At 67.0% G+C, this 57671-nt stretch carries 49 protein-coding genes, 1 tRNA gene and 1 pseudogene (2 of these 51 only partly in view); 14 read left to right on the forward strand and 37 right to left on the reverse strand.

The features are described 5' to 3' along the window. Positions 1-1414 carry the 3' portion of an exodeoxyribonuclease V subunit alpha gene (recD, locus tag IPG97_18735; protein ID MBK6858523.1) on the forward strand. Its footprint begins 743 nt before the window's first position, so the window shows 1414 of its 2157 coding nt (coding positions 744-2157); its start codon lies off the left edge, out of view; its stop codon occupies positions 1412-1414. Between the two features lie 23 nt (positions 1415-1437). On the opposite strand, the gene IPG97_18740 is transcribed toward recD, so the two are convergent. Continuing rightward, positions 1438-1962, reverse strand: coding sequence for a nitroreductase family deazaflavin-dependent oxidoreductase (locus tag IPG97_18740; GenBank protein MBK6858524.1), 525 nt, complete (start codon positions 1960-1962; stop codon positions 1438-1440). Positions 1963-2043: 81 nt separating this feature from the next. Between IPG97_18740 and IPG97_18745 the strand changes: the two genes are divergently transcribed. The 3 genes from IPG97_18745 to IPG97_18755 all read left to right on the forward strand — a co-directional run bounded on the left by IPG97_18745 (position 2044) and on the right by IPG97_18755 (position 7020). After that, positions 2044-2421 (forward strand): YccF domain-containing protein, encoded by a 378-nt coding sequence (locus IPG97_18745; protein ID MBK6858525.1) that lies wholly within the window; start codon positions 2044-2046, stop codon positions 2419-2421. Positions 2422-2431: 10 nt separating this feature from the next. Next, entirely contained in the window at positions 2432-5524 is a 3093-nt protein-coding gene (locus IPG97_18750) for a DUF3427 domain-containing protein (protein ID MBK6858526.1), read from the forward strand. A gap of 101 nt (positions 5525-5625) precedes the next feature. Continuing rightward, positions 5626-7020 carry an NYN domain-containing protein gene (locus IPG97_18755; protein ID MBK6858527.1) on the forward strand — a complete coding sequence of 465 codons (1395 nt, stop codon included), beginning with the start codon at positions 5626-5628 and terminating at the stop codon, positions 7018-7020. A 13-nt stretch (positions 7021-7033) separates the two neighbouring features. On the opposite strand, the gene IPG97_18760 is transcribed toward IPG97_18755, so the two are convergent. Continuing rightward, positions 7034-7567 (reverse strand): hypothetical protein, encoded by a 534-nt coding sequence (locus IPG97_18760; protein MBK6858528.1) that lies wholly within the window; start codon positions 7565-7567, stop codon positions 7034-7036. Between the two features lie 95 nt (positions 7568-7662). On the opposite strand from IPG97_18760, the gene IPG97_18765 reads away from it, so the two are divergent. From IPG97_18765 to IPG97_18775, 3 genes are all read left to right on the forward strand, one after another. Next, the gene (locus IPG97_18765; protein ID MBK6858529.1) at positions 7663-11181 is read left to right on the forward strand and encodes a DEAD/DEAH box helicase family protein; all 3519 of its coding nucleotides are present in this window, start codon (positions 7663-7665) and stop codon (positions 11179-11181) included. A gap of 761 nt (positions 11182-11942) precedes the next feature. Beyond that, the gene (locus IPG97_18770) at positions 11943-12344 is read left to right on the forward strand and encodes a hypothetical protein (protein MBK6858530.1); all 402 of its coding nucleotides are present in this window, start codon (positions 11943-11945) and stop codon (positions 12342-12344) included. 93 nt (positions 12345-12437) lie between these two features. Beyond that, positions 12438-12734 carry an HNH endonuclease gene (locus IPG97_18775; protein ID MBK6858531.1) on the forward strand — a complete coding sequence of 99 codons (297 nt, stop codon included), beginning with the start codon at positions 12438-12440 and terminating at the stop codon, positions 12732-12734. Positions 12735-13006: 272 nt separating this feature from the next. Here the strand turns inward: IPG97_18775 and IPG97_18780 are convergent, their stop codons facing one another. The 6 genes and pseudogenes from IPG97_18780 to IPG97_18805 form a co-directional block, all read right to left on the reverse strand. Next, positions 13007-16243, reverse strand: a complete 3237-nt coding sequence (locus tag IPG97_18780; GenBank protein ID MBK6858532.1) for a VWD domain-containing protein — start codon at positions 16241-16243, stop codon at positions 13007-13009. A gap of 316 nt (positions 16244-16559) precedes the next feature. Continuing rightward, positions 16560-16808 carry a VapC toxin family PIN domain ribonuclease gene (locus IPG97_18785; GenBank protein MBK6858533.1) on the reverse strand — a complete coding sequence of 83 codons (249 nt, stop codon included), beginning with the start codon at positions 16806-16808 and terminating at the stop codon, positions 16560-16562. Between the two features lie 76 nt (positions 16809-16884). Next, positions 16885-17277, reverse strand: a complete 393-nt coding sequence (locus tag IPG97_18790; protein MBK6858534.1) for a type II toxin-antitoxin system VapC family toxin — start codon at positions 17275-17277, stop codon at positions 16885-16887. Continuing rightward, positions 17274-17510 (reverse strand): hypothetical protein, encoded by a 237-nt coding sequence (locus IPG97_18795; protein ID MBK6858535.1) that lies wholly within the window; start codon positions 17508-17510, stop codon positions 17274-17276. The genes IPG97_18790 and IPG97_18795 overlap by 4 nt, the downstream gene beginning before the upstream one ends. A gap of 31 nt (positions 17511-17541) precedes the next feature. Beyond that, complete coding sequence (locus IPG97_18800; protein ID MBK6858536.1) at positions 17542-18456, reverse strand: esterase; 915 nt, start codon at positions 18454-18456, stop codon at positions 17542-17544. Between the two features lie 10 nt (positions 18457-18466). Then, positions 18467-18636: pseudogene (locus IPG97_18805) on the reverse strand (NAD(+)--rifampin ADP-ribosyltransferase). 77 nt (positions 18637-18713) lie between these two features. Between IPG97_18805 and IPG97_18810 the strand changes: the two are divergent. Further along, complete coding sequence (locus IPG97_18810) at positions 18714-19700, forward strand: pirin family protein (protein MBK6858537.1); 987 nt, start codon at positions 18714-18716, stop codon at positions 19698-19700. A gap of 89 nt (positions 19701-19789) precedes the next feature. Here IPG97_18810 and IPG97_18815 read toward each other — a convergent pair whose 3' ends face one another. Beyond that, positions 19790-20536 carry a class I SAM-dependent methyltransferase gene (locus IPG97_18815; protein ID MBK6858538.1) on the reverse strand — a complete coding sequence of 249 codons (747 nt, stop codon included), beginning with the start codon at positions 20534-20536 and terminating at the stop codon, positions 19790-19792. A 543-nt stretch (positions 20537-21079) separates the two neighbouring features. Between IPG97_18815 and IPG97_18820 the strand changes: the two genes are divergently transcribed. After that, positions 21080-22480, forward strand: a complete 1401-nt coding sequence (locus tag IPG97_18820) for a DUF222 domain-containing protein (GenBank protein ID MBK6858539.1) — start codon at positions 21080-21082, stop codon at positions 22478-22480. A gap of 254 nt (positions 22481-22734) precedes the next feature. On the opposite strand, the gene IPG97_18825 is transcribed toward IPG97_18820, so the two are convergent. Continuing rightward, positions 22735-22968, reverse strand: coding sequence for a relaxase domain-containing protein (locus IPG97_18825; GenBank protein ID MBK6858540.1), 234 nt, complete (start codon positions 22966-22968; stop codon positions 22735-22737). After that, positions 22920-22996 (reverse strand) — tRNA-Val (locus tag IPG97_18830). Before IPG97_18830 ends, IPG97_18825 begins: the two co-directional genes overlap by 49 nt. A 376-nt stretch (positions 22997-23372) precedes the next feature. On the opposite strand from IPG97_18830, the gene IPG97_18835 reads away from it, so the two are divergent. Then, positions 23373-23777, forward strand: a complete 405-nt coding sequence (locus IPG97_18835) for a pyridoxamine 5'-phosphate oxidase family protein (protein MBK6858541.1) — start codon at positions 23373-23375, stop codon at positions 23775-23777. Positions 23778-23800: 23 nt separating this feature from the next. Beyond that, on the forward strand, positions 23801-25186 hold the full coding sequence (locus IPG97_18840) for a hypothetical protein (GenBank protein MBK6858542.1): 1386 nt from the start codon (positions 23801-23803) through the stop codon (positions 25184-25186). 72 nt (positions 25187-25258) lie between these two features. On the opposite strand, the gene dnaE is transcribed toward IPG97_18840, so the two are convergent. The 4 genes from dnaE to IPG97_18860 all read right to left on the reverse strand — a co-directional run bounded on the left by dnaE (position 25259) and on the right by IPG97_18860 (position 31720). Beyond that, positions 25259-28786, reverse strand: a complete 3528-nt coding sequence (gene dnaE, locus IPG97_18845) for a DNA polymerase III subunit alpha (GenBank protein MBK6858543.1) — start codon at positions 28784-28786, stop codon at positions 25259-25261. A 150-nt stretch (positions 28787-28936) separates the two neighbouring features. Further along, the gene (locus IPG97_18850; protein ID MBK6858544.1) at positions 28937-30076 is read right to left on the reverse strand and encodes a hypothetical protein; all 1140 of its coding nucleotides are present in this window, start codon (positions 30074-30076) and stop codon (positions 28937-28939) included. 4 nt (positions 30077-30080) lie between these two features. Next, positions 30081-30647: a bacterial proteasome activator family protein gene (locus IPG97_18855; protein ID MBK6858545.1), complete on the reverse strand. Its 567-nt coding sequence runs from the start codon at positions 30645-30647 to the stop codon at positions 30081-30083. Next, positions 30644-31720: an alkaline phosphatase family protein gene (locus tag IPG97_18860; protein MBK6858546.1), complete on the reverse strand. Its 1077-nt coding sequence runs from the start codon at positions 31718-31720 to the stop codon at positions 30644-30646. Before IPG97_18860 ends, IPG97_18855 begins: the two co-directional genes overlap by 4 nt. A 119-nt stretch (positions 31721-31839) precedes the next feature. Between IPG97_18860 and IPG97_18865 the strand changes: the two genes are divergently transcribed. Beyond that, positions 31840-32283: an Rrf2 family transcriptional regulator gene (locus tag IPG97_18865; GenBank protein MBK6858547.1), complete on the forward strand. Its 444-nt coding sequence runs from the start codon at positions 31840-31842 to the stop codon at positions 32281-32283. A gap of 72 nt (positions 32284-32355) precedes the next feature. Here the strand turns inward: IPG97_18865 and IPG97_18870 are convergent, their stop codons facing one another. From IPG97_18870 to IPG97_18975, 22 genes are all read right to left on the reverse strand, one after another. After that, the gene (locus IPG97_18870; GenBank protein ID MBK6858548.1) at positions 32356-33279 is read right to left on the reverse strand and encodes an RluA family pseudouridine synthase; all 924 of its coding nucleotides are present in this window, start codon (positions 33277-33279) and stop codon (positions 32356-32358) included. A gap of 1 nt (position 33280) precedes the next feature. Continuing rightward, positions 33281-33919, reverse strand: coding sequence for a signal peptidase II (lspA, locus tag IPG97_18875; protein ID MBK6858549.1), 639 nt, complete (start codon positions 33917-33919; stop codon positions 33281-33283). Positions 33920-34229: 310 nt separating this feature from the next. Further along, positions 34230-34892, reverse strand: a complete 663-nt coding sequence (locus IPG97_18880; protein MBK6858550.1) for a TraR/DksA C4-type zinc finger protein — start codon at positions 34890-34892, stop codon at positions 34230-34232. Between the two features lie 125 nt (positions 34893-35017). Further along, entirely contained in the window at positions 35018-36499 is a 1482-nt protein-coding gene (locus IPG97_18885) for a DivIVA domain-containing protein (protein ID MBK6858551.1), read from the reverse strand. A gap of 25 nt (positions 36500-36524) precedes the next feature. Beyond that, positions 36525-37157: a cell division protein SepF gene (gene sepF, locus IPG97_18890; GenBank protein ID MBK6858552.1), complete on the reverse strand. Its 633-nt coding sequence runs from the start codon at positions 37155-37157 to the stop codon at positions 36525-36527. A 10-nt stretch (positions 37158-37167) separates the two neighbouring features. Then, positions 37168-37830, reverse strand: a complete 663-nt coding sequence (locus tag IPG97_18895) for a laccase domain-containing protein (GenBank protein MBK6858553.1) — start codon at positions 37828-37830, stop codon at positions 37168-37170. Between the two features lie 52 nt (positions 37831-37882). Beyond that, entirely contained in the window at positions 37883-38980 is a 1098-nt protein-coding gene (gene ftsZ, locus IPG97_18900) for a cell division protein FtsZ (protein MBK6858554.1), read from the reverse strand. Positions 38981-39128: 148 nt separating this feature from the next. Continuing rightward, complete coding sequence (locus tag IPG97_18905; protein ID MBK6858555.1) at positions 39129-39974, reverse strand: FtsQ-type POTRA domain-containing protein; 846 nt, start codon at positions 39972-39974, stop codon at positions 39129-39131. Continuing rightward, complete coding sequence (gene murB / locus IPG97_18910) at positions 39971-40996, reverse strand: UDP-N-acetylmuramate dehydrogenase (GenBank protein MBK6858556.1); 1026 nt, start codon at positions 40994-40996, stop codon at positions 39971-39973. The genes IPG97_18905 and murB overlap by 4 nt, the downstream gene beginning before the upstream one ends. A gap of 7 nt (positions 40997-41003) precedes the next feature. Next, positions 41004-42593, reverse strand: a complete 1590-nt coding sequence (murC, locus tag IPG97_18915; protein MBK6858557.1) for a UDP-N-acetylmuramate--L-alanine ligase — start codon at positions 42591-42593, stop codon at positions 41004-41006. Further along, on the reverse strand, positions 42586-43674 hold the full coding sequence (locus IPG97_18920; GenBank protein MBK6858558.1) for a UDP-N-acetylglucosamine--N-acetylmuramyl-(pentapeptide) pyrophosphoryl-undecaprenol N-acetylglucosamine transferase: 1089 nt from the start codon (positions 43672-43674) through the stop codon (positions 42586-42588). The genes murC and IPG97_18920 overlap by 8 nt, the downstream gene beginning before the upstream one ends. A gap of 107 nt (positions 43675-43781) precedes the next feature. After that, positions 43782-44987 carry a putative lipid II flippase FtsW gene (gene ftsW / locus IPG97_18925; GenBank protein MBK6858559.1) on the reverse strand — a complete coding sequence of 402 codons (1206 nt, stop codon included), beginning with the start codon at positions 44985-44987 and terminating at the stop codon, positions 43782-43784. A 76-nt stretch (positions 44988-45063) separates the two neighbouring features. Then, positions 45064-46164 carry a phospho-N-acetylmuramoyl-pentapeptide-transferase gene (locus IPG97_18930; GenBank protein ID MBK6858560.1) on the reverse strand — a complete coding sequence of 367 codons (1101 nt, stop codon included), beginning with the start codon at positions 46162-46164 and terminating at the stop codon, positions 45064-45066. Next, positions 46146-47540, reverse strand: coding sequence for a UDP-N-acetylmuramoyl-L-alanyl-D-glutamate--2,6-diaminopimelate ligase (locus IPG97_18935; GenBank protein ID MBK6858561.1), 1395 nt, complete (start codon positions 47538-47540; stop codon positions 46146-46148). The genes IPG97_18930 and IPG97_18935 overlap by 19 nt, the downstream gene beginning before the upstream one ends. Before the next feature lie 50 nt (positions 47541-47590). Further along, positions 47591-49510 carry a penicillin-binding protein 2 gene (locus IPG97_18940; GenBank protein ID MBK6858562.1) on the reverse strand — a complete coding sequence of 640 codons (1920 nt, stop codon included), beginning with the start codon at positions 49508-49510 and terminating at the stop codon, positions 47591-47593. A gap of 543 nt (positions 49511-50053) precedes the next feature. Beyond that, positions 50054-50482 carry a hypothetical protein gene (locus IPG97_18945; GenBank protein ID MBK6858563.1) on the reverse strand — a complete coding sequence of 143 codons (429 nt, stop codon included), beginning with the start codon at positions 50480-50482 and terminating at the stop codon, positions 50054-50056. A 263-nt stretch (positions 50483-50745) separates the two neighbouring features. Continuing rightward, complete coding sequence (gene rsmH, locus IPG97_18950) at positions 50746-51690, reverse strand: 16S rRNA (cytosine(1402)-N(4))-methyltransferase RsmH (protein ID MBK6858564.1); 945 nt, start codon at positions 51688-51690, stop codon at positions 50746-50748. An 8-nt stretch (positions 51691-51698) separates the two neighbouring features. Further along, on the reverse strand, positions 51699-52238 hold the full coding sequence (locus IPG97_18955) for a hypothetical protein (protein MBK6858565.1): 540 nt from the start codon (positions 52236-52238) through the stop codon (positions 51699-51701). A gap of 216 nt (positions 52239-52454) precedes the next feature. After that, positions 52455-53126 carry a lipoate--protein ligase family protein gene (locus tag IPG97_18960; protein ID MBK6858566.1) on the reverse strand — a complete coding sequence of 224 codons (672 nt, stop codon included), beginning with the start codon at positions 53124-53126 and terminating at the stop codon, positions 52455-52457. Beyond that, complete coding sequence (locus tag IPG97_18965) at positions 53123-54283, reverse strand: o-succinylbenzoate synthase (GenBank protein ID MBK6858567.1); 1161 nt, start codon at positions 54281-54283, stop codon at positions 53123-53125. Before IPG97_18965 ends, IPG97_18960 begins: the two co-directional genes overlap by 4 nt. After that, the gene (locus tag IPG97_18970) at positions 54259-54522 is read right to left on the reverse strand and encodes a hypothetical protein (GenBank protein MBK6858568.1); all 264 of its coding nucleotides are present in this window, start codon (positions 54520-54522) and stop codon (positions 54259-54261) included. The genes IPG97_18965 and IPG97_18970 overlap by 25 nt, the downstream gene beginning before the upstream one ends. Further along, a complete protein-coding gene (locus IPG97_18975; GenBank protein ID MBK6858569.1) occupies positions 54519-55526 on the reverse strand; it encodes an ROK family protein in 1008 nt (335 codons plus the stop codon). Before IPG97_18975 ends, IPG97_18970 begins: the two co-directional genes overlap by 4 nt. Positions 55527-55721: 195 nt before the next feature. On the opposite strand from IPG97_18975, the gene IPG97_18980 reads away from it, so the two are divergent. Next, positions 55722-56630 (forward strand): MoxR family ATPase, encoded by a 909-nt coding sequence (locus IPG97_18980; GenBank protein ID MBK6858570.1) that lies wholly within the window; start codon positions 55722-55724, stop codon positions 56628-56630. Positions 56631-56642: 12 nt separating this feature from the next. Continuing rightward, positions 56643-57671, forward strand: the 5' portion of a protein-coding gene (locus tag IPG97_18985; GenBank protein MBK6858571.1) for a DUF58 domain-containing protein. It continues 180 nt past the right edge of the window; only the first 1029 of its 1209 coding nucleotides appear in the window; it begins with the start codon at positions 56643-56645; its stop codon lies off the right edge, out of view.

Raw genomic sequence — 57671 nt, forward strand, 5'->3', positions numbered from 1 at the left:
CACCACCGTCGCCCACCTCCTGGCCGGTCTCCTGTGGTCCGCCAACACCCACAAGGCAGATGGCCGGGACCCGAAGTGGACGGCCGCTCAGGCGACAGCCCTCCAGGCGGTGCCCCCAACGGACGCCGCCGCTCCGGCGAGGGGATACGACCGGATCGCGTTGGTGGCACCCACCGGCAAGGCTGCGGCCCGCATGACCGAGGCCATACGCCAAGCCGTCAACGGCCTGTCCGATCACCTCCCCGCCACAGTCGTCGAGCAACTGAACGCGCTGGAGGCCGTCACCATCCACCGGTTGTTGGGTCGACGGGGCGCCGGTTTCAACCACGGCCCGGACAACCCACTTCCCCACGACCTGGTGATAATCGACGAGGTGTCGATGGTGTCGCTATCGCTGATGGCCCATCTCCTGGTCGCCATCCCACCCCACACCAAGGTCGTGATGGTGGGTGACCCTTACCAGTTGGCCAGCGTGGAAGCGGGCACGGTCCTGGGCGACATGGTCGGAATGCGGGCCGCGGTGGACGGGCAGGCCACCCCACCGCCGGTGCTGACTCCCGCCGTCCGGTCGCTTTCGACCATCCACCGCCAGGGCAAAGACTCGAGCATCTTGGATCTGGCCGCCGCCATACGAGAGGGTCGCTCCGACCATGTAGTCGACCTGCTAACTGATGGAGCCGTCGATCTGACCTGGATCGACGCTGATGCGGTTTCGACCGACAGGACAGGTACAGCCAATACGGCTGGAGCAAAGCCCCGAGGTCACCGGGCCGAGCACGTTCGCCGATTGGAGCAGCTCACCTCCGAGGTACGAGACAGCGCCACCGAGGCGGTCCGGGCCGCCGAGGCTGACGATATCGAGGCCGCTCTGGCGGCGATCGAATCGGTGAAGGTCCTGTGTGCGCTGCGTCGTGGACCGACCGGGGTCGACCACTGGAACCGCTCGGTCGAGGACTACCTGCGTCGCCTAACCATCATCCGCCGGGGTGACTGGTACGCCGGCCGGCCCGCCATGGTCACCGAGAACGACTACGTGAACCACGTGTTCAATGGAGATGTGGGTGTGGCCCTTCCGGCCACCACCGAGGTGATCGACGGTCCCGAAGCCGCCAACTACCGGGTGGTGTTCGCCCGTAGCGGAGCCAGCCATGAGGTCCCGGCCATCCGCCTCGACCGGGTGACCACCCAATGGGCGATGTCTATCCACAAGAGCCAGGGCTCCGAGTTCGCCCACGCCGTGGTGGTCCTACCCCCACCGCCGGCTCGCATCCTGACCCGGGAACTGCTCTACACCGGTGTGACCCGCGCCAAGCAACGTTTGACGGTCGTGGCCTCCGAGGTAGCCATACGCGCCGCGGTCGATCGACCCGTGGCCCGAGCCTCCGGCATGGCCGACCGCCTCAGCCGCTTGTAGTGAGGCAAACGCCCGAGACGGACTCAGTCCGTCGGTTCCAGCACGAACAGCGGGATGATCCGGTCGGTGGCGGCCTGATAGTTGTCGTAGTCGGGCCACACCGCCATGGCACGGGCCCACCATGTGGCCTTTTCGTCACCGTCGACCTCACGCACCGACAGGTCGTGACGTTCGCCACCGTCTTGGATCCGGACCACCGGGTTGGCCCGGATGTTGTGGACCCACTGGGGATGGGTGGGTGCTCCCCCCATCGATCCGATCACCGCGTATCGACCCTCCCCGTCGGCGACCCGCACCAGCGGCGTCTTGCGGACCTTGCCCGACTTGGCTCCTAACGTCCACAGCACCATCCACTGGTCTCCGACCAGCTCGCTGGGCTCGGACCCGTCGCTGCGCTCGTAGCGCTCGATCTCCAAGGCGATCGGCTCCCACGGGCTCGGTTCGTATTCGGCATCGAAGGCGGACACAGGACAACTCCTCTGGGTGCGGATCGGTTCCGGCGACGAGTCAACCACGCCGGAGCACCGGTGCGTCGCCCGGCGGGTCATCCTCGGGTTGTCCGCCACGGCGTCACATCCATCGGGTACCCATGGTCGCTACGGTGCCAACCGGGCAAGGAGAAGCGACGAGTGAAGACCCTGGGCAACATCTTGTGGCTGGTGCTGGGGGGCGTGTGGCTGGCCCTGGCCTGGCTGATGTGGGCGGGGATCCTGGCGCTGACCATCGTGGGGATCCCGTTCGGTCTCCAATGCATCAAGTTGGCCGAGTTCAGCCTTTGGCCCTTCGGACGTCAGGCGGTTGCCGACCCTTCGGCCTCCAAGCTCGGGGCCATAGGAGCCGTCCTGTGGTTCATACCCGGATGCGTGATGTTCGTGGCCTATGTGAGCTGCGGAGTGGCCCTGTGCCTCACCATCATCGGCATCCCCTTCGGTATCCAGACCTTCAAGATGGCGTTCCTGGCCCTGGCACCCTTCGGCAAGAAGATCGTCACCGTCCCGAGCTCCTAGGTTCAGGCCCGTGACCGAACTTCCCGCCGGCATCTACGAACTGCTCATCACCGAGGGCCTGGAAGCCCGACTGAGCGCACTGTCCGACGGGCTCACCGCTGACCGGGCAAAGCTGGACCGGGCCGAAGCCGCCGACCGGATCGCCTGGCACATAGGCCGCGAGGTAGAGCGGGCCATCGCCGGCGTCGCCGAGGCCGATAGGACCAAGGTGGGGATCTCGGTCGCCCGTGTTCTGATCGAGCGGCTGTCGGAACTGGTTGGTGTGGACCGCGCCGCCGCACCAATCGAGGCCGGCGCAACCCTGCGGGCGGTGACCGAGACGCGACCCGACGGTCGGCCCGGCACCGTCGACATCCCGCTCATCCCGCTGCTCGACACCACCCTGCTCACCAACTCCCCCGGCGAACCGACCCTGTGGAGCCAGCTCCGTTCCGAGATCGACTCGGCTGACCGCATCGACGTGGTGATGGCCTTCATCCGTCGCAGCGGTATCGCGCCCCTCCTCGATGCGTTGGGACGCCATTGCGAGAGGGGACGGGACCTGCGGGTGCTGACCACCACCTACACCGGTTCCACCGAACAGGCGGCACTGGAACAGCTGGTTCAACTCGGGGCCGACGTGCGGGTTTCCTATGACGTCACCACCACCCGGCTCCACGCCAAGGCCTGGGTGTTCCACCGCCGTTCGGGGTTCTCCACGGCGTATGTGGGTTCATCGAACCTCACCCATTCGGCTCAGGTCACCGGGATGGAATGGAACCTGCGGGCCTCCCAGGCCCGCAATCCTCATGTGATCGCCAAGTTCGACGCCGTGTTCGACAGCTACTGGGCCAGCGGCGACTACGTCGGCTTCGACCCCGATCAGTTCCAGGCCGAGCAAACCCGTGCCGGCCGAACCGATCACGGCCCGATGGTGATCCTCAGCCCGATCGAGATCCACCCACTCCCCTTCCAGGACCGACTCCTCGAGCTGCTCGCCGTTTCCCGTCAACACGGCCATCACCGCAACCTGCTGGTGGCGGCCACCGGAACCGGCAAGACGGTGATGGCCGCCCTCGACTACGCCCGCCTGCGCGACCAACTGGGACGCTCCCGTCTGCTGTTCGTCGCTCACCGCGAGGAGATCCTGGACCAGAGCCTGGCCACGTTCCGCCACGCCCTGCGCGACTCGTCTTTCGGTGAGAAGTGGGTCGGTGGAGCCCGGCCCACCCGCTTCGATCACGTCTTCGCGTCGATACAGAGCCTCAACGCCGCCCAGCTCGAGGACCTCCCGCCCGACCACTTCGACGTGGTCATCGTCGACGAGTTCCACCACGCCGCGGCGGCCTCGTACCGACGGGTCCTCGACCACCTCCGCCCGATCGAGTTGCTGGGCCTGACCGCCACCCCCGAACGCAGCGACGGCCTGCCGGTCCTGAAATGGTTCGACGACCGCATCGCCGCAGAGCTGCGGCTGTGGGACGCCATCGACCAGCAGTACCTGGTGCCCTTCCAGTACTTCGGGGTCCGCGACGGTATGGACCTCACGAACGTTCCCTGGCGACGGGGCGTCGGCTACGACCCCGAAGCACTGACCGCCTGCTACACGAGCTCGGATGCCTGGGCCCGGCTGGTGGTCAAGGAGGTGGCCCGGCGCTGCGACGTCGCGGCGATGCGGGCCCTCGGGTTCTGCGTGAGCATCGATCACGCCCGGTTCATGGCCCGCAACTTCAGCCGCCACGGCATCCCCGCGGTGGCCATCTGGGGTGACACGCCCCGCGACGAACGCCAGGCCGCTCTGGCAGACCTGAAGGCCGGCCGGGCAAGTGTGGTGTTCTCCGTCGACCTGTTCAACGAGGGTGTCGACGTCCCCGCGGTGGACACCGTGCTGATGCTGCGCCCCACCGAGAGCCCGGTCCTGTTCCTCCAGCAACTCGGACGCGGCCTGCGCAAGGCCCGGGGCAAGCCGTTCTGCACGGTGTTGGACTTCGTGGGAACCCACCGTCGGGAGTTTCGCTTCGACCGCCGCTACCGGGCTCTGCTCGGCGGTGGCCGCAGCGACGTTCACCGAGCGGTCGAGACGGGGTTCCCGTTCCTGCCCACCGGCTGTCACATGGAGCTCGACCAGAAGTCAGCCGAGGTGGTGCTGGCCAGCATCCGCAGCGCCATCCCCACCAGGTTCACAGAACGGATCGACGAGCTGCGGTCCCTGCGCCGCAACGACCCCATGCTCGGGCTCGCCGGTTTCCTCACCGAATCGGGCCTCGACCTCGAAGACCTGTACACCGGCGACCGCTGCTGGTCAGATCACTTGGCCGCCGCTGACCAACCGGTCCTCGAGGCCGGCCCGTCCGAGACATCGCTACGCCGGGCCATCGGCCGCCTCCTCCACGTCGACGACGGCGAGCGCCTCACCCGCTACCGCGACCTGCTGTCCGGCGAACGACCGATGGCCGCCGACCTCGGGGTTAGGGATCGGCGCCTGCTCCAGATGCTGGTCGCCTCGCTAGGGGACCAGGTGCTCACCAAGGACCACACCCTCCAAGAGGGCGTCGACCTGGTGTGGTCTCACCCCCAGGTCCGAGCCGAGGTGGCGGAGCTGACCACGGTGCTCGGAGACCGGGTCGATCACCTGCACCAACCGTTGTCCACCCACCCCGACGTACCCCTCCAGGTCCACGCCCGCTACTCGCGCATCGAGATCCTGGCCGCCACCGGAGCAGCCGGAGACCGAGGCCAGGCCCCAGCGTGGCGGGAAGGGGTCAAACACCTGCACGACGCCCGCGCCGACGTCTTCGTGTTCACCCTCGACAAGTCCAGCGGCAGCTTCTCCCCCACCACCCGCTACCGCGACTACGCCATCACCAGGAACCTGATCCACTGGGAGAGCCAGTCGCGAACCACCGAGGACAGCCCCACCGGCCTCCGGTACCGAAACCACGTGGAGATGGGGCACTCGATCCTGCTGTTCGGCCGCCTTCGAAACGACGACCGCGCCTTCTGGTTCCTGGGCCCCGCCACCTACCGGAGCCACGAGGGTGAACGCCCCATGGCCATCACCTGGGAGCTCGAGGTCCCCCTCCCCGGCGACCTCTTCGCCTCCTTCGCCGCCGCAGTCGCCTGACCAGCTCCCCATCAAGAAGCACCCGTCAAGAAGTACCGGCACCAACGACCGCGATGGCGAGGGGAAGGCGGGTGACCCTGGGCGTGCGTACTCTTCGCCGCATGAGCGAGAACCCCCGGGTTGCCGTGTACTGGGACTTTGAGAACGTGCACGCCTCCCTGCTTGACGAACTCCGAGGCGACGGGGCCTATCGGCGGTCCTTCTATGCACCCCAAGAGACCATCGTGGACCTTGAACCGGTCCTCGACTTCGCCGCCGCCTTCGGCTCGATAGCGGTCAACCGAGCCTACGGAAACTGGCAGTGGTTCGGGAAGTACCGGGGTGCACTCCAGGCCCAGGCCGTCGACCTTGTTCAGATGTTCCCGCTCAGCGGCCTCAAGAACGGGGCCGACATACGTCTCGCCCTTGACGTCCTCGAGGATCTGCACCAGTACGAACACATCAGCCATGTGGTTCTGGTGGCCGGTGACAGCGATTACGTGGCACTGGCCCAGAAGTGCCGCAAGCTCGGTCGGGCGTTCATCGCCGTAGGCATGCCAAAGACGAACGCCCTGTTCAAGGCGGCATGCGACGAGTTCAAGTACTACGGCTCACTCACCGAACCGGTGCCGAGCCACGAGTCGACGCTGGACCCAGCCCTCATGCCCGCAATGGAAGAGGCGGTCCCGGCGTTCGACATGGATCACGCCGCCGCCCTCATACTTCGGGCGCTCAAGCAACTCCGCTCCGGCAAGGACACCCCCTGGGTCAACAAGGCAGGCGTCCGGCCGATGCTGGTGCGCCTCGACAGCTCCTGGGACGAGTCGCGTTATGGCTTCAAGAACCTCTCCAGTCTGTTGAGCGCTCTCGATGGTCTGGTCGCCGAACGCACGGTTGACAACCATCGAGATGTGGCTCCCCGCAGCATGGTTGAAAGCAAACCGAAGGAGGTCGTCGTCAGCACGGCCGCCGATCCGGCGGATGCTGTATCGAGACCGACGGAACCGCAGATCTCTCCTCCCCCGGGGGCCGATGAGCCCGCCGCTGTCGACCCTGTCAACCCTGTCAACCCTATCGACCGAGCCCTTAGACGCCTCCAGGTTCGACTACCCGATGACCGGCACAGCCTGTGGATGTCACCGGCTCTACTGCTGCAGATATTCGAGTCGGCACCCGACCGGACCCTACCTAGCCGCCAGGACGTTGTAGCGAAGCTTCACGGCACACTCCAGGCCCTTCGCCCCGATGCCAGCGAGACGGATGCCCGCAAGATCCAGCAGATCTACTTCAAGGTAGGCAGCTTCGACCTGCTCGGCCGAGACGTCGGCATACGCCTTCTGATCACCGACGAGCAGGAACTGACCGAACGGTTGGCCCGTGGCCTGTTGGAACGGGTTCGGAGCCAGACGCCGGACCTCCTCGAAGATGAGCAGGTGCTAATCGACGGTCTGTGCGGCGACCACTGCCCCCAATCTGCGGTCGAGACAATCCAGAAGGTCCGCCTCGAACTGACATGAGCGTGGACGACGGTCACGACTCGACCGACGTGGTGACCAGGATCCGAACCGACCACATGGCACTACCCACCAGGAGCCCGAAGGCCAAGGGAAGCCCGAACAGGATCATCATTCCGCCGCCGATGTTCGCCCCGATCACCGGGGCTGTAACCACCCGGGCCGTCAGACCCACGATGACCCCGGCCGCCACCGCCGCGCCCACCGGCAACCACCAAGGGCCGTCCCAGCGTCCCCGACGGGCCTCGATGGCCAGACCCAGTACAGCCAGAACCAGAAGAACCAGCGAGGCGCCGCCGACCAGGTTCTCGATCCCGTCACTGATCTCGGGCCCGCGGACCATGTAGTCGTAGTCGTCGGGGTTGGATACCGCAGCGGACCCGACCTCGTTGTTGGCGACCGGACCGGTCATCCACCACGCCGTCACCGGGCTGACCAGCACCAGCACGACGGCGGCGACCCTCCCAGCCCACGACGTGCCTCGCCGCCGCGGCTTCAACTCCTCCCCTGGCGGCGGGGCCGCATTCGTTTCTCCCTCTACTCGTGACATGCCACCACTCTGTCCACTTCCCCACCCGGTGGCCATGGGTGGTTCCCCCCAACTCGGCTTGGGTGCTCTGGTCTCATGCCCCAGCGGTAGGTTCAGTGGCGGTGAGGGGGTTTCTCGACATTCCCGAGGCGCTGTGGGTCGCCCAAAACGAATTGGCGTTCGCGTTCGCTGACCGGTTCCCGGTCAGCCCGGGCCACACGCTCGTCGTCACCCGCCGGCTGGTATCGGACTGGTGGGCGGCTACGCCGACCGAGAAGCTGGCGGTGCTCGAACTCATCGAGAAGGTCAAGGCCCAACTCGATGAGTCGCACCATCCGGACGGCTACAACATCGGCTTCAACGCTGGCCAGGCAGCGGGACAGACCGTGTTCCACCTTCACGTACACGTGATTCCCCGCTACCAGGGCGACATGGAGGATCCCCGGGGCGGTGTCCGCCACGTCATCCCCCACCGCGGCAACTACCTGAGACGTACGGCCTCGCAGGCTCCTGGCCCTGATACGGCCACGGCCCCGCCAGCGTCGTCGTCGTCGCCGCCGTCGCCGTCGCCGCATCCTCGGCTGGTCACCCCGTCGGAAGGTCAGATGCGCGTCGAACTGGTTCGAAGCCTGGCCCGGACCGACTTCGACCGGATCGACCTGCTGGTGAGCTTCCTCATGCGCTCGGGCGTGGATCTCCTCGCCGCCCACGTGGATGAGGCGCTGGCTCGTGGAGTTCGGATCAGGGTTCTCACCACCGACTATCTGCACATCACCGACCCCGCAGCCCTGGGCTTCTTCCTCGACCGGGTTGGGACCACCCCCGAAGGCGGGGCCCTCGACGTGAAGGTGTTCTCCGATGCCGCCACCAACTTCCATCCCAAGGCCTACCTCTTCTCGTCATCGCGCTCGGCCGAGGGGGTCGCTCTGGTCGGGAGCAGCAACCTGAGCCGATCCGGTCTGGAGCTCGGGATCGAGTGGAACCTGATGGTTCAACGCATCGACGCGCTCCATGACGAGTTCGAGTCGCTGTGGTCGGACCCAAGAGCTACCACCGTGACCACCGACTGGCTGCGGTCCTATGACCAGCGGCGACTCCTCTCACCCAGGTTTTGGACCGAAGCCGCGTCCCCGGTGCCACCACCCGAACCTGGCGAACGCTCCGGTCAGGGCGGGTCGGACAGCGCGGACGGGCCGGACGGACCGGGCGGACTGGACGGGCGGGGCCGACCGGACGGGCTGGGCGACAGCCCCGGGTTGGTCGCCACTTCGCCCGACGCCACCGGCGTCTTGCCGACATCGGGTTCAGGCTCCTCACCACGTCCGACTGCGGTGCAGGCCGAAGCCCTAGCCGCGCTCACCGCCACCCGGATCGAGGGGAACACCGCCGGGCTGGTGGTGCTGGCTACCGGCCTGGGCAAAACCTGGCTGGCGGCATTCGACTCGACCCGCCCCGAGTTCAGACGGACGCTGTTCGTCGCCCACCGAAAAGAGATCCTCCTTCAAGCCCGAGACGTCTATCGCCGGATCATGCCCACCCGTTCCCTGACCCTGTTCGCCGGGGAGGAGCAGGACATGAGCGGCGATGTGGTGTTCGCCAGCATCCAGTCACTCCACCGCCACCTCGAAGGGATCGATGCCGGGGCCTTCGATTACGTGGTCGTAGACGAGTTCCACCACGCCGAGGCTCCCACCTACCGACGAACCATCGGGCATCTCCGACCCCGGTTCCTGCTCGGGCTCACCGCCACGCCCGATCGCACCGATTCCGCCGACCTCATGGCGCTGTGTTCGGACAACCTGGTCTACGAATGCGGACTGACCGAAGGCATCCGCCGGAACCTCCTCAGCCCATTCATCTACCGCGCCATCCGTGACGTGGCGGACTACGAGCAGATCCCCTGGCGGAGCCAACGGTTCGATCCGGCCGAGTTGACCGTCCAACTCGAGACCGAGCAGCGGGCCCGACAGGTCTACGACGAATGGGTCAAGCTTGGCGGTAACAGTCGCCGTGCCATCGGCTTCTGTTGCTCGATCACCCACGCCCAGTACATGGCCGACTTCTACAGCGCGCACGGGGTGGATGCCCTGGCCGTGCATTCCGGGCCCGACTCGGCTCCGCGAGCCGAGACCCTGGAGCGGTTCCGCGCCGGTCAGATCCGGGTGCTGTTCACCGTCGACCTGTTCAACGAGGGGGTGGACATCCCCGACCTCGACGTGGTGATGCTGCTGCGCCCGACCGAGTCGCCGGTGGTCTTCCTCCAACAGATCGGCCGAGGACTGCGTCGCTCTCCGGGTAAAGAGCGCCTGGACGTGGTCGACCTGGTGGGCAACCACCGCTCCTTCCTCGTCAAGGCCCATCTGTTGGCAGCACTGGTCGGCGCTCGGCCGGCCACCAACCGCGAAGCGGTGGAGGTGTTGGGTTCAGACATGACCACCCTGCCCGAGGGGTGTTCGATCATCGTCGACACCGAGGTGGTCGAAATGTTGCGGGCCCTGACCGCCCCGGACCGTCGCCAGGACCGTCTCCGAGCCACACTCGACGCCTGGCGCTCCCTGCACGGCGACCGTCGCCCCACAGCTCTCGAACTGTCGCTCGCCACCGGCACGGCCCATGAGCTGAAATCAATGGGCGGCTGGTTCGGTGGCCTCGGCGCCCTCGGCGAGCTGTCGGGTGAGGAGGCAGCGGTCCTGGCCGCAGTACCGGACCTGCTCGCCTACGTGGAGCATGGCAGTTACACGAAGTGCTTCAAACTGATCACCCTCCGGGTCCTCACCGACAACGACTCGCTGCGCGACGGCATGGATCTTGCCGACCTCGCCCTGGCTTCGCGCTGGGCGATCGACCGTGACGCACGGCTCCGCCAGGACCTGACCGATGCCGCCTTCGCCACTCCGCTCCGGCCGACCGCGGCCGAGTGGCAGGCCTACTGGCGCAAGAACCCGATAGCGGCACTGACCCGCACCCCCCAGGGCCGTGAGGAGCCGTTCTTCTCACTTCACGAAGACCGTCTCACCCTCGTGTCCCAGGTGCCGGACCACCTGTGGCCGACCCTCACCGCCATGATCACCGAGCTGGTCGATTACCGCCTCCACCGATACCTGGAGTCCCGCTCCACCCGCCGCCCAGGAGAACAACGCAAACCCCTGGACCCCTCCGGAACCCCACTGGACGCCACATTCACCCTTGAAGATGTGGACGGCATCCCTACGGCGGTCTACTTCGGATCAGCCGGCGGAAGTGCCTCGAGTCGTTCAGCTCGAAACACGGATTACGTGGCCGGAGTCGACGTGGTCCTTGCGCGAATGCGTGACCTGGACATCGTGATCGAGGACGCATACGTGGACAGCACCACGGTCTCCGCGCTCACGTTGACCGACCGCAGACTCAGCCCCCACGATGGCGCCAGCTACCCGATCCAACTTCGCGATGTGGAGGATCTGGCCGCGCTGCGGAGGGCGCTGCTGCGCTCGATGGCCCGGGTCGGACAGCCGCCGGGAACAACCTCGAGCGGCAACAGCCGTAAGGCGATGCGCCTCGTCATCTCCGGGGCCTCGACTCACTCCCCACGCGAACTGGCCGACACCCTTGCGGGCCTCCCGCCTGAACCAGGTCTCGACGTAATGACCTCATGACGGCCGAACTTGGGCGTCACTGGCTAGCTCTTGTCGGCGGCTGCATGCCCACGATGGGTCGCCTTTTAGCCACTGTTGGTGACTCTGCCGATTTTTTATGGCTGGCTCTGTAATTCCACCGCTTTTTGTCACTGGGGGTGGGGATCATGGGGTCATGGACCACTTCGACCACGAGCGCCGCGATCCCGACGGGTGGAGTCCGGGCCACATCGACTGGGGCACGGGCCATGAACGCGCCAGCGATGAGGTCGGGAAGAAGGCTGCCCCGGGCCATGGGCGGGTTTGTGGGACCGGGGTGAGCGCGCCACCGGTCCCGTCCGAGGGCTGGCAGCTGACCTGGTCGAGGCACTCGACACCCTGGCCGGGCCCGAAGGTCTCGACGACGACACGCTGAGCGAAACGGTGATCGAACTGATGCGGTTCCGGTCCCTCCTCGACGCGAAGGCCGCCAGCTTCGTGGCCCGCTGGGACGCACGTGTTGTGGGCCAACGACGGATCCAAAGCCCCCGGAGCCCGACTCGCCCGAGACGTCGGCTGTCGCCGCCAAACAACCAACCGCGCCGTGCACACCGCCCGCTCCACCCGTTCCATGCCCCTGGTGTCAGCCGCATGGCAGACCGGGGACATCTCAACGGACCACGTCGAACGACTCACCCGCGCCGCTACCCCCCGAACGGGCCGCCGACTTCACCGCCGTAGAAGAACACCTCGTAACCGTCGCCACCACCGCCGACTGGACGACCTTCGAACGAACCGTCGCCATGTTCGAAACCGCATCCGACGATGCCCACAACGACCCCACCAACCCCGATGACCTCGACCGACGAGACAAGAGAGAACGCTCCCACCGAAACGCCCGCGCCATCCAGATCGGCAACCGTTGGGAACTCCTCGGCAGCCTCGACAAGGTGTCAGGCCAGATCGTCGCCGACACCTGGGAACGCATCAACCACGAACTGTGGGAAGCCGACCTAGCCACCGCCCGCACCCAACTCGGCCCCGACGCCGATCCCACCGAGGTCGTGCGCACCGCACAACAGATCCGCACCGCCGCCCAACGCAACGCCGACGCCCTGGTCGAAATGGCCACCCCGCGCCGCCACCACTCCGACAGATGGCCAACGACCCCGACCTCTCATCACCGTGATCGTGTCAGCCGGTGAACTGTTCGGCCCGATACGAGAGACCTTCAACGGCCTTGTCTCAACCGCCTCGAAATCGCCAAACTCCTCTTCCAAGCCGACTTCGAACGGATCGTGTTCTCCCCCACCGCTCAACCCGTCAACATCACCAGCCCCCAACGATTCTTCACCGGCGGATGGCGACGAGCGGTCGAAATCAGAGACCGCCACTGCCAGCACCCCACCTGCGACGTACCAGCCGAGTACTGCCACGTCGACCACATCACCGAACACACCGACGGCGGCACCACCAGCATCGACAACGGCCGCCTCCTATGCCCCCGCCACAACCACCAACGCCCCGGCCGCAGACCACCAGCCGCCCGAAGGTCAGCCGCCAACCCCGACGACGACCCTGACCAACCCGGGTGAGTGCAACCGCTGCCACAGGAAGGATCGGCAACCCAGCCCGATGGAACGTCAATGCCCCTTCAGCGCACGGTTGGAGTGATCATTACTCCGCTCAAGGTCGAGCGACCGACCCCGCGCACGACGTCGGTCGAAGCAGGCCACCGGCTCCGGCCACGGCCACTGCCACCCCAGTCCCCACCCCAGAGCCGGCACCGATCAACAGGCGACGCCGTGGTGATCCCTTCGGTCATAGTTCACTTTTCCCCACAGTGTGCGTGCCGCCCGATCTGGTTTCAGGTCCCTTTCCGATCAAAGCGGAAGGCACCGCCTGAAGCGTCGCGTGAATGAACGATCAACAGTGCATCGGTTCCACCTCCGACGGCAGCCGCGACGGTCTCGTCGGGCGAATCGCAGGTGGGGATCGGAACCGCGACCTCGTCGTCGACGACCTGAATGACGGTCACGCACAGGTTGGAAGCAGAAGACGATTCCAAGGTCACCGTCTCATAGTCGGCGCCCCCTTCAATTGGCAGGGTCGCCACGTCCCCCAGCCCTGACAGTTCACCGCGCCACGACGCCGTGAGATCGTCGACCTGAGGATCGGCGTCCACGAATACCGCCATATCGACGACACGGGTTCTGCCGGCGACCGAATTGTCCTCGAGGACGACCTCATAGGTACCCGCGTCTGGCACCCAGACATAGGCCTCCCCCGAGTGGGGCGAGTCGTTGTCATCGAGCAACGGGGTGGAGTCGCCGCATAGACCGACCACGGCGGAACCACCGCCGGGGCCGCCGATGTTGGCGCTGTAGTCGACACCGGCCGGGCACTCCAGGACCAATGTGATCACCGACCCGGCGGGTACCTGCACATCGCCACGCAACGTCAGCTCGGAGTCGGCTGGCGGGCTCGGATCAGAAATGGGGGCGAGCTTGCCCTTCAGGCGAAGTGCCGGCCTGCCTGTCGTCGGCTCGGCTCCGCCGGACCTTGTCGTAGTCGGGCGATCGGGCGGCGCTTCGTCTGCCACCGACGGGGAATCGCTGCGTTGTTCCACAAGTTCGGTGTAGGCCTCGACGTAGTCGTCGCGCCCCGAGGCCACCAGGTCGAACGCACATGCGTCGATCTCGGGTGTGGTGGCCGCCCTTCCCATGGACTGGTGGCAGCGACGTCGAGCCTCTCGGAACTCGGTGGTCGCCAGCTTCTCGATGTCTCCGGGGTAGTCGCGGTCGGTGTAGGTGTCGGTCGACTCACCGGCGCCGTAATCGAACAACGACGTTTGATCGGTTACACGCCACGAGTCCGCGAATCGACCATGAATCGCATCGGGATCGTTGGCGTTGACCTCGACACCTTGGGCGGTTCGGACATCATCGAGCGGGTCACCGTTGGCGGAACCGAGCAGACCGACCATCTGTTTGGCCGTCGCCACCGGCGGCGTCACCTCCACGAAGAATCCGTTTCTGAACTTGAGGCGAATCCCAGTGCCGTCGGCGGCGGTCAGGACCCAGTTACGACTGTCCTCGCGTGTCAGGGTCCACCCGCCCATGGTCCCGCCGGCCAGGTCGCCCCGTTCGCCGTTGTGTCGCACTTGAACCTCGTCAGGATCGGACAGGTAATCGGCAACGGTGAACGTGACCCGGTCATCACCTAGGCGGACCGCCACCGAGGTGATGAGCGAATATCGGTCGGCGGCGGTCGCTGCCGGAGCGGTCCTGATCTGAACGTCGAAGTCGGGAGCGGAGGCCAGCACGAACTCCCCCGCCGCCATCAACTCGTAGGCGATCCCATCCATGGTGATCATGTGGGGATCGCCGTCACTTGACCCCTTGGGTCGCTTCGGTTTGCAGTGCTTCTTCTTGTCGAACTTCTCGGCCAACATCGTGACCATCCCGGCCTCGTGGGAAGCCGAGAAGCCGACGGCAACGTCGGTCGAGTTGAAGAACCTCATGCCGCCGTAGTTTCCGTTGGGACAGGCGCACCGCGCCTCGTCGACGCACAAGACGATGTCCTCGTCGGAGCCGAGGACGATGTTCTCCCGATCGTTGGCCAGCGAGACGAGGTGGCGACCCTTGTTGCGCACCGTCACCACGTCCACTCCTGAACCGAACACATGCGCTTGCAGCGCGTGGGAGAAGTTGGACGGTCCGGAGAGGTTCGTTCCACCGAGGTTGATAGCACGACCCTTGTCGAAGTTCTCGTGCTTGCCTTCACCGAGCCCGGCCCATGGCATCGTCCACGACGGATGTTGATAGGCCTGAGTTCGGACAGTTCGCGTCGGCCATGCCAGCAAGAAGCGGGGAGAGTTGAGGCCCGCCTGAGCCAGGACAGTCTCGGTGGATCCCGATGCCCGCAGTGCGAGCTTTATCGAGGCGTAGGGGTCTAGCCCTTCCGCAGCGACTGCTTCCCACAATCCGGCGCCGCTGTAGCTGCGAGCGCTGAGCGGCGCTTCCCGAGCCGCGAACCAGGCCAGGAAGAACTCATCGGGCTGAACCTGCTTGCGGTAGTAGTCAAGGCCGGCGAAGTCGGCCCCGCCCTCTATCACCCATTGGGGTGAGGATGCATAGACGGTGGGCGCCCATTCGAACTGCACGCAGTGAAACAACTCGTGAGCGATGACGAACTTCGTGTAGCTCGGGCCTACCTCGCCAAGGTTGTCGTAGAGCGACGGGTAGAAGGTGATGAGGCAGCCCAGATCCTCCTGGCTGGCCGTGGCGTAGGCGTCCAGACCCTGTCCGGTGGTGAACGGTGTCGTCGAAAAGCTGAGTGTCAGGTTGGGCAACCCGACGTTGCCGAGACGAGTCCTCCACCCCTGGGCGATCTGGGCGACGAGGCCGGTGAAGAGCTTCTTTAGCTCCGCGTCAGGTTCGGCCGCGGCGGCGCTGACCGTGCCCGACGATGCGGCGGACCGGGAGAAGGACTGCCGAATCCCTGGCCCGGCTGGCGACGAGGTCGGGGGCACAGGGATCGACGACGGGCCCGGGATCGGGTCGAGCGGTGATTCCTCCATCGTGGTCGGCGTCGCCTCGCCATCGGTCGAGTCACCACTCAGGCCAGATCCCCATTCCGGTGGTAGCGGGATGGACGCATCTTCGGGCGTCACCGGGATTCCCGGACCGAACTGAGCCAGCACCTCAGCCACGCGGGACCGCTGCTCGGGCGTGAGGTCGCTCTTGAACTGCTCGACCAGGCCCAGTGCTCGCGTCGTTGACACCGGGCCAGGTTCGGTGAGCTCAGAGGTGGTCGCCCCCGGCATTTCGCCGAACGCCAGGTCGAACAGGTCCACCGCAACCTGAGCATCGAGACCGTCGGTGTCCTCCCTGAGCGCGACCTCCTCGGCGATGGTCGATGGAACCCATTCGGGCTGCACGACGTCCTCGTACCCTTCCTCGCCGACGACCTGGCCGTCCAGAGCCACGTCGGATGCCGATGCTGGCGCGGTGTCCCCCGACCGTGGGGTGGGCGCCGAGTCGTCCTTGGCATCACCCGAACTCGAACACCCCGAGGCCAGGAGCACCGTGGCCAGGAGCACTAGTAGCACTCGAGTGCCTCGCCTCATCGCTGCGCGCCCTTTCGATCCCGGGCGGTCCCAGCAGACTGAACTCGGCTACCCGGTCTCGAGGTGTCGGTTGGTCCGCCGTATCGATTCATCGCAGCATCGTTGCATGAACTTCGAAGGGGTGTCGCCGGGGTGGGACCAGTCCGACTCGGCGGGTTGGTCAGGTGATCGGTTCAATCCGACAGGTCAGGCTGTCGGCTCGGGTCGAGGTTCAGGTGTCGCACAACCCATCTCCCGGCAGGCCGGGCTTCGTCGATGAAACGAGCAAGACCGAGCCGCCCCGCTCGGGTCAGCGGATTTGGCGGATCTCCTCGTTCTCTCCCCACGATTGATCGGCGGTCAGGACCGCCAACCCGAGTCGGTGCCCGAGGGCGAGGCAGAGGCGGTCACCGAGCGACAACCCCTCACCTCGACGCCAGCGCGTGGCCGCCCATTCAGCGTCGACCTCCAGTACCGGTTCGATCACCACGTCGTAGCTGGACAGAAGCCCCCGAACCAGAGACCAGTCCCCACCCGCCGCGATGACCTTCTGTGCCACCTCGGAGAGATTGGCGGTGCTACACGCGGCCCGCTGAGCTAGAGCAGCACAGGTTGGAAGCGGGTCGGTGGGTTCGTCAGGCGATCAGTTCGATCCGACAGGTCGGCCCCTCGGCTCTGGCCAAGCGCCCATCGAGCGTGATCAAGGTGGCATCCAGCGCCTCCGCCAACGCCACGTAGGCGGCGTCCCAACCTCTCACGTTCTCCCTCAATTCCCAAGCCCGCGACAGCAATCCCCGGTGGCCATACCGCTCGCCTGGCCACATCCGCAGGTCTGCTACCGCCAGGGCGGCCGCGGTTGAATCCAGTGATCCTGACAGGAAGTCGCGCCGAATGAGGCTGAAGACTTCGATGTCGACCACGTGGGGGGCCGCCTGTTCGGAGTCCTGTCCCATACGAGTTCGAATCGACTCCGACCGAGGTGTGTCGACCAGCACCTCATACAGACAGGAGGCATCCACGATGATCACGTCGGCCATGGACCTCGAAGTTCATCTAGCGCTTCCAGCGTCTCCCGATGGGTTCTCTCACCGCTGCGGCGTCTCGTCCTCTCCAACCACTCGTCAATTGACGGCCGGGCTGCCAGACGTTCCGTCTCACGGCGGAGGAACTCCGGAACCGATAGGCCCAGTTCCCCAGCGCGCTTGGCCAGCGCGTCGTAAACCTCATCGTCCACGTCACGAATCTGAATGGTACGAGGCATAGACGCATCATATCATGCAAGGTCGCATCTCTCAGGCGGACCGACTGAGGTGGGACGCCGCGAAGGACAGGTGGCGGGCGGCCATCTTCCTCCAGTACCCATAGGTGTGCCCGCCCGGCTGGATACCTCCGTCTGGTTCCGCCCCAGCGGCCATCAGTCGCTGCCGGAGCTCTCGGTTGGCTTCGGCAAAGGGATCGACGTCACCACAGTCGATGCGCAGCGGGACCCCGACCAGCCGATCGACCTGAGCCAGCACTTCGTGGCGACGGAAATCAGCCTCGTCGTCGAATGCGCCATCGGCGGAGGAGTCGAAGGACACGAACAGTGCCGCGCTCAGCGTCGAGACCGATCGGAGCGGCGGGCTTTCACCACTGGCTGCCAGAGCTAGCGCCCCGAAGCCACCCATCGACCAGCCGAGAAGGCTCAGCCTGTTGGTGTCGAGCCCTCTAGCGGCGAGGAGCGGCAGGAACTCCTTGATGACCATCGCCCTGCTATCGGTGCCGTCGGCCCGGCCATGCCAATACGACGTCCCACCATCGACCGTGGCAATGGCGAAGGGAGCGCTTCCACGATGAACGGCTTGCGCCAGAAATCGGTCCAATCCCAAGTCAGCGAACGCGGTGCCATGGTCGCCCGATCGACCGTGGAGAGTGAGCAGGACGGGAAGGTCATCTCCCTCGACCGCTCCTGGCGGGTACGAGACAGACCATCCGATGTCAGAGGCCATTTGTTTGGAACCGAAAGACCCCTCGACCCGGGGACCCGGCTCGACATCGGGGATGGGGAAGTCGATGTCGTCGAGTCCAAGCGCTCGATGGAGTCTCGCCCTCCCCGGCAGGGTCCCGCGTTCGACCAGCAGGCCTCCGAGCCCGACAGCCCCCACCCCAGCAGCAGCACCAATCAACAATTGGCGCCGGGTAAGTACCGAATCCCTGGTTCCGGTCACGTCACTAGTTGATGATCTCAGCCGCTAACCCAGCACCGTCGACCAGGGCGGTGAAGTAGACGTGGTTCATCACGATCTCGGGCCGGTAGTTCGACGGAAAACGGCGCTCACCAAGTCGCCAGCCGCCAGACCAGCAACGGTGCCATGGAAGAACGGACCCTGGTCCGAAACGTCGCGCACCAGTCGACGATACCGGCCATTCCGCCTCGATCAGAGGTACAGGTGTCGCTCACGCCATCGCCTGGCAGGCTGGTTTCGTGGACGAAACGAGCGAGACCGAGCTGCCTACAGCCTTTGCCGACCCGACCGAGCCCGCCCAAGCTCAACCAGGGGCGTCCGTCAGTATCGAACCGGCGAGGGAAGCCAAGGTCGGCTCCACGACCGTTCGCCGCGCGCTGCCCCGAAGGGCACGGCGCACCGTCGGGGCCTGGTGCTTCGCTGATCACTTCGGCCCCGCCAAGGCCGGGTTGGGTGCCATTGGCCCACATCCTCACATCGGACTCCAGACCGTCACCTGGCTGTTGGACGGGCACCTGCTCCACCGTGACAGCCTCGGGTCTGAGCAGCCGATCCGCCCTGGCCAGCTCAACTTGATGACCGCCGGCCGCGGGATCGCCCATGCCGAGGAGGCCGACCTCACCCGTACCGGCAGCTCCCATGGGACCCAACTCTGGGTGGCGCTACCCGAGGCCACCCGCAACGGCGACGCCGCCTTCGAGCACCTTGAAGACCTACCACGCGTCGACCTCGGGCGAGGCACGGCGACCCTGCTGATCGGCGGATTGACAGGACCCACCGGCGCGGGACTCCGCTCGAGCGCCCGAGCCGACACCGACCACTTCGGAGCCGAGGTGGATCTGCGCGGGAGCGTCGGCCTGGACCTGGACGCCGGCCACGAACATGCGATCTACCCGCTCGACGATGACATCGAGATCGAGGGTCGACGACTCGCGGTGGGCCAGGTCGCCTACCTTGCGCCGGGTCGTTCGGAGGTGACGCTGTCACCCATTGGCGATGACTCCACCGGTGGGAGCTACCGGCAACCGATGCGGGTGATGCTCCTGGGAGGAGTGCCATTCCCCGAGGAGGTGTTCATGTGGTGGAACTACGTGGCCCGGTCCCGAGATGAGGTCGACGAGGCCAACCGTGCCTGGGGGGCAGGCTCGGACCGTTTCGGGGACCCGGGCTCCGCACTGGCCCGCATCCCCGCTCCCACCCCACCGTGGACAAAGGCCACCGACTGAACCTCACGGGTCGACCGTCTATCTCTGACCCATGAGGCCTGTGGGCCAAATAGTCCGGTGCCGCGCTGAGCGAGGGACCGATGACCGACTCAGTCCAGGTCAATTCGCCCGGTCGCGGTCAACGTTCCGATATCGCAACGAAGGGGCAGCAACCCGTTCACGGTGCGAGACCGCATGACCCCACGGATTGCCTCGCCGATCTCCACGATCGAGGTCCCATCGGGCAAATCCCTCGCAAACCGAGGTGAGCCGTAGGTCCGTTCCCCGAGGAGCACGTCGACCTCGTTGGGAGTCACCTCCAGAACGTCGTGGAACTGGTCGAGGACCACACGGTCGAAGTGCTGACGCAGTCTCTCGGGACCGACACCAAGGGTGAAGGGCGGTACCGCCGCGGCCATCCGCCTGGTCCGCCGGGTGGCGTCCTCGGGCGGAAGGCCGACCAGGATCAAAGCCTCGGTCATCCAGTCATAGACGTCGGCCATGTGGTGACGTCCGTAGGCGGTCACGTGGAGAACCCCGTCCGGGTGCATCAGGCGCACAGCGCGATCGATGCATCGGTCGAGGCGAGGTCCGCGCATCAGGTTGAGGACGAAGTTCAACATCACCAGGTCGGCCGAACCTTCGGGGATCGCCAACTCGTCCAGGATGTCGGCGTTGATCGTCTCGATCTCCAGGCCGGCGTCCTGCGCCCGACGATCCAACTCGTCCAGGTACCGCTGGTTGTTGTCCACGGCATGCACCGCTCCGTCAGGACCCAACGCTCGTGCGACCGCCAGGGCGAACCGGCCACGCCCACAGCCGAGGTCGACCACCGAGCGCACCTGGGCGAGGTCCATCCCACCGACCACCCATGAGACCAAGTCCACGGGAGACGTGCTGTGGGTCTCCTCGAATGTGTCACCCGGTCGGCGGGTTTGAACAGTTGAGGTGGGTCTCGAGCCACCGCCCCCAACATCGTTGCCGACCCCGTCCATCGGTAGCCGGTTCTCAATACTCGCCATATGCACTCCCTCCTGAAGACGTCGGCCCTAGGTACGCCACCGCCGTGACAGCGACGGGCGTCTCAAACATTCGGGCATGGGAGCCATCTCGATTGGCGCCGCCCGGGATGCTGCTTGGCCATGCAAGATGGTCTCGGACTCGGGATCAGACCATCAGTCCTTCGTGGGTTCGACGGACATGCGGAGCCGAGGTCATGCCAGTGCCCTGAGGTAGATCTCGATCTCGGCCACACGGAGCTCGAGCGGCTTGCGTTCCGCCCTTCTCCGAGCGGTCTCAAAGGGTGACCCGGTGACCACTGGGTGAGAACATCAGTATTTGTTGGCAACTCCCCTGGTGTTTCACTGCCTTTTGTCACTGGGGGTGGGGATCATGGGGTCATGGACCACTTCGACCACGAGCGCCGCGATCCCGACGGGTGGAGTCCGGGCCACATCGACTGGGGCACGGGCCATGAACGCGCCAGCGATGAGGTCGGGAAGAAGGCTGCCCCGGGCCATGGGCGGGGTTTGTGGGACCGGGGTGAGCGCGCCACCGGTCCCGTCCGAGGGCTGGCAGCTGACCTGGTCGAGGCACTCGACACCCTGGCCGGGCCCGAAGGTCTCGACGACGACACGCTGAGCGAAACGGTGATCGAACTGATGCGGTTCCGGTCCCTCCTCGACGCGAAGGCCGCCAGCTTCGTGGCCCGCTGGGACGCACGCGTGTTGTGGGCCAACGACGGATCCAAAGCCCCCGGAGCCCGACTCGCCCGAGACGTCGGCTGTCGCCGCCAAACAACCAACCGCGCCGTGCACACCGCCCGCTCCACCCGTTCCATGCCCCTGGTGTCAGCCGCATGGCAGACCGGGGACATCTCAACGGACCACGTCGAACGACTCACCCGCGCCGCTACCCCCGAACGGGCCGCCGACTTCACCGCCGTAGAGGAGCATCTCGTAACCGTCGCCACCACCGCCGACTGGACGACCTTCGAACGAACCGTCGCCATGTTCGAAACCGCATCCGACGATGCCCACAACGACCCCACCAACCCCGATGACCTCGACCGACGAGACAAGAGAGAACGCGCCCACCGAAACGCCCGCGCCATCCAGATCGGCAACCGTTGGGAACTCCTCGGCAGCCTCGACAAGGTGTCAGGCCAGATCGTCGCCGACACCTGGGAACGCATCAACCACGAACTGTGGGAAGCCGACCTAGCCACCGCCCGCACCCAACTCGGCCCCGACGCCGATCCCACCGAGGTCGTGCGCACCGCACAACAGATCCGCACCGCCGCCCAACGCAACGCCGACGCCCTGGTCGAAATGGCCACCCGCGCCGCCACCACTCCGACAGATGGCCAACGACCCCGACCTCTCATCACCGTGATCGTGTCAGCCGGTGAACTGTTCGGCCCGATACGAGAGACCTTCAACGGCCTTGTCCTCAACCGCCTCGAGATCGCCAAACTCCTCTTCCAAGCCGACTTCGAACGGATCGTGTTCTCCCCCACCGCTCAACCCGTCAACATCACCAGCCCCCAACGATTCTTCACCGGCGGATGGCGACGAGCGGTCGAAATCAGAGACCGCCACTGCCAGCACCCCACATGCGACGTACCCGCCGAGTACTGCCACGTCGACCACATCACCGAACACACCGACGGCGGCACCACCAGCATCGACAACGGCCGCCTCCTATGCCCCCGCCACAACCACCAACGCCCCGGCCGAGAACCACCCCCCACAAGACGCCAGCCACTCACCGAAGACGACGACCCCGACCAACCCGACTAGACCGGATAACACGACCAGCGGGCACACGGCCCCACGTAGCCACCATCGTTTGGTCGGACCCGCACGAGCAACCGCCAGATCAAGCCGGGAAGAGACCCCGACTCGGCGATCTACTCGAGTCGGATTGTGTAGCCGTGGCCCACCGACCACAGCTGTTCCCAGCTGACCTCGTCGAGTGGCTCGGAAATGCCCGACCTCGGGAGCAGAATCGGTGAGGTAGCGCTTGTTGCCGGTTCCCCGCCACACATGGATGCCTAGCGTTCGAGCCACCCGAGGGTGGCGCGGACCGCGGCGTCGCCGGCCTCGATGATCGCCCCTTGGACTCGAGGGTTGTCGGTGACGGCGTACAGGACCGACAGAGACTTGGGTGTCTTGAAGGTGAGGTCAAAGCCCGGCCGAAAACCAGAACTGGCCTGCGGAGGGTTCCGCAGGCCAGTCGTGGTGGGCGATGAGGGAGTCGAACCCCCGACCCCCTGCGCGTCATGCAGGTGCTCTAACCAACTGAGCTAATCGCCCGGGGACCGACAAGGTAGCAGCCCCGTCGCTGTAGCCCGAACCCACAAGCCCACGCTGGCATTCACCCATCGACATACACCGGTAGCCTGCTGGCGGAGCACGCTATCGGCAGGGGTCCGCCGGTGACGAGCATCCAAGTCCGCTCCAACTGGAGGTGCCGTGATGGATTCCTCGACGACGCCAGTCGGCACCCTCTACGGGCCTGGATCGCGCGACCTGCAGGAGCAGTTCGACTCCCGGCGCATCGCCGATCGACTGGCCGAGCTCACCGTGCACGATGCCCTCGATGCCGGAGACCTCGACCTCATCGCCGACCAGAGCACGGTGTGGGTTGCCACCACCGACATCGACGGTTGGCCCGACGTTTCCTACAAGGGTGGCGAGCGAGGCTTCGTTCGGGTGGTCAGCCCCCCACCAGCTCCAGATCCCGTTCTACAACGGCAACGGCATGTGGCGAACCCTGGGCAACATCGAAGACACCGGACGGGTGGCCCTGTTGTTCGTGGACAACGACCGGCCTTGGCGAATGCGCCTCCACGGTCATGGCACCGTCCTCACCGATCCTGCGATCACCGGAGACTTCCTCGGCGCCGAGGCCGTGTTGGCGGTACAGATCGCCCGCATCTTCCCCAATTGCGGCCGCTACATCCACCAGGGCGACTCGATCTCGCCCTACGTCCCGCGCCCGGGGGTGACGGCCCCGATCCCGGACTGGAAGCGGATCCAGGTGTTCAGTGACGTACTCCCAGCCAACGACCCTGCCCGCACCGAGAACCTCTGAGCAGAACGGATCGACCGCCAGACATGCCCCATCCCACGAGAGCGTTCCCGACCGCGGGGTCTGGTGACGAGGACGACCAGGACCTGCCGATGATCAGAAGAACCCGCCGGGCACCAGCCCCGCCACGGCGTATGGCCGCCATCTTCACCACTGCCGTGCTCGGACTCGGCGCGATCAGCACAGCCGGGTGTAGCAACACCGACGACGGTGCTGACAGTGCAACCACGGTCGCACCCACGTCGTCGGGCAACACTCCTTCCGGTGCCGAGACCACGACTCCGCCGATGCTGGTGCCGGAGTTGTTCGACGCCACCGACACCTCGTTCTACGCCACTCCTGAGCCCGTCCCCGCGGGCAACCACGGTGACCTGGTTCGCTACCAGCTCACCGGCAACCAGCCCAACGGGATGACCCGATACCGGGTCATGTACCTGTCCGAGACCCGCCGTGGTGAACCCACGGTGGTGACCGGGCTGGTGGCGGTGCCATCCGGAGATGGACCCTCGGGGGGATGGCCGGTGCTCACCTACAGCCGAGGCTCGAGCGGAATCGCCGACAACTGCGCCATATCAATGGCTGTCGACGAGACCCAGGGGTCTGATCCGCTCCTAGCCGCCGAAGCGTTCCTGGTGGAAGATGCCGTCTCGCGCCTCGACATGGTGGCCACCGTCACCGACTACGAGGGCATCGGTGGACCTGGCATCCACCCGTATCTCAGCGGGGTCAGCGAAGCCCGAGCCACCCTCGACATCGTCCGGGCCGCCGGTCAGCTCCCGGACCTGAAGCTTCGAAGTGACGTTGGGATCATGGGCTACTCCCAGGGTGGCCATGCCGCGCTCTGGGCCAACCAACATGCCGCGGAGTGGACTCCAGAGCTTGTGATCCACGGCACGGTCTCCGGTGCACCGGCGTCCGAGTTGGCTGAGCTGTTGGCTCCCGGCGGGTTCTTCGACGATGGATCCAGGTCGATGTTGGCCGCCGGAATGGCTCAAGAAGACCCGAGTATCGATCTAGCCGACGTCCTCACCCCGGACGGCGAGCAGCTCGTGGATCTGATGAGTGCCAGCTGCCGGCCCGACCCTCAGGCCGCGGAGTCGCTGGCCGCCAAGCCCCTGCTCCAACAGTCCCAGGCCCAGAACGAGCTCTGGCCGGCTTGGATCTCGGCCAACACACCGGGGAAGGATTCCGCCGCGGCCCCGGTACTGATCTTCCACGGCGACGCCGATGAATCCGTACCTGTCGAACACAGCCAAGCGCTCCAGGATCGGCTCTGTGCCAGCGGCGTGCCCACCGAACGTCGGGTGATCGCTGGGGCCGGCCGCGTTGCTGGCGCCGTCCCCACCATCGCCGAAGGCGCCGACTGGCTGGCCGCCCGGATCGCCCGAACCCAGCCGAACCCCACCTGTTGACCGGCGCATACGTGCCCCGGGCCCAGCCCCGGTCGAGCACGGTCAGGTCAGGTCAGGTCAGGTCAGGTCAGGTCACAAAATTGCAGCCTGGCCGAGCAGCACCCGTAGCTCACCGATCAGACCACCGTTGGTGTCAACGCAGAACTGATCGGGAAGACGCAGCACCTTGTCTTCGCCGAGGTGGATGAACACCATCGACTCGCCAGGGAAACGGGTGAGGATGGCCTTGAGGTCGTCGACGGTGTCCTGGCTCAGGCGAGCCGGGGAGACCTTCACCCGCAACGGTGGAGCCCCGTCGATGACGCCGTCGAACACTTCCACATCCATGGCGATGAGCTTGGGCTGATCGTCTCGTCGGTCGACCCGACCCTTGACCAACAACACCGCGTCATCGGCGAGCATGTGGCCGATGTCGGCCATGGTCTTGGGGAAGACCATCACCTCGATCGAGGTCTGGAGGTCTTCCAACACGAAGACCGCCATCAGGTCACCCTTCTTGGTCCACTTACGTTGCAGCCCGGTGACCACTCCGCCGATGAGACGCATGGCGCCGTCCTCGACCTCTGCCAGGTCAGTGATCGTGCCGTCGGTGCGACGGCTGAGCGCGGCCTCGGCCCCCATCAGCGGGTGATCGCTCACGTACAGGCCCAGCATCTCCTTTTCGAAGGCGAGCTGTTCCTTCTTTTCGAAGGCCAGCGACGGGATGGTCACCTTCTCGTCGAACCCTCCACCGGTTTCCTCTACCTCACCGAACAGGCTGAAGATTCCGACGTCACGCTCCTTGCGGCGGGCGATAGTGGCATCGACGATCTGTTCGTACACCGCCAACAGACCTCGGCGCGGGTGACCGAGGGAGTCGAAGCCGCCGGCCTTGATCAGCGACTCCAGCGTCTTCTTGTTGAGCACCGAAAGGTCGACTCGTTCGCAGAAGTCGTAGAAGTCAGCGAAGGGTCCGTTGGCGGTCCGATCCTCGATGATCTTTTCGACCAGGGCCTCACCCACGTTGCGCACCGCTGACAGACCGAAGGGGATTACCTCGGTGCCGTCGTCGAGTCGGGCGGGCTCGAAGTCCGACGCCGAGCGGTTCACGTCTGGCACTAGGACCTGGATACCCATGGTGCGGCATTCGTTCAGGTAGACCGCAGCCTTTTCCAGGCTGGTCTTGACGCTGGTCAGCAGCGCCGAGAGGTATTCGACCGGGAAGTGGGCCTTCAGGTAGGCGGTCTGGTAGCTGACGAGGCCGTAGCCGAAGCTGTGGCTCTTGTTGAAGGCGTAGTTGGCGAATCCTTCGATGGTGTCGAACAGGGTGGTGCCCAGCGCCGATCCGTAACCGGTGGCCTCGCAGCCGTCCACGAACTTGGCCCGCTCCTTGGCCATCAGCTCGGGCTTCTTCTTGCCGCAGGCCTTGCGGAGGTTGTCGGCCTCGGCCAGGGAGTAGCCGGCGAAACGCTGGCTCACCCGCATCACCGACTCCTGATAGATCATCAGGCCATAGGTGTCGGCAAGCAGTTCCTCGGCGTCGGGATGGAAGTACTCGACCGGCTTACGTTCGTTCTTGATGTCGGCGTAGTCGTTGTGCATGTTCACCGACATGGGGCCGGGTCGGTAGAGGGCGACCAATGCGGCGATGTCTTCGAAGCAGGTGGGGGCCAGCGAGCGCATGAGGGTTCGCATGGCACCGCCCTCGAGCTGGAACACGCCGATCGACTCTCCCCGGCACAGCATGGCCAACGTCTTCTCGTCGTCGAGCGCAACCCGGTCTATGTCGAGGTCCACGCCTCGGAACCGTTTGATGATCGCCAAGGTGTCCGAGATGACGTCGAGGTTGCGTAGGCCCAAGAAGTCCATCTTGAGCAGGCCCAGCTCCTCGACCCCGCCCATCTCGTATTGGGTCACTACCGGGGCCAGCTCGACGGGCTGTCCGGCGGCCGGCTTGCGTTGGATGGGCAGGTAGGTGGTGAGGGGGTCTTTGGTGATCACCACCGCGGCGGCGTGGATGCCGTCTTGGCGGCGCAGGCCCTCCAACCCCTTGGCCACGTCGATGACCTTCTTGGCGTCAGGGTCCTCGAAGTACATGTGGCGCAGGTCGGCGGCCATCTTGTAGCCGTCTTCGTACTTGGGGTGCTGGTCGAGGCAGGCGTAGAGCGGGGTGTCGCGCCCCATGATCAGCGGCGGCATTGCCTTGGCCACCTTGTCGCCCACCGAGTACGGGTAGCCGAGCACCCGGGCCGCGTCTCGAACTGCGGCCCGAGCCTTGATGGTTGAGAAGGTGACGATCTGGGCCACGTGGTCGCGGCCGTAGCGCTCGGCGGCGTAGCGGATCATCTCGTCTCGGTAGCGAGAGTCGAAGTCCATGTCGATGTCGGGCATGGAGATGCGGCTCGGGTTGAGGAACCGTTCGAACAGCAGGTCGTAACGGATCGGATCCAAGTCGGTGATCCACAGCGTGTAGGCCACGGCGCAACCGGCGGCCGAGCCACGGCCGGGACCGACCCGGATGTTGTTGTCTCGGGCGTGCTTGATGAGGTCCCAGGTGATCAGGAAGTACGAGCTGAAGCCCATGTCCCCGATGACTTGGAGCTCATAGGCCAACCGTTCGACCACCGCATCGGGAAGGGGGTCGCCCCATCGCTCCTTGGCGCCTTCGAACGTGAGGTGGCGCAGGTAGTCGGCGTCGGTCTCGAATCCGTCGGGTAGCGGGAAGTTGGGAAGGAGAGCATCGCCGAAGTCGATCTCCACATCGCAGCGTTCGGCCACCCAAAGCGTGTTGTCACAAGCCACCTCTACCTCGCGGAACAGGTGGCGCATCTCCTGGGCCGACTTGAGGTAGTGGTCGTCGCCGTGGAACTTGAACCGGTTGGGGTCACTCATCAGCGATCCGGTCTGCACGCACAGCAGGGCGTCGTGGGACTCGGCATCGTGACGATGGGTGTAGTGACTGTCGTTGGTGGCCAGCAGCGGGGCCCCTAGGCGCTTGGCGATGTCGAAGAGCTGGGGGTTGGTCTGGTGCTGCTCGGGGATGCCGTGGTCCTGTATCTCCACGAACAGGTTGTCTCGACCGAAGATGTCCTGGAGACGACCGGCGGCTTTGAGCGCCGCCTCGGAGTCACCCCGGAGGAGGTGCTGGAGGACGTGGCCCCCGAGGCACCCGGTAGTGGCGATGATGCCTTCGCTGTGCTGGTCGAGCAGCTCCCAGTCGACGCGGGGCTTGTAGTAGTAGCCCTCCATGAACGCCCGGCTGGAGAGCTGGATCAGGTTGCGGTAGCCGGTGGCGTTCTCGGCCAGGGCGGTCAGGTGGTAGTAGAGCTTCTTGCCGCCGTCGGCGTCACCACCGGAGTCGTCGACCTTGCCTCGCCGGTTGGGTCGCTCCAAGCGAGAGTCGTAGGCCATGTAGAGCTCACTGCCCAAGATGGGCTTGATGCCGTTGGCGCGGGCGGCCTTGTAGAAGGGAAGGATCCCGTACATGTTCCCGTGGTCGGTGATGCCGATGGCCGGTTGACCGTCGGCGGCCGCGGCGGCCACGACCTCCTCTACACGGGCGGCACCGTCGAGCATCGAGTACTCGGTGTGCACATGGAGGTGGGTGAACGAATCTCCCACGTGACGTCCTCCCGACGCGACCGGCTGCCTCCCGAAGGATGGCTTCCCACAGGTAATCCACAGCAGTTGTCCACCGCATGTGGATGAACTACACGGCTGTCGTTCGACGGTACCACCCTTGCCGCCGGTCGGCCTCGCCCACTGGGCACATCAGGGCTTGGGCGCCACCACGGTGGTCACCCGGGGTCGAGATCCCTCCCCCACCGTCACGTATCCGTCCGCACCCGGCAGCAGGGCGATCGCCTCACCTTGGACCTCCAACGGCGAGACGCCTCGGCATCGTCGGGTCTCGTCACCGAGGGCACCCATAACGGTCTGGCCGGCCGGCACCGACACCACGAACACCGACCCGTAGGTGCGCAACACCATCACCGAACCATCACCGGACAGGTCGGCGGCGGTGAGCATGCTGGTCTCGCCGTTGCCCACCGGGAACACGCCGACCGCCTCCGCCACCACCGCTGCTTGCGAAGGGGGGCGACTGGTGGCCTGGGACACCCGGTAGACCCGACTACGACCCGGTTCCTTGGTCATCAACAACACCGACCCGTCGACGTCGGCCACCACCGCCTCCACGTCGTGAGCCCCGTCGGGGTAGGCCACCACGATCGGTTCGGCTGCCACCGACGTGGAATCACCGAGTGGGACTGCAACCCGATACAACGTCACCGAGGCGCGAGCGATCCGATTGTCTCCGGTGTCGGCCAACACCAGGATCGGACCACCAGGGCCTCGGGCCAGGACCATGTCCTCCCAGTCGACGTTCTCGGCTCCATCCACCGTCACCGTCTGCACCGTGGGCTTCCCGTCAGTCCCCGAACGGATGGCGAACAGTCGGGCGCTGTCTCCAGAGTCGTTGACCACCCACACCGTTCCAGCGTCATCCACCGCCACCCCCGATACCTCGACGAGCCCGGAGTCGAGAACGGGCACCGACATCGATGCCAGCAACTTCTCGTCGCAGGCGGCACCGGCCAGATCTCCGCCCTGTCCCGCCGCGATCACCCCTCCGATGGTGTCGGGTCGCGGGGTCGTTCGTGACGTGGCCGGGGATGGCGATGTGGTGGATGCGGCATTCGAAGTGTTGGTCGACGAGTGAGAGCTGGCCCCATCCCCGAGGTCGCGGCCACCGTTGGCGGCGCCGAAGCTGACCAGTCCCACCGTCAACGCCACCGCAAGGGCCATGACCAGGGCAGTCATCAAGGCCACCGCCAGCCCGGCCACGACGACGGCGGGAGATCGGCGGGACAGGACCGACCGCCGAAGACCCCCGGTGGGGGGACCGGTCACGGTCCTAGAGGTAGGTGCCGGGGCGTACGTCGGCTCCGGGTACCGACCCGGCAACGGGGCCCTCGGCCATTCCTGGAAGCTGGCGCTTCACGTCCTCCAACTGGTGACGGGCCGCCATCTGCTGGGCGAACAACGTGGCCTGGATGCCATGGAACAAGCCCTCGAGCCAGCCCACTAGCTGGGCTTGGACCACCCGCAGCTCGGCTTCGCTGGGCGTGGACGTGCCGCCGAAGGGCATGGCCACTCGCTCCAGTTCGTCACGCAGGTCCGGCGACATGGCCGACCCGAGCTCACGTACCGAGGTCTCATAGATCTCGCGCAGGCGGTCCCGGGCGGGTTCGTCGAGCTCGGCACCGCGCACCTCTTCGAGGAGCTGCTTGATCATCGAGCCGATGCGCATGACCTTGGCGGGTTCCTCTACCGCCTCGCGCCGTTCCTCGGTATCGACCTCTCCGTCTGAACCCCCTGCTGACGGTGCTTCCACCAGCTCACCACGGGCCAGAACCGGCTCCTCGGGGTCGGTGCTGGGCACTCCCGATCCAGGCTCGGTCGCCGTGGGCACGTCTGTCATCGGGATACTCCTACCAGTAGTGGAACCAACATCTCAGCAGAGGTGAGTGACCCGTGGCGGCCCACCAGCACGTAGGGGCCGGTATCGGCCTCGTCGTGGTAGGACACCGCGTCGCGAGCCACGAGGGCGACATCGCCGAGGCGTTGCCTGGCCTCGTCGGTGACCATCGGACCCCACCAGCCCTCGTCGATCGTCTGGTCACGGGAACGTACCCAACCGGTGTCTCCGTGATGGGCCTCAACCGCGGCCGCCAGCGCCTCGACCCGACCGGGTCGAGCGTGAAGCCATCGGAACCGACCTTCGCCCGATTGGAACGACAGGTGCGAGACCACCTCTGGGTTGAGGTTGATCACGTTGTCACCCACGTCGACCTGACCGTGATCGGCGGTGATCACCAGAGCGGCCCCGGCCGGCAGGAAGTCGAGGATGTCACCCACCATGCGGTCGGCGTAGGCCAGCTCGGCGTCGAAGTGGTCCCGCAGGCCGTACTCGTGAGACACCTTGTCGAGCCCGTCGTAGTAGGCGTAGACAAACGGCTCGCGTTCAATCAGGGCCTGGCGAAGCTCCCACAGCAACACTGCGTTGGTGCGATAGCCCCGGAATCGGATGTCGCACAGGTGGGCGCCGCTGAAACCGGAGTGGGCGAACTCGGCCTTGGTCACGATCCTGGGTCGTTGGCCCAGGAACGATGGGTGCGGTTGGAAGGTATTGGGATCGAGCCGCTTGCGGGCGTCACCCAGCACCGGGGTGGACCACCGCAACACGTTCAACACGTCGTGGTCGACCGCCACCCGATAGCCGACGACCCCATGGACACCGGGCGGCAACCCGGTGGCGATGGAGGTCAGTGCGGTGGCGGTGGTCGACGGTGAGACGCTGGTGATCGGCCCACCCATCAGCGAACAGAGGTTGGGCGCCAGGTGTCGACGTTCCTGCAACTGCTCCCAGCCCAAGCCGTCGAGCACCAGCAGCACGACCTGGTCGGCCTCCATGGCAGCAGCGGGCATCCACGCCCCAGGCTCGGTGCCCGATCCGTGGGTCCCATCCAGCAGGGCGGGCACGATGTTGGCGATGCATCCCCCGGCGTAGTCGGGGAGGACGGGTTGATCCACGGAGGTCCTTTCGGGTTACCCGGCGTCAACCTACCGCCGAGGCCCCGAGCCCACCACGCCGACCTCGTAGACTCCCGCCGGTGAAGGTGTCCACCCGGGGTGACTATGCGGCGCGGGCCCTGCTGTCCCTCGTGCTCCACGGTGACGGGAAGCCAACCTCGGTCCGAGACATCGCGGAACGGACTGCGCTTCCCCAGCCCTACCTGGAGCAGATCCTGCTGGCCCTCAAGGGTGCCGGCCTGGTCCGGTCCAAGCGTGGCGTCGGCGGCGGCTACGTGCTGGCCCGTCCCGCCGAGGAGATCACGTTGGCTGCCATCGTGAGCGCGGTGGACGGACCCATAGCCGTGGGCGATTTCGGTGAACCGCACCAGAACGGGGCCTGTGACCACGAGGGCCAGTGCGTGCTGTTGGCGGTGTGGTCCGACGTGGGTGAACAGATGCGCCAGATGCTCGAGGGCCGCACCCTGGCCGACATCGCGGCCATCACCAGGGGCGAAGCCCCCTGGCCAGACCCCGTGACCTGACACCTGACACGGGCGACCTGACACCGGCGACCGAGCGCCGCCGGAAGGCTGTGCCAGTCGGCGGGCCCAGGGTCAGACGGCCAAGCTCTCGAGCACGGCCCTGAGGTCTGGGGCCAACGGAGAGTCGAAACCGACCCGCTCGCCGGTGCCGGGATGGTCGAAGGCGAGGTGCTCGGCGTGAAGGAAGGGGCGGTGCAGATCTATCGACTCCCGCACGCCCTGGTAGCGGTCGTCTCCCACCACCCGGTGACCGATGGCGGCCAGGTGGACCCGGATCTGGTGGGTGCGACCGGTCTCGAGCCGACACGTGACCAGCGCCGTCTCGGCGGGCTCGGTGAAGACCTGATCGACCTGATAGCGGGTACGGGCTTCCTTGCCGGTCGCCACTACCGCCATGCGGGTCGGGTGCCGAGGCGACCGTCCGATGGGGGCGTCTATCAGCCCCCGTGACGATTCCGGATGACCCCAAACCAGGGCCCGGTACCGGCGTTCCACGGTCCGCTGCGACAGTTGACCGACGAGCGACTCATAGGCCAGCCCGGTGCGGGCCACCACCAGCAAGCCCGACGTGCCCCGGTCGAGACGATGGACGATTCCGGGCCGGGCCGGATCACCGACTTCGGCCATTTCGGGGTAGTGGGCCAGCAGGCCCGCCACCATGGTGCCGTGGTCGTGACCGGCCCCCGGATGCACGACCAGGTCGGCCGGCTTGTCCACTACCACCACGTGCTCGTCGGCGAACACCACCGGAACCTCAACGGCCGGATCGGCTTGCGGGGTGACCTGTGCGTCCGATTCGGCCACATCGACTTGGATCAGGGCGCCTTCGGTCAGCTTCACCGACCCCTTGGCCGCCACCACACCGTCGACGGTCACCGCGCCGTCGACCAGCAGAACAGCGACCTCCGAGCGCGACAACCCGGTGATCATGGCCACCACTCGGTCCAGCCGTTGGCCAGCCAGGACTTCGGGGACGTGCTCTGAGTGAACGGCCACGTCAGGGCGCCCGCAGGCCGGCGACCACCAGCAAGATGGCCCCGACGACCACGCCCATGTCGGCAACGTTGAACACGGGCCACCACTGGAGGTTGATGAAGTCGACCACCGCACCGTGCATGAACCCCTGGTCACCCCGCACGGCCCGGTCGATCAGGTTGCCAACCGCTCCCCCGCCGATCAGACCGGCGGCCACCGCTCCCAGAGTGGTCCGGCTGGTGCTACCCAGGGCTAGGGCAAGGACCATTCCCATGGCGATGACCGTGACCCACGGTCCGATACCCCGACCGCTGCCCATTCCGAACGACGCCCCCGTGTTGAAGGCCAGTTCGAAGCGGAGCGATCCGACGACGTCGATGATCCGGCCTCCGTCGAGAGCAGACAACGCCCAGGACTTGGATGCCTGGTCGAGCACCAGAACGACCAACCCGACAGCCGCAAACATCCCGAGCTTGCGGGGCGGCACCGCAACCGTGTCGACCTCGGATACGGGGTCTGCCACAGAATCGGGGCCGAGGACCGAGTTCCCGTCTTCGGTCGCATCCATGGCCGCGCCCGGGGCGGTCCCCGCGGTTGGAGCGTCGCCGGCTTCCACGTCGCCGACAGGCGGAACGTGGATCTGTTCTGTCCCGTCGCTCATGTCCTTAGGTTCCTAACGGATGGGTCCGGTCGTCGTCGAGGAGGTTGATCAGCCCGAAACGTCGTCTCGGCCAAACAATGCAGCGTGCACGGGTCGGCTCGCCGATGCACACGCCTCCTTAGGGTTCTAGCGGATAGGTCCGGTCGACGTCGCTACGAGGTTGACCAGACCGAGGCGTTGCTTCGGTCTAACCATGCCGTGCCTACCGGTCGGCTCGCCGATGCGGTCGCTCCGAGCGTGGATCGCCCGGCCGGCACCTGCCAGATCGACCGATGACGACCGATCGTTCCCTTCCCTCCCCGTCGGCTGGTCACCTGCGTCCCAACCCGCCCACCTTGTACTCGACGCGCTGGCGAGCCCACGGGATCGCCTCGAGTCGGGCTTCGGGGATCGGTAGCCCGGAGGTCTCACAGATCCCATAGGTGCCCGAGTCCAGCTTGGCCAACGCGTGGTCGATCTCAGACAGAACCTCCAGCGCCTGCGCGGCCATCACCAGGTCTCGTTCCCGTTCGATGCTGAGCGTGTCTCCCTCACCCGACTCTTCGTCGAACTGCACGTCCCCGGACTCGAAGTCGGCCACAAGAGACTCGGCCTCGGCCCGCAACGACTCGGCCTGGTGGACGTAGATGGCCCGCTCCTCCTCGAGCAGCGCTCGCTGAGCCTTGAGGAACGCGGCTTTGAACGGTGATCTGGCCCGGCGGCCACCCTGGTCGGCTCCGGCCTTCCCCGCGCCGCTGGGGCCCGCATCCTCCTTGACCGCAGTCGTGCTCACCCCGTTGGCTCCAGGCCCCGACTTTGCCGACGCAGCCTTCTTTGCCGGGGCCTTCTTCACCGGCACAGCCTTCTTGACCGGCGCAGCCTTCTTTGCCGGGGCCTTCTTGACAGGCACAGCCTTCTTCACCGGCACAGCCTTCTTGACCGAGGCGGCAGTCTTGGCCGTCCCTACGTCGGCCTTGGTGCGGTTGGTGGCCATTGGTCCTCCCCAGGGATCAAAAGGTGCCGGACCATACGACTAGGGAGGGCGTTCGTCAACGAGGGGCTGAAGCAGGAGGACAAACCAGAGGTTTGGGAGTAGAGCCCGCTGTGGCGAAGCCAGGTTCAGCGTCGCTTGCCGAAACGCCAACCGCGACGGTCTTCACCGTCGTCATCGAGGAAACCCGGGGTGGCGGTGTCGGTGGCATCGTCATCTCGGGGGCCGAGCGGGGTCTCCTCGGCCATGGCCTTGCGGAGCTCGGCCAGGAAGGCATCGTCGGAGTCATCGGGCTGAGGCTGGGGCGGCGGGTCGGTGAATCCCAGTTCCAGGACCGGGACCGGCGCCGTGGGAGGACCGCCGTCACCAGGTTCTTCATCTCCTGGCTCGTCGCCACCTCGCTCCTTATTGCCAGACCCGTCGACGACGGGTTCAGCACCGTCGGGATCGCCCAGATCACCGGCGTCGCTCCCGGAACCGAGTGCAGGCTCATCGGCGCTCGGCGTGACGTCACCGACGGTCTCGGGGGCAATCGCCCCAAAACTGTCAGCGCCCACCGAATCGTCGGATTCGTCGGTATCGGTGGCGGCAGCATCGGGAAGCCCGGTCGATCCTGTGGATTCGAACAGCTCAGCGGTTCCAGGCGAGGCGCCACGTTCGCCGACCGGGATGCTCGCAGCTCCTTCTTGAGCCTGAGCCGAGCGAGCTTCAGCCAACACCGGGTCATCGGCATCCTCCGAGGCCATGTCAGAACCGTCGGCGGATGCCATGACCACATCGGCGCCGGAGCCATCAACGCCGCCATCTTCGATCGACGGCGATGGCGCCGACCGCTCGGACAGGTCGGATGGCTCAGACAGGTCGGACAGGTCGGGGATGACGACCGCCCGCAGCTCGGGCATGGGCGCCAGACGGAAGGCCGCCGGGTCCTCGAGCAGTCGCTGAAGCTCAGACGCGGCGCTGCGGAGCTGGACCCGCTGTTCCTCTGCGTGGCTCTCCAGCACCGACACATCTGAGCGCAGGTTGTCTCGCGCTTCCTCCAGGCTGCGGATCTCGGCGGCCAAGCGGCTCCGGGCTTCGCCGCGGGCGGTCTCGATCTCGGCGTCGATCTCTCGGCGTCGTTGTTCGGACTCGACCTTGGTCGACTCCTCCAAGCGAGCCGCCTCGGTCCGGGCAACGGTGACCAGAGAATCTGCTTCCTCCCGCGCCTTGGTCAGCAGGGAATCCGCTTCCTCTCGGGCTTCGGCTACCGCAGCGTCGGCCGTGCGCTGAGCGAGCACCAGCGTCCGCCGGGCCTCCTCGGCCACCGCCTCGTCGTCTACAGCAGGAGCCGCAACCGGAGCTGGCATCTCGGCCAGACGGGCCTGCACCGCGGCCTCGACCTTGGCGTCGACTTCAGCCTGGATCTCAGCCTCGCTCCGGCCCGGCGCGCCGTCACCCTCACCAGCACCGGACACCTCACCGCCAGCGGCCTCGGCCAGACGGGCCTCCATCGCCGCGGCCATCTCCACGGCCTGATCGAGGAAATCGTCGACCTCTTGCTGGTCGTATCCCTTACGAGTGGTGGTGAACTTGGCCTGTTCCAGCAGCAGCTTCAGCGTTCGCTCCATGGGGGGCGAGCCTACCCATGCTGAGTCAGGGCTCGTACCCACGCTCCTCGAGACGTCGCCGCTCGTCGGCCGACACCTCTACGTTGCCCGGAGTGAGCAGGTACACCTGGTTGACCAGTCGTTCCATCTGACCGCCGAGGCCATAACAAAGGCCGCTGGCGAAGTCTATGAGGCGACGAGAAAGGTCGCGATCTGCACCCTGGAGGTTCATGACCACCGGCTGGTTGGTCTTGAACTTGTCAGCCACGTCCTGAGCCTGGTTGAACGAAGCCGGAACCACCACGTGCGGCTTGGAGTTGGCGGTGATCGGAATCGGGCGGACCACCTGGGTCCGGGGCCGGCCTACGCCCTGAACGCCAGCCGGCGTCGTAGCAGTGGGCTGCACTGGAACCGGCACCGGCGTAGGCATCACGGCCGCGCTGGGCATGGGCAGCGGATCTCGGTTGAGCTGGCCCCTGGTGGAGATGGGTCGGACCTCTCCCAAAGCCGACGGTTCGTCGAAGGCGTCGGGCAGTGGTTCTGGGGCCGAGGGGCCGGATGAGGCCGCTCGCGGGGCCGACTCGCCCCGATCGGGCTGAGGCGCGGCACCATCTACGTGATATTGCTCGTAGTCGGCGTCGTCACCGAGACCGAGCTGGATCAGCACCTTTTTCAGCATCGTGCCAATTCTACCCGTGGCTGGCGTCCGAAGGCGGCACCCAGGCCACCGCCACCTGTCGGCCTCGCTCGCCTCGCGCCCGATGGGACCAGTGGTTCGGGCTGCACGCCGTGCACACGCCGACGACGGCAAGGGGCACCTGATACTCGGCCAGAGCCGCCGCCACCGTTGCGGGCACGTCCAACGCCGGCGTGCCGTCCCAGGTGGTGGAGCAGACCTCGGGACCGAACCGTTGCACCATCGAGTCGAGGTCATCGGCCCCGAAGGCGTAGTGGTGGGCGGCGATGGTGGGGCCGAGAACAGCGCGACGGACCGGGCCCAGATCTGCCAATGCCTCCACGGCACGACCCACCACACCGGCCAAGAGCCCCCGCCAACCGGCGTGGACCACACCAACGGCACCATCGGCCAGCAGGACCAGCGGGGCACAGTCGGCAGTCGCCACCGCCACCACCGCACCCGGCACCGAGGTGACCGCGGCGTCAGCCGCCATACCGGCATGAGCACCCGGTGATCGCACCACAACGACGTCGGCACCGTGGACCTGACGGAGCCAGGTCCACGGCAGTGGTGCCACCGCGTCCCGTCGGGTCGCCAGCACCGCGGAATCGCCGGTGACGGCCAGATCCCCGTGGGAACGATCCGTGAAGATGAACCGGCCCTCCGACGGCATCGGAGCCAGTTTGTCGGTCAGCGCGCTCGACAGTGCCTTGACCCGCGTGTGGTCAGCGCAAGAAGGAGGGGACGTCGAACTCGTCGCCGTCATCTGGCTCGTCGTCGAAGAGATCGCTGGTCCGCACCGGGCGGGCGGCGGGCACCTCACCAGTGCGCTCCGCGGTACCGGCCCGACGCGGTTCGCGGCCGGCCTTCTCGTCCCAGCGGTCGAAACCAGCGGCGATGACCGTGACCCGGACCTCGTCACCCATCTCGTCGTCGATGACGGTGCCGAAGATGATGTTGGCATCGGGGTGGGCCACGCCGTGGATGACCTCGGCAGCCTCGTTCACCTCGAACAGACCCAAGTCGCTGCCACCCGCAATCGACAACAGGATGCCACGCGCCCCCTCGATCGATGCCTCTAGCAAGGGGCTGGAGATGGCGGCTCGGGCCGCGTTCAGGGCCCGGCCTTCACCGGTGGCGTGACCGATGCCCATCAGGGCGGAGCCGGCGTTGGACATGATCATCTTCACGTCGGCGAAGTCGGTGTTGATGACACCGGGCGTGGTGATGAGGTCGGTGATCCCCTGTACGCCCTGGAGCAGCACCTCATCTGCCATCTTGAAGGCGTTGATCATCGACGTCTTCTCGTTGGAGACGGTGAGCAACCGATCGTTGGGGATGACGATCTGGGTGTCGACCTTCTCCTTGAGCTTCTGGATGCCCGACTCGGCCTGCACCGACCGACGACGACCCTCGAAGGAGAACGGACGGGTGACCACGCCGATGGTGAGCGCCCCGATGTTCTTGGCGATCTCGGCGATCACTGGGGCCGCACCCGTTCCGGTGCCACCGCCCTTACCGGCGGTGATGAACACCATGTCGGCGCCCTGGAGCACCTCTTCGATCTCCTGGCGATGCTCCTCGGCCGCGGACCGGCCGACCTCGGGATCGCTACCTGCACCGAGGCCTCGGGTGAGCTCCCGACCGATGTCCAACTTGATGTCGGCGTCGCTCATCAACAGGGCCTGGGCGTCGGTGTTCACCGCTATGAACTCGACGCCTTTGAGGCCGGCGTCGATCATGCGGTTGACGGCGTTGACACCGCCGCCACCGACGCCGACGACCTTGATGACGGCCAGGTAGTTCTGCGGGTTGCCAGCCATGGGTGCTACCTCCACGAGGATGGGGTGAGGCCGGACCGGTTCGCCGGGCCGACGGGAGAAGGATGGATTGGTTGGTACAGCGAAGTGGGCCGCGCCCAACCCTCGACCTTTGGTCGAGGGTTATGTAAACCTCGATGGATGGGCGACATTATGCACCCCCTGGATCGAGGTCGGTCAAGGACGCAGCTTCGGCCCGCTCGGTGCCGGGCTTCGGGGTGACCGAAGGAGAAGACGGAACCCGAACGTCGAGGGCGGCGATGGTGGACCGGTCAGCCTGTTCGAGCAGCGCTTCGATGGCGACGAACTTGGCCCGGATGCGGCTGGAATCCCCCACACGCACCGTTATGCCATCTCGGAGGGTGAGCCAGACGTCTGAGCGTTTCAGCTGCCCCGACTCCACCTCCTCGGCCAGCGAGCTGGGGATGGCCGCCAGCACCTCGAGCACCAGACGCTGACGCCGATCCAGCTGGGTCCCGGGCGGGCCGAACTGGACGCCTATCAGGGGCAGGTCGGAAGTGGTCCCCGGTACTGCTGCTCCCAGAACCCGCCCCGACCCATCGGCCGCGACGCCGGCCGTGTCCACCGCCACCGGAATCCGAGCATCGACCACCACCGAAACGGTCCCGGGCCAGCGCCGTTGCACGACGACCGTGTCGACCCAAGCCAGGGCGGAAACCCGCTGTTCGACTGCGGCGACGTCGACATCGAGCAACGGAGTACCCCGTTCCACATCCGCCGCCTGAACCACATCAGCGCGGGCTCGACCGGCAGCCCCTTCGACTAGGACATCGTCCACGTCGAGTGCTGCGGTGCGGGTGAGGCCGTAGGCGCCGCCCAGCGACACGAGGATCAACGCCCCCACCGCCACCCGGCGGAAGCGCCGTCGCTGCCGATCACGGGACACCTCGTCTCGACGCGCTTCCAGCCGGGGGTCGATGAACGACTGCGGCCGGGAAGATGCCGACCGACGACGCTCGAGGGTCCCGGTGCTCATCGGCCCGCCTCGCCGCTGGCCGAATCGGGGCGTTCCCCGCTGAGCTGGTCCGGGGTGAAGCCGACCAGACAGGTCTCTGCGTGCAACGTGACGCCGGCCGAGTCTCGGACCCGTCGGCTGACGGCGTGCATCAACGCCAACACGTCGTCGGCTGACCCGCCCGGGTCGGCCTGGATGAAGTTGGCATGCTTGGTGGACACCTCGGCGGACCCGACCCTCAGGCCCTTGGCTCCGGCCTGGTCGATCAGGCGGCCGGCCGAATCACCCGGGGGGTTGGTGAACACCGATCCGGCGTTGGGTCCACCGGGCTGGTTGTCACGACGCCAGCGCACGATCTCGGACAGCTCGCCTTCGGACCTGGCCTGGTCTCCCTGGGCTAGACGCAGCTCGGCCCAGGCCACCACCTGGTGTGCCGCCACCGAGGAGGTGCGGTAACCCAGGTCGAGATCGGTCGGCATCACCTCTCCATCCTCGCCCAGCCGGAGGTCCACGACGCGGACCCTCGCCAGCGACGCCGCGATATCGGAACCATGGCCTCCGGCGTTCATGCGAACCGCTCCGCCCACCGTGCCGGGAACGCCGACCGCCCACTCGAACCCGGTGAGCCCAGCGGCCACCGTCATGCGAGCCACCACCGGCAAAAGGGCGGCGCCACCAGCGCGAACCGTGGCCCATCCATCGACCGTTTCACCGACGGTCACCTCGGCCAGGCCAGCACCGAGTCGCACGGCCAGGCCACCGAACCCGGCATCGGCGACCAACAGGTTGGAGCCCCGCCCCAAGACCACGACTGGCAGCGGGGCCCGGGCGACCACACCGGCGAGGGTGAGCAGTTCAGTGGCGGAGTCCACCGAAACGAATCGGGCGGCCACACCGCCGACCCGATAGGTGGTGAGCGGGCCGATCGGTTCGTGGTGGCTCACCGCCAACCCAGGCCCCGTGGTCTCGGCCAGCGCCCGGTCGAACCGAGACAGTTCGTCCTCGGTTGCCGCGCCGAACAGGTTGTCGAATCCGGTGCTCATGGGTAGCTCAGGCCCCCTGGTCACCGGGTTCGACAACGTCGTCTACATCCCCGTCTGCGTTCCCGCCTACATCCCCGTCTACGTTCCCGTCGACAGTGTCGACAGCACCTTCCCCCGCCACCTCTCCACGACCGATCCCCGAGATGTCCGGCGTCGACGGAGCCGGAGAGGGTGACGCCAACACGGTCAGCAGGCGAGGACCGAGGAGGTGGACATCTCCCGCCCCGATGGTGAGGACCAGGTCTCCCGACCTCACCGTGGTTCGCAACCAGGCCAGGGCATCGTCCAGGCCCGGAGTCCAACCCACCGTGACACCTGGGCGAGCCTCCAGGGCGGCATGGGCCACCGTGAGGCCCGTGACACCCGCTACCGCGGTCTCGCCAGCGCCGTACACGTCGGTGACCGCGACGACGTCGGCCATGGCGACCGCCGCGCCCTGCTCGACTCCCAACGCCTCGGTCCTGGAATAACGGTGGGGTTGGAACACGGCAACCACACGATCCCAGCCCGCTTCCTGAGCCGATGCGAGCAGGGCGCGGATCTTGCCCGGGTTGTGGGCGTAGTCGTCCACCACGGTGATCCCGTCGACCTCGCCCACGACCTCGAAGCGTCGAGCCACACCCCGATACCGACCCACGGCAGCCACAGCCCGCTCCACCGGGATCCCGTGGGTCGCCGCCACCGCCACCGCCACCGCCGCGTTGCGGGCGTGATGGCGCCCAGGGGTGCCGATCTCCACTGGTCCCACCTCGATGCCACCGTGGGTCAGGCCGAAGCTGGTGGTGAGCCGCTCCACTTGCACCGAATGGATCCGCCAGTCGGCCCCGGCACACTCCCCGACCGTCACCGCGTCGTGACGAGCCGCCAGCTCCACCGCCCTCGGATCGACCCGACCGCTGCCGTCGGGGTTGTCTATGCACACCACTCCGACGGTGGCCTGGGCCAAGAAGCGATCGAACCCGGCCTCGATCGCCTCGATCGAACCCCAGAAGTCGAGGTGATCCTCCTCCACGTTGGTGACCACCGCGGTGTGGGCACCGAGCCGCTCGAAGGATCCGTCGCTCTCGTCGGCCTCCACCACGAACAGACCTGCCTCGCCGCCCCAGCGTGCCGCGGCGTCGAGGGTCACGGGCTGGGCACCGACCAGGAACGAAGGGTCGGCCCCGGCCTCGTCTAGCAGTGTGGCCAACATGGCGGTGGTTGACGTCTTGCCGTGGGTGCCAGACACGGCGACGGTGGGCCGCAGGGCGCAGATACCAGCGAGGATCCCGGCCCGGTCCAGCACCAACGCACCGGCCGCAGCCAGCTCGGCCACGGTCTCGGGAGCGGGTCGGAACGCCGTGGAGTGGGCCACGAGGTCAGCGGCCATGGCTTCGGTCGTGGTGAACAGGTCTGCTTCACCAACTGCTTCGACCCCGACACCGGCAGCGTTCAGCGCGGGCCAGGCCCCGGTGACGACCACATCGGTCCCGGTGACGACATGACCAAGCCGGGCCAATATCACCGCGATGGCGCTGACGCCGGCGCCGCCCACCCCCACCAGGTGGATTCGGCGCGGCCGGCTCAGATCCACCGCCACCCCGGTCTCGTCAACCACGGGCCACGGCCTCGACCACCTCGCCGGCCCGCTCTGCCGCGTCGACCTTGGCCGCCCCACGCATGGCGCGGGCCATCGCCTCCAGGCGATCGGGGTCGCCCAACAAGGCTGTCAGCTCCGTCTCGAGCCGGTCGGCGTCGAGCTCGGCGTCGGGCACAACGACCGCGCCGCCGGTGGCGGCCACCGCCTTGGCGTTGGCCATCTGGTGGTCTCGGGTAGCGATGGGGAGAGGAACCAGGATCGATGGCAACCCGGCCGCCATCAACTCGAACACGCTACCGCCAGCACGGGTAACCGCCAGATCGGAGGCGTCGAGCAGGAGGTGCATGCGGTCCTCGTATCGAACCTGTTGGTACACCAGCCCCCCCGGTGGCGGCACCGGCGCGTCGGCGGTGAAGTCGTGGAAGTCCCGCGAACCGATGACGTGGCGGATGGCCAGATCGGACCGATCGGCCCACCGTTCCGCCAGGCCCTTGACGGCCTCGTTGATCCGCCTGGAACCAAGCGAGCCCGCGAAGACGCCGATGACGGTGCGATCGGCGGGCAGGCCCAGAGCGGCCCGGGCCGCGGCCGGGTCGGGATGCTCGGCCATCTCCCTGATCTCAGGTCTCAGCGGGTTACCGGTGACCACCGAACGAGGGAGATCGGTACCGGCGAAGGACACCGCCGCAGCCCGGGCCACCCGTCGTAGCAGCCGGTTGACCGCACCCGCCTTCTTGTTCTGCTCCAACAACACGATCGGAATCCGCAAGAGCACAGCCCCCAACCCACAGGCGAAGGAGGCGTAGCCCCCCAACACCACCACGACCGACGGCCGATGACGGCGAACCAGGGCGAATCCCTTGAACATGGCTCGTATCAGGTCGACGACGGCCACCACGTTGGCCGGGGTGAGCCGACGCTGGATCCCGCGCCCCGGCAACAGGTCGACCGCGAACCCGGCCTGGGGGACCATGATCCCCTCTGGGCCGCGGGCGGAGCCCACGAAGTGGATCGAAGCCGGGTCACGGCCACCGGTCACCAGCGCTCGGGCCAAGGCCAAACCGGGCAGGAGGTGGCCTGCCGTTCCTCCTCCGGCCACGACAGCCCACGTAGCCACATCGCCGCCGCCTGCGGATCGACCCGACGGGGAAGGCGCCGGTCGCTCCGAGTCGCCGTGTGCCGCTACCGGCTCGTCCCGCTCCGACATCAGTGGGTGACCCCGGTCTTGGTCCGGGCTCGCTCTCGACCGACGCCACCGCCGCCTTGGCGGGTTCGGCCGCGACGGCCAGCCGAGTTGACACCGTCGGCGGGCCGCGACGCCGGATGGCGGGCGATGTTCATGAGCATCCCCACCGCGGTGAGCGTCACCAGCATGGACGAACCGCCGTAGGAGATGAACGGCAACGGAACACCGGTGATGGGCACCACCCCCACCACCGCGGCCATGTTCAAGAAGGCCTGGACCGAAATCCACGTGGTGATTCCCACCGCCACCAGCATCGAGAACCGGTCGGCGGCCTGCGACGCGATGTAGGCGCCGAGGGCAGCAAAGGCCACGAACAAGAACACCACCGTCATCGCTCCCAGCATGCCGAACTCCTCGCCGATCACCGCGAAGATGAAGTCGGTCCAGGCAAATGGCAAGAATCCCCACTTCACAGTGGAACGACCCAGGCCGCGACCCAACAGTCCACCGTTGGCCATGGCGACCAGCGACTGAACATTCTGGAGACCGTCTCCATAGGGATCGCTCATGGGGTTGAGGAAAGCCATGTACCGCTTACGGCGAAATGGTTCGATGGCCACGAACAGGCCTGCGCACAGCGCGAAAACTCCCGCGGTGGCGGCCAACGGGCGAGACGGTGTGCCCGCCGCCCACAGCACCGCCAAGGTGGTGAGGCCGATGATGATCGTGGTGCCCAGGTTGGGCTGGGCCATGATCAGCGCACCGATGAGCACCAAGTAGGTGAGGACAGGTGCCAGCCCCCACCGCCAATCGTCGATGCGGTGCTCGCGACGGGCCAGCAGGTCGGCCACGAACAGCAACAACGCGAACTTGACGAACTCCGAAGGCTGAACCTGTACGGGTCCCACCGCCAACCACCGGGTGGCACCGTTGTTGGTGACACCCACCCCGGGAACCACCACCGCCACCAGCGTGGCGACGGAGATGCCCAGCAACAACCGAGCTCTCCGACGCCAGAAGTCCAACGACACCGACATGGCAACCAGCAGACCGATGGTGCCTAGGAAGGTCCAGACGATCTGCTGTTGGAAGTAGGTCCAGGGGATGCCGTCCTCGCGCACCGACACCACCGCCGACGCCGACATCACCATGACCAGCCCGATCATGTTGAGCACCGTGACCAGCGCGGCCAACACCCAAGAGGTGCCGGTGGCGGTTCCGGGCATGCTCCAACGAGAGGCGACCCGACGGGTTGGGTGGCCCCGAAGCGAGGGATGGGCGATCGATGTCATGGCTGGACCCTCACGGCGCGGCGGGGACGGTGGGCACTGCGGTGTTGACGACGGGAATGGTGGCGAAATCGGCGTAGAACATGCCGAGCGCCAGAGCGGTGGCCAGGCCAGCCACGATCCAGAAGCGAACGATGACGGTGGTCTCGGGCCAACCGCTCAGCTCGTAGTGATGGTGGATCGGAGCCATGCGGAAGATCCGCCGTCCTCCGAATCCCCGGAACGAGATCACTTGGAGGATGACCGAGATCGTCTCGATGGCGAACAACGCCCCCACCACCGGCAACAGCAGCGCGGTGTTGAGCGTCAGAGCCAGGCCGGCCATTCCCGCCCCGATGGCCAGCGACCCCGTGTCACCCATGAATATCCGGGCCGGGAACGCGTTCCACCACAAGAACCCGGTGCATCCGCCCAACATCGCCGCCGCGACCACGGCCAGGTCAAGGGCATGTTCCACCTGGTAGATCTCGGGGTTGCGGAACGCCCAGAACCCGATGATCGTGAACGCCGCGAAAGAAAAGATCGAAGACCCGGCGGCCAGCCCGTCCAAGCCGTCGGTGAGGTTGACGGCGTTGGTGCTGGCCATGATGAGCAGCACGGCCCACACCACCCAGCCAACGCGACCGAAATCGATGTTGAGCCAGTTCGAGTTCACGAACGAGTCGTGGCGGGTGAACGACAAGGAGGTGTGGACGCTGGTGAACGCCACGGTCAACGCCCCGAAACCGACGGCCACGCTGAGCAGCCCTAGGACCTTCATCCGCTTGTTCAGACCGAGGTTTCGGGCAGTGCGGATCTTGATCCAGTCATCGAGGAAGCCGACGATTCCAGCCCCGACCACCAGGGCCAGCACCAACATGCCCGTTCGGGTGAACACCACCCGGCTACGGAGGTGCGCGACCGTGTAACCCACGACGGCCCCCACCACGATGGCTATGCCTCCCATGGTCGGCGTACCTGCCTTGGTGTGGTGCCCTTCGGGGCCTTCCTCACGGATCGGTTGGCCGATGCCGTGCTGGCGGAGCCACTCGATGAGGTAGCGGGTGCCGACCAGGGACACAGCCAGGCTGAGACCTCCGGCCATGAGCAGCGCGATCACCAGGCCCCCTCGGATCGACGGGACCGAAGTGCCGACGACAACACCTCACGGTCCACGAACGGCGTCATCACGTCACCGATGGTCTGGGTGGTCTCGTGGCCCTTACCGGCGATCAACACCACGTCCCCCGGTCGGGCGCGGTCCACGGCCAGCCCGATCGCCGTGGCCCGGTCGGGTTCCACGGTCACGTCGGGATGGTCGGCCAATCCGGTCTTCACGGCTGCCATGATCGCAGCCGGGTCCTCGTGTCGGGGGTTATCGGTGGTGAGGACCACAACATCGGCGAGACGGGCCACCACCTCTCCCATCTCGGGACGCTTGGTGGGGTCACGGTCTCCCCCCGCTCCGAACACCACTACCACCCGGCCTTCGCCAGCCAGCTCCCGGGCCGCCACCAGCAGGTTGTCCAGGCCATCGGGGGTGTGGGCGAAGTCGACGGCAGCCAGAAAAGGCTGGCCCTCGTCGACCATCTCGAACCTGCCGGCGATGGGACCGAGGTCGGCCAAGCCTTGGGCGATGACCGAATGGGGCACACCGAGCAGATCGGCGACGGTGGCTGCGGCCAAGGCGTTGAGGACGTTGAACCGCCCCGGCATTGCGATGCTCACCGACTCCCCCCGCCAGACGAACCGTGAACCCGATGCCGCGATCTTCAGGTCGGCGGCGTCCTCGATCGAGTACCCGATGCTGGGGATCTGGGCCGCGTCCAGCAGAAGCCGGCCGTGGGGGTCGTCGGTGCACAGCACCGCCTGGTCGCACAGCTCAGGGGTGAACAGCGCGGCCTTGGCCTGGAAGTAGGCGGCCATGTCGTGGTGGTGGTCGAGGTGGTCTCGACTCAGGTTGGTGAAGACACCGACGCGAAAGCGCGTTCCGTCCACGCGGTGCAGATCCAGGGCGTGCGAGGAGACCTCCATGGCCACCGACCGGCGCCCCTCGGCGAGAAAGGCGGCCAGAAGCTGTTGAAGCTCGGGGGCTTCGGGGGTGGTTCGCACGCCGGTCAGGGTTCCGATCACCCCGCAGTTGCGCCCGGCCCGGTTGAGGATCGAGGCCAACATCTGGGCCGTGGTGGTCTTGCCGTTCGTTCCGGTGATACCGACGACATCGAGGGTGTGGGAGGGGTCACCGAGGAGGGCGGCCGCCAGCGGTCCCATCGCCCGGCGCACATCGGCCACGACCAGTTCGGGGACTCCGAGGCCCAGAGGTCGCTCCACCAACAGCGCGGCAGCTCCGGCCGCCACGGCGGCGGGGGCGTGATCGTGGCCGTCGTGGTTGCGACCCGGAACGCAGCAGAAGACGTCACCAGGTACCACCAGGCGCGAGTCGTGGGTGGCGGCCCGCAGTTCGACTGCCCCGGCCTCGGTCCCCAGGTTTTGCACATCGAGGCCGGCCATGGCGGTGCGGCCGTCCAGAACCCTCAACAGGGCTTCCAGGTTCACGACGATCAGCCTTCGGGCTTGGTGGTGGTGACCGAACCGGCATCCTCGTCACGGCCGGAGCGGGCCGTGGCACTCAACTCGGGGACAGTCGTGGCCGACCGCTCCAGCAGGGCGGGCGGAGGGGTCTGGGAACGCAGGAGAGCAACGGCCGCGAGCTGGCTGAACACCGGGGCCGCCACCTCGCCGCCGTAGGTGGAGGTCTGAGGATCTTCCAGGGTGACCAGCACCGAGAGGTCCGCCCCGGTCACGAAACCCAAGAAGGTGGACTGGTAGTGGTAGCGACCGTCCCGGCCGAGGTACCCGTCGCTGGGGTCGACTCCTTGGGGAATCCGGGCGGTACCGGTCTTGCCGGCGGCCGGGTAGTCGGCGATGCGGGCCCGCTTGCCGGTGCCGTCGGTGACCACCTTCTCGAGCATCTGCTGGACGGCTTGGGCCGTCTCCACCGATATCACCCGACGGCGATCAGAGGGCGAGGCGTCGACCCGACCGGTACCGGGGTCGGTCGCTGCCACCAATCGGGGGGCGACGTACACCCCGTCGTTGGCGATGGCGTTGTAGGCCGACAGCATCTGAAGCGAGGTGACGGCGATGCCCTGCCCGATGGGGATGGCTCCGATCGAGGTCCCCGACCAGTCGTCGAGGTCCAACATGATCCCGTTCTCTTCGTTGGGGAACCCCAAGCCGGTGCTGGAGCCCAACCCGAAGTCCCGCAGGTAGGAGTCCACCTTGTCACGGCCAAGTTCCTGGGCCAGCTTGATGGTCCCGATGTTGGACGAGGTGACCAAGATGTCGGTCACAGACCAGGACCGGACCGGGTGGGGGTCGTGGTCGCGGAACGTCTTGTCGTAGATGGTGAGGTGATCGGGTACCTGGAGGATCGTGTCTGCTTCCACCAGGCCTTCCTCCATGGCGCCGGCCACGGTGATCACCTTGTTCACCGAACCGGGTTCGTAGACCGCGGTGACCGAGCGGTTATCTCGGGTGTTTACGGCCTCGCCTTCGGCGTTGGGGGCGACGCTGGCCATGGCCAAGATCTCGCCTGTGCTCGGCCTCATGATGAGGACCATGCCGCCGGCGGCTCCGGTGGCCTCTACCTGATCGGCGATGGCCCTCTCCGACTCGTACTGGAGGGCCTGATCGATGGTGAGGTAGACGTTGGTTCCGGGTCGGGCCGGATCGATGGTCTGGGTCCCGCCGGCGATGGTCCGCCCGTTCGGGTCGTGTTCGTATTGGAGCCGGCCGGGCTCACCGGTGAGGATGTCGTCGAACTGTTCTTCGATTCCCGACACACCTTCACGGCCTGATGTGTCCACGCCACCGTCCACGACGGTGCGTCCCACGATCGACGTAGCCAGGTTGCCCACGGGGTACTGACGCACCAACCGGTCGACCAGGTCGATGCCCGCGAGGGTGCGGACATCGTCGTCCCCGGTCGAACGGGCCTTTCGGTCCTGGGCCTGGCGAAGCTCGTTGATTTCCTCGGCTACCTCGGGATCGACGGCCTTGGCCAGCAGCGAGTACCGCCCGTCTCGGTCGAGGAGCGACGTCAGCTCGGCTCTTGATCGCCCCAGGATGGGGGCAAGGGTGGCGGCGGTGGCGGCGGGATCCTCGACGTTGAGCGGGTCGGCAACCACGTCGGGGCGCACCACCGACATGGCCAGGGGCTGACCGTTGCGATCCATGATCGCGCCCCGGCCAGCTGGGATCACCCGCCATCCGTCTCGTTGATCGAGGCCCCACGCCTGCCACCGGTCACGTTGGGCGATCTGAACCGTGGCCAGCTTGGCGCCGATGGCACCGGCCATGGCCACGACCATCACCACCAGCCAGGTGAGGCGGCGCAGGGTGAGCCGGCGCGACGCGGCCCCGTCCAGGGCCACCACCGGCTGGGGGTGACGCGTGCCGAAGGTCGGTCGTGGCAGCACACGACGGTTGGGACCGGACAGGCCCAGGAGTCCCGCCAGGCCTGCCCTTAGCCCGGATCGACTCTCGGCGGCCGATTGCTGACCGACACGAGAGGTGCCGCGGGCGCGTGTCGGCGCCAGGCGTGAGGACTCAGGTCGTGATGTGGCCCGGGCGGGGCTGGGCACACGAGATCCCCGAGCCTGGCGGGCCGTGGGGGTGGTCCGTGCGGTTGCGGCTCGACCAACGTCGGCATTGGGCCGAGGGCTGCGCGTCGTCGGGCCCGTCCCCTCCCGCCCGGCGCGGTCCAGGGGCGCCGGACGGGAGGGCACGGGCCGACGACCCGCTCCCTTTGGTTGTCTTTGTTCGCCCGCGGATCGATCGGTGCCGGAAGAACTGGAGCGTCCGGTCCGACCTCCCGCCTGGGAGGCCCGCTTCGCTCGGGGCTTGGGTTCTTGCCGCGCTTCGAGCCGAACCTCCTTTGGTGGAAGGGATGGTTCGGGCTACGGGTACTACCGGGCGCGGCCGGGCAAAGAAGTCATCTAGATCGTCGTCGATGACATCGGTCACCGGCGGGCCTCCCCTTGTACTGCGGCGTCCGGGTCGGTCCTGTTAGTAGTGCCTCGGTCATCGTCGGTGGTGGATACCGCATCTGTTGACCCGTCAGTGGTGGCCGGCGTCGGGGTGGAGTCGCCCCCGGTCACCACCGGTTCGGCGTCGGAGCCGGGTCGGATCCAGGTCTGACGTTCGGCCACCACCAGTCCGATCCGTTCGGCCTCGGCCGCCAGACGCTGGGGCGATGACGCCTCGGCCAAGCGGAGCCGGTCATCCTCTAGCCCACGACGTTCGTGGCGGATCTGCGTGCCGAGATCATCGAGGTGAGCCTGGCCACTGACCAGCATCGAGTGGACCATGGCCGAGATCAGCAACGAACCGAAGACCACGATCACGGCCACGCTCATCACCGCCACCACCGGGTATCGACGGCGGGGCATCTCGACCACCTGCAACCGGGCCGCGCCCGTGCGGGTAGGAGCGACGCGCCTCTGGGCGGTCTGAGCCTTGGGCGCTGCCACCCTTGACCCCGCGGCCATGGATGAAGTCGTGCCGGGTCGATCGCCCCGGCCCCTGGTCGCCGTCTGTCGGCGGGCGCCCGCATGACTGGTCGAGGTGGCCTCGACCACACGCACCCGGGGTCGGGGCGCGGGGCGCGGTGCCCGACGAGCCGGAGCAGAAGCAGGTGCAGTTGCGGTAGCGGTCATGGCAGCTTCTCCACGGCACGGAGGCGGGCGCTGGACGCCCGCGGGTTGTCGTTGATCTCAGATGCGTCCGGGACCCAGCCACCCCGCTTGAGCAGACGGGCGACGGGTACGGCACCGCAGCCGCAGGGCAGCCCTGGCGGGCAGGTGCACCCCCCGGTCTCTGCGGTTCGGAACCGAGCCTTGACGATGCGGTCCTCACCGGAGTGGTAGGAGATGACCACCAGCCGGCCTCCTGGGGCGAGCACGTCCAGAGCGGCGTCGAGCGTCGGACCCAGCACGTCGAGCTCCTGGTTGACCGCTATGCGAAGGGCTTGGAACGTCCGCTTGGCCGGGTGGCCCCCAGTCCGGCGGGCGGGCGCCGGTATGGCAGCCAGGATGACGTCACGAAGCTGTCCGGTGGTGGTAACCGGTCGGGCGGCTACCAAGAACTTGGCGATCCGGCTGGCGAAGCGCTCATCGGCGTTCCGCCGCAACAGCCGGGCCAGCTCGGCTTCGGGAAGGGTGTTGACCAGGTCCGCAGCCGACGGCCCGCTCTCCTGGTCCATCCGCATGTCCAGTGGCGCGTCGTGGCGATACGAGAAGCCGCGCTCGGCGTCGTCGAACTGGGGGGAGGACACGCCGAGGTCGGCGAAGACCCCGGTGATCGATTGGCTGGCGGCGCCAGACGCGGCGACCACCGCGGCCAGCTGATCGGAGCGGGCGTGAAACGCCTCGGCCCGTGGCCCGAATCGGGCCAGACGGGCGCGCGCCGCGGCCAGGGCCTGCGGATCCCGGTCGATGCCCAGGATCCGAAGATCCTCTCTGGCATCGAGCAGGGCCGCCGAGTGGCTGGCGCCGCCAAGGGTGGTGTCCACCACCGTGCCTGCCGGCACCGGGGCGAACAGATCGATGACCCGGTCGACCATGACCGGAACATGGGTGAAGGGACGGGGATCGGACATGAGGACGCTCATGCCGGATCTGTGGGTAGGCCCGAGTGGCTGTCGAGCATGAGGTCGAAGTCCCCGAACCGGCTCTTCACCTCTTGGTGGAAGACCTTGGCGGGGTAGATGTGCAGGGCTTCGACCTGGCCAGAGAAGACGATCTCTTCACCGAGCGCCACGTCGTCGCGTGCCTCGGCGGGGATCACAACTCGGAACTGACGATCGATTGCCACCTTGTGAGCCGAGCTGTAGGCGGACTGGCGCAGCCGGGGATCGACCCCGGGCCCGCCGTTGCGGCGGATCACGTCGTCGACCAACACATCGAAAGCCCGCAACGAATAGGCGACGAGGCACTGGTCGCCGCGAGACCTAACCCGCATGAAGCCGTCGGGGAAGGCATAGCGAAACACGGCGGGGATGATCAGGCGTCCGTTGGGTTCCAACTTGCCGTTTGCCCACCCCGAGAGCGGTTCGTGCCCGAAAACGGGAAGTCCGGTCGAAGGCGACCCTGCCGAGGTCAGCCCCATGGCTGCCCCCGCCGTGTCATCCCCTCCGATAGCCTCCATGGCTTCCCATCATACTCCCCTTAGAACCCTATGCAAGTACCCGTTCATCACGCTGACCTGCGGTTTTGGCCCGTCTTTCATGCAGAAATGTGACCAACGACCGCCAAGGAGGTGCGCCGACACAGGCGGACCGACCCGTGAACACGGCATGGGGAGACTGGAAGGCCCAAACGAGCGACCCTGACCGGGACGGAATGTGGGCTGCCGCCAGTCGCCTCAGGGAAGGTTGGCGACCAAGGCGGCCACCACATCCGCGGGGTCGACGGTCACCCCGGCGGCCACATCGGTCAGCTCACGGCGGGCTCGCTGACGCTCGGGATCCGACAAGGCCAACACGTCCAGCAACGGCACCGGATCCCAGCGGTGGACCAGCGCGCACTGGAAGCGGGCCCCGGCCCGAGTTCGGCGTTGAGAGATTCCCACCACCTTGGCGCCGCGCAAGGTCACCTCGCCCGGACCTAGCCCGGCGAAGCACACCAGGTCCGACCACTCCGTGCGCACCATGCCTGACCGGTGGACCACGGTTCCCCCAATGCCAAGGTCAGCCAGCGTGGAACTCCAGGCCTGGCCCAGCCAGTGGCTTGCCCGCCCCAGGTCGTTCACCCACAGCGGATCGACAACGGGCACCAAGACGTCGACCCAGGTCACCTCGCCGGGGGCCAACCACACCGCCCCTCCCCCGCTGCGTCGGGTCACCACCCTCACCCCACCGGCCCGAGCCCGATCGGAGTCGATCAGTTCGTGGCGTTGGGTCGAGCCGAGAACCACGGTGGGACCGTCAGCCTCGAACCACCAGACGGCGCGAACCAGCGGGTCGGGCCAGGGCCGATCGTGAAAGGTGGCGGCCTCGCCTCGACACCGGTCGACCGACCAGGGGGAAGGGCTCACCGGGACCGATGGTGGTGGTCGAGCTCGACCTGGGCCAGCCGACCGACGTCGGGGGTGACTCCGCATCCATTCCCGCTCGGCACCACCAAGCGACCGGAACCGTCGGCGTTCACCGGTTGGGCCAGGTCTTCCGCGAAATACCGGCTGGACGGCCCCAGATCGGTGGGAAAGGTACAAAACGGCATGGCCGCCACGGCCAGAGCGGTCGCCCGCCCCACCGCGGTCTCGAGCATCCCGCCGACGAAGACCCCACATCCGGCGTCGACCGCAGCCCGAGCCAGGGCCGCCGCGGCCATCGGGCCACCCAGTCGGGCTGGTTTGATGTTCACCACCGACCCCGCTCCCAAGGTCAAGGCTGCTTCCAGCGCGGCCATGGACGTCACCGACTCGTCCAAGGCCACCGGACACGAGAGCCGCCGGGCCAGTGCGGCCGACCCCAACAGATCGTCGGTAGGCGCGGGTTGTTCCACGTAGGCCAGGCCCAGCCCTTCGAGCTGGTCCACCGATCTGGTGTCGAGCGTCCCGTTTCCGTCCACGGCCAGGGCCAGATCGGGCCAGATCGACCGAACAGTCCCGATCATCGCCAGGTCGACTGGCCGTGGTGACACCTTGACCTTCACCATGACTGCTCCCCCTTCGACCGCCCGAGCCACCGCCGAGATCGTGGCCTCGGGGTCGGCTCCTAGGCCGATCACCGCCGTGGTCGCCACCGTGGGTTCAGGCCGACCGAAACGGGATCCCAGCCGATCTACCAGGGACTCGCCCCGACCGCGGAGGACGGCATCGAGCCGAGCCCCCAGGATCGCCGAGACCGCCATCGGATGACCGATGGGAGGACCTCCCACCCCACCAAGCAACCACGGCACCAGCTCGTCTCGCAACAACGCGAAAGCGCCCGCGGTGTATTCGGATGCGTAGGTGGGATGGGTGAGGGTCGGGCACTCGCCCCAGCCTTCGGTTCCGTCGCCCAGCACCAGCCGCACGATCACGACCTGGCGAACCGACTCGTCGCCGTGAGCAGCACGGTGAGGGTTGACCAACGGCATCGAGACCCGCCACAGGTCGATGTCGGATACCTCACCCCGATCGGCCAGGTCGACCAGCTCGTCCAGCCCGACCCCTCCAGCCACCATCACCCCCAGGTGTTCGATCGACACCAACTCAGGTAGTCCACCAGGTCGGCCGGGTCGGGTTCGTGGGTGCCGTCTCCGCCGTACTGGGTCTCCATGCGGAACCGGAGGTAGTCGGTATCGGGCAGCGGCAGGAACGGTGCCCGCCTCCACCAGCCGGGTCGGGCTAGGCGTAGGGCCACGACCACCGCGGTGACCCACATGCTGGGATGACGCACTATCGCGCCCGCGGCCCGGAGCCACCAGCCCACACCGGGCGCGTTCATCGCACCCCCACGTCGACGCCCAGACCTCGCCACGCCACCGCCCCGGCACCGACCAGCGGGCCGTCCGAGCCGAGACCTCCGGGCACGATGCGCGTGCCCTGGGCATGGCCTATTCGAGCCGAACGCTCGATCTCGGCTTGCGCGGCCTCGAAGAAGACCGAGCCGAAGCCCAGCGCCACCGAGCCGGCCACGCAGGCCAGATGTAGATCCAAGAGGTTGGCCACCGAAGCCACGGCCCTTCCTACCAAGGTTCCGGTTCGAACCTTCACCTCAGTCGAGGCCTCCTTGGGATGGGTCCCGGTGATGGCACCGATGGCGGTACCGGAAGCCTCGGCTTCCAGACAACCCTGGGCCCCGCACCCGCATATGCGTCCACCGGGCTCCACGATCACATGGCCAATGTGACCGGCGTTGCCATCCCTTCCCTCCAGGAGCCGGCCGTCCAAGACGATCCCCCCGCCCACCCCGGTGGAGACCACCATCGCCACGTAGTCGGTGACCCCGCGGGCCGCACCCCGCCACCCTTCACCCAAGGCCAGCGCCTTGGCGTCGTTGTCGACCCAGGTCCGCAGACCGAGTCGGTCGGCCAGGCGGTCTCGCAACGGAAATCGACGCCACTGTGCGATGTTGAGCGGGGAAACCCATTCCCCACCGGCACCCATCGGGCCTCCCGTACCCACGCCGCACCCGGCCAGGTCGGTCAGGGTCACGCCTTCGGTGACCGTACCGATCAGGGCGATCAGCACCTCGAAAAGGGCCTCGCCGTCGGTTCCTTCGGTGGGTACCTGGTGGTGACGCAATAAGGTTCCGCGCTCGTCGAGAAGCCCGGCGGCCAGTTTGGTGCCACCGATGTCCACCGCCAGGACCAGTTCTTCGGATCGACCCACCGTGTGAGCATGACACGCCACCGGATCCCTGACGCTACCCAGCCCGACAACCGACTCGTATCCCTGGAGAACCAGTGTCGAAAGCCAGCCGACACCGAGTGGACGGGGGCCACCCATCGTGACCCACGCTGCCTCCGCCGAGGCTCGCCATCCGCTCAGGTACTTGAGGCGGGCCTGGCCCTGGTTGTCGGTCGGCTCGCGTATCCTCGGGGGTTCCCGAAACCGCCCAGGAGCATCGTGTCCACCACCGCCCCCGCCGCCGTAGACGGCGTCGAGCGTTTCGCCGACCTGCACAACGCCCTCACCGCCAACATGGCCTCGGTCATCCACGGCAAGGCCGAAGCCATCGACCTGGTGGTGCTGTGCCTCATCGCCGAAGGCCATGTGTTGGTGGAAGACGTGCCGGGGGTGGGCAAGACCACCCTGGCCAAGGCCTTGGCCCAATCGATCGCCTCGCCGTTCGGGCGGATCCAGTTCACCCCTGATCTCCTTCCCGCCGATGTGGTCGGGGTCAGCATCTGGGACCGCTCCGCTGGACGGTTCGAGTTCCGTCCCGGACCGGTGTGCAACGGCATTGTGTTGGCCGATGAGGTGAACCGGGCATCTCCCAAGACGCAGTCGGCCCTGCTTGAGGCCATGGCCGAACGTCAGGTCACCGTCGATGGTGTCACCCACCGGCTTCCGTCGCCGTTCATGGTGATCGCCACGCAGAACCCCACCGACCACGAGGGCACCTATCCCCTACCCGAGAGCCAGCTCGACCGCTTCCTGATGCGGATCTCGATGGGCTATCCGGGCCGAGACGCGGAGCTGGCCATCTTGCGGGACCCCGCCGATGCTGGCGCTACCCCTGCCACCCTCGATGCCGTGTTGGGAGTGGCCCACGTCAACGGTCTGATCGCCGCTGCTCGCACCGTGCACGTGGCCCCGGCCCTTCAGGGCTACCTGGTCGACTTGGCTGACGCATCGCGGATTCACCCGTCGGTGGCCATTGGGATCTCGCCGCGGGCCACGCTCTCGCTCCAACGGGTGAGCCGGGCCCGGGCCGCCACTCGGGGCCGGGCTTTCGTGATCCCCGACGATGTGAAGGAACTGGCCGGTCCCGTCCTGGCCCACCGCATCCGGCTCACTCCCGAAGCGTCGGTACGAGGGACCAGAGCCGCTGACGTGGTGGCTGAACTGTTGGCGCGGGTGCCGGTCCCGCCCCCAGACCCGGGCTGAACGGCGCCGACGGTGCCGCTCACCCGCCCCGGATGGATGGTGGTGGCCGGGTCTCTGGCCCTGATCGCCGCGGCCCGGACCCTGGCGCTACCCGAGCTGTACGTATTGGCCGGGGCCGGATTGGTACTGGTGGCGACGGCGTTGGCAGTGGTGTCGACGCCGGCACCGGTGCTCGACGTCGAACGGTCGATTCACCCCCGCCGTGTTCACCTCGGCGACGCCAGTCGGGTGGAGCTGTCGGTGACCAACCGCTCCGGTCGCCGCTTTCCGCTGGTGTCGATCCACGATCCGGTGGAGGGAACAGCCGGGGCCGAGCTGCGCCTGGCCCCGCTCCCTCCCGGGGACCGACGCCGGGCCGGATACCGGCTACCGACTCGGCGCCGCGGCCTGGTTCGGGTGGGGCCACTCGTGGCCACCCGAACCGACCCGTTCGGGTTGGCCACCCGCTCGATCACCTTGGCCGAGCCGCTGGAGCTGACCGTCCTGCCGGTGGTCGAACCACTCCATGGGGGAATGGCTGGTTCCGGTGCAGACATGGCGACCTCAGGACCGGCACGCCCTCGTGCCGGCATGGTCGGCGGCGACGAGTTCGCGTCTCTGCGGGAGTACGTGGTGGGGGACGATCTGCGTCGCATCCATTGGGCATCCAGTGCCCGGACCGGGGATCTAATGGTCCGCCAGGACGACTCGGCGTGGCAGGGCCAGTTGACCATCGTCTTGGAAGCCAGAACCGAACGGATCGATGCGGCGTCGTTCGAGACCGCGGTATCGGCGGCAGCCTCGCTGGTCAACGCCGCCGCCGAGCGCGGCCTACGAGTTCGCCTGTTGGTGACCGACGGTTCCGACTCGGGACCGACCGATGCCCGCGCCGCGCTGGACATGTTGTTGGAGCATCTGGCCGTGGTGGACCGTCATGGCGGCGGCGAGCTCCCGGCCTTGCGGGTCTCGACCCGACCCGACACCGGTGACGTGGTCCTGGTTACCGGGTCCCCGGCCGGAGACGGCTGGGCGGAACTGGGTCTGTTGCACCGACCCGGATCT

This window comes from Microthrixaceae bacterium, from assembly GCA_016702505.1.
Classification (GTDB): Bacteria; Actinomycetota; Acidimicrobiia; order Acidimicrobiales; family Iamiaceae; genus Aquihabitans.

Excerpts from the sequence above, each read along its gene's own strand:
- IPG97_18760 (MBK6858528.1), bottom strand. The coding sequence starts at position 7,567 with ATGTCACGAGTAGAGGGAGAAACGAATGCGGCCCCGCCGCCAGGGGAG.
- sepF (MBK6858552.1), bottom strand. The coding sequence starts at position 37,157 with ATGCTGAAAAAGGTGCTGATCCAGCTCGGTCTCGGTGACGACGCCGAC.
- murB (MBK6858556.1), bottom strand. The coding sequence starts at position 40,996 with ATGAGCACCGGATTCGACAACCTGTTCGGCGCGGCAACCGAGGACGAA.
- IPG97_18770 (MBK6858530.1), top strand. The coding sequence starts at position 11,943 with ATGTTCGAAACCGCATCCGACGATGCCCACAACGACCCCACCAACCCC.
- IPG97_18895 (MBK6858553.1), bottom strand. The coding sequence starts at position 37,830 with ATGCCGTCGGAGGGCCGGTTCATCTTCACGGATCGTTCCCACGGGGAT.
- IPG97_18880 (MBK6858550.1), bottom strand. The coding sequence starts at position 34,892 with ATGGCCACCAACCGCACCAAGGCCGACGTAGGGACGGCCAAGACTGCC.
- IPG97_18905 (MBK6858555.1), bottom strand. The coding sequence starts at position 39,974 with ATGAGCACCGGGACCCTCGAGCGTCGTCGGTCGGCATCTTCCCGGCCG.
- ftsZ (MBK6858554.1), bottom strand. The coding sequence starts at position 38,980 with ATGGCTGGCAACCCGCAGAACTACCTGGCCGTCATCAAGGTCGTCGGC.
- IPG97_18815 (MBK6858538.1), bottom strand. The coding sequence starts at position 20,536 with ATGGACCTCGCCCAGGTGCGCTCGGTGGTCGACCTCGGCTGTGGGCGT.
- IPG97_18840 (MBK6858542.1), top strand. The coding sequence starts at position 23,801 with ATGCCCCATCCCACGAGAGCGTTCCCGACCGCGGGGTCTGGTGACGAG.
- IPG97_18820 (MBK6858539.1), top strand. The coding sequence starts at position 21,080 with ATGGACCACTTCGACCACGAGCGCCGCGATCCCGACGGGTGGAGTCCG.
- IPG97_18755 (MBK6858527.1), top strand. The coding sequence starts at position 5,626 with ATGAGCGAGAACCCCCGGGTTGCCGTGTACTGGGACTTTGAGAACGTG.
- IPG97_18945 (MBK6858563.1), bottom strand. The coding sequence starts at position 50,482 with ATGCCCCGCCGTCGATACCCGGTGGTGGCGGTGATGAGCGTGGCCGTG.
- IPG97_18975 (MBK6858569.1), bottom strand. The coding sequence starts at position 55,526 with ATGGGTGGCCCCCGTCCACTCGGTGTCGGCTGGCTTTCGACACTGGTT.
- IPG97_18740 (MBK6858524.1), bottom strand. The coding sequence starts at position 1,962 with ATGACCCGCCGGGCGACGCACCGGTGCTCCGGCGTGGTTGACTCGTCG.
- IPG97_18970 (MBK6858568.1), bottom strand. The coding sequence starts at position 54,522 with ATGAACGCGCCCGGTGTGGGCTGGTGGCTCCGGGCCGCGGGCGCGATA.
- ftsW (MBK6858559.1), bottom strand. The coding sequence starts at position 44,987 with ATGCCCGGAACCGCCACCGGCACCTCTTGGGTGTTGGCCGCGCTGGTC.
- IPG97_18935 (MBK6858561.1), bottom strand. The coding sequence starts at position 47,540 with ATGGCCGGCCTCGATGTGCAAAACCTGGGGACCGAGGCCGGGGCAGTC.
- IPG97_18980 (MBK6858570.1), top strand. The coding sequence starts at position 55,722 with ATGGCCTCGGTCATCCACGGCAAGGCCGAAGCCATCGACCTGGTGGTG.
- rsmH (MBK6858564.1), bottom strand. The coding sequence starts at position 51,690 with ATGTCCGATCCCCGTCCCTTCACCCATGTTCCGGTCATGGTCGACCGG.
- IPG97_18795 (MBK6858535.1), bottom strand. The coding sequence starts at position 17,510 with ATGCCTCGTACCATTCAGATTCGTGACGTGGACGATGAGGTTTACGAC.
- IPG97_18955 (MBK6858565.1), bottom strand. The coding sequence starts at position 52,238 with ATGGAGGCTATCGGAGGGGATGACACGGCGGGGGCAGCCATGGGGCTG.
- IPG97_18855 (MBK6858545.1), bottom strand. The coding sequence starts at position 30,647 with ATGACAGACGTGCCCACGGCGACCGAGCCTGGATCGGGAGTGCCCAGC.
- IPG97_18885 (MBK6858551.1), bottom strand. The coding sequence starts at position 36,499 with ATGGAGCGAACGCTGAAGCTGCTGCTGGAACAGGCCAAGTTCACCACC.
- lspA (MBK6858549.1), bottom strand. The coding sequence starts at position 33,919 with ATGAGCGACGGGACAGAACAGATCCACGTTCCGCCTGTCGGCGACGTG.